The sequence below is a fragment of the Ochrobactrum sp. Q0168 genome (assembly GCF_016427605.1).
Classification (GTDB): domain Bacteria; phylum Pseudomonadota; class Alphaproteobacteria; order Rhizobiales; family Rhizobiaceae; genus Brucella.
Window position 1 is genome coordinate 173,015 of record NZ_JAELXQ010000003.1, and the last position, 57,074, is coordinate 230,088.

Here is a 57,074-nt window from a genome sequence, read left to right on the forward strand (position 1 = left end):
AGCTCGCGACGCAGAACGCCATCCAGCAGCCCGCAGGATAGGGCAGGCGTCACACAGGTCGCGCCGCCAATATCGAGGAAAATCGACGTGATGGTGCCTTCGCAGACCTCGTCGCGGTCATTGAGCAGGATAACCTCGTCCACTTCCGCGGAAGAATATTCCTCACGCGCGGCGATATAGGCCTGACGGCAGGTGGTTTTGTGTCGAAGCAGGGGATCGTCGTGTTTGAGCCGGGTGCGTGCAATCGCTATGCGCCATGTCGTTTGCTGTGGCAGCGGCTCATATTTATAGACCGCAACATTGGCAACGCCGTCCGGCGCCAGCGTGAGGCGCAATTTCAGGGCGCGATCGCCGGAGCCTGCGTTTTCGATCTGCTGGCGGATGGCGTCCATATTGCAGGAGAAACCAAGCGCACGCGCCGAATGTTCCAGTCGCGCCAGATGCAATTGCAGACGCAAAACCCCGGACAGGGGCTCCCACCGCATGGTTTCAATTAGCTGATACTCTGGTTCCGCACTGACGGTTTGTGCCCCGTCGCGAACCGTGCTTTCAGAAGGCATTCCTCATACTCCGCTTGCGCCGTGGAATCGAAAACCACGCCGCCCCCGACATTGAAGATTGCACGATTTTCGTCGAGAAGCGAGATCGTGCGGATGGCGACATTGAAGCGCATTCGTCCGCTTGGCTCAATCCAGCCGAGCGAACCGCAATAAATGTCACGTGGGTTGGGTTCCAGCTTGCGCAGGATTTGCATGGCGCTGATTTTCGGTGCGCCGGTAATCGAACCGCAGGGGAAAAGGGCTGCAAAGAGCGACCGCAGGGGAATATCGCTTTTCAGCCTTGCTCGTACCCGACTGATCATTTGGTGTACCGTCGGGTAAGTTTCAACCCGGAAAAGCTCCGGCACCTCCAGCGAGCCGACTTCGCTGATGAGCGAAATATCGTTGCGCAGCAGATCGACGATCATGCGGTTTTCCGCCTGATTCTTCGGATCGTTCATCAGGAAGGTGCGGTTTGCTTCATCTTCCTCGGGCGTTGCCCCACGCGGCATGGTGCCTTTCATAGGGTGGGTCTCGATCCACCCGTCCGCATCCAGCTCGAAGAAAAGCTCCGGTGAACGCGACAGGACAGTCGGGCCGCCGAGATCGCAATAGGTCGCGTAGCGTACCGGCTGCCGCGCGGCGAGCGCGTTGAACAGAACCAGCGGATCACCGCCCCATTCCGCATGAACCGGAAAGGTCAGATTGCCCTGATAGCAATCGCCCTCGCGCAAGTGCTGATGCAGCCGCTGAAACCGCGCTTCATATTCGGCTGGCGTCCATTCGGCGACGGGATCGCGCAGATAAGTCGCATTATCATTGCCGCGATGATGCAAATCGTCGTCCGATGGGCCGTCGAAGACGCCGAAGCACAGCAGAGGCGCCTTGCGCCCGTCTGGCAGGAGGGGCTTCAGCTTCGATTCAAGCAGATAGCCGGCCTCGTAGGAAAGATAGCCCGCCAGCCATTTTCCGTCCGCATGGGCGCGCTGCATCGCCTCCCATGCCGCATCGAATTCATCCGGCTCGTCGGCGCGGATGATGGTCGAAGGGGCCGCGAAAAGCACGTCGCGGCCCGCCTTGTCGTCCCGAAACAGGATCAGCGGTGTGTTACCCGTTCGGGTCACTGTCGCCTCAGTCTTCCATGGCTTCAAGTTCGTCGATGATGCCTTCGATCACCGACAAGCCCTTGCTCCAGAAGTTCGGGTTCGTTGCATCAAGACCGAACGGCGCCAGCAGTTCCGTGTGATGCTTGGTGCCGCCCGCTTTCAGCATGTCGAAATATTTCTGCTGAAAGCCCTTTTCGGAATTCTGGTAGACGGCATAGAGCGAGTTCACCAGACAATCGCCGAAAGCATAGGCATAGACGTAGAATGGCGAATGGATGAAGTGCGGAATATAGGTCCAGAAGGTTTCATAGCCCGGATTGAGCCGCACGGCATCGCCAAGGCTTTCGCGCTGCACATCCATCCAGATTTCGCCGATGCGCTCTGACGTCAATTCGCCTTCGCGGCGCTCGGTGTGTACGCGACGCTCGAACTGATAGAAGGCGATCTGGCGCACGACCGTATTGATCATGTCTTCGGCCTTCTGGGCCAGCATGGCCTTGCGTTCACGCTTGTCCTTCGTCCGCTCCAAAAGGGAGCGGAAGGTCAGCATTTCGCCAAAGACCGAGGCGGTTTCGGCGAGCGTCAGCGGGGTTGACGCCATCAGTGCGCCCTGACCGCCAGCCAGCACCTGATGCACGCCATGGCCAAGCTCATGGGCAAGTGTCATCACGTCCCGCGGCTTGCCCATATAGTTGAGCAGCACATAAGGATGCGCGGACGGTACGGTCGGATGCGCGAAAGCGCCCGGCGCCTTGCCGGGACGAACTGGCGCGTCGATCCAGTTCTTGTCGAAGAATTCCTTGGCAATCGCTGCCATTTCCGGCGCAAAATTGCCATAGGCCGAAAGCACGGTATCGCGCGCTTCATCCCACGAAATCAGCGCCTGTGGGGTTTCCGGCAGCGGCGCGTTGCGGTCCCAGTTTTCCAGCTTGTCGAGGCCGAGCCACTTGGCCTTCAGCGCATAATAGCGGTGCGAAAGGCGCGGATAGGCCTCTTCGACCGCCTTGGCCAGCGCATCCACAACCTCGCGCTCGACGCGGTTTGCGAGGTGGCGACTGTCGGCAATGTCCTCAAAACCGCGCCAGCGGTCGGAGATTTCCTTGTCCTTGGCCAGCGTGTTGGTGATTAGCGTAAACGTGCGCAGATTGGCCCCAAATGTCTTGGCCAGCGCTTCGGAAGCCTTTTTGCGGACCGCGCCATCGGCGTCCTGCAGCATGTTCAATGTCGGCTCGATGGCCAGTTCCTGGTCGTCGACCTCGAAGCGCAGGCCCGACATCGTCTCGTCGAACAGGCGGTTCCATGCGCCGAAACCGGTGATCGACTTTTCATGGAAAAGCTGTTCCAGCTTGTCATCCAGCTGATAGGGTTTGTCCTTGCGTAGATCGGTGAGCCACGGGCGATAATGGCCGATGGCCGCATTGGCATCCATCGCCTTGTCGAGAATTGCGTCCTCGATGCGGTTCAGTTCGAGACTGAAGAAGATGAGATGCGTGCTGGCATCGGTCAACTTCTGCTGCACGTCGCCAAAAAGCTTCATGCGCTTCGGATCGGTCGTGTCGCCGTAATAATAGAGCCCGGCATAGGAGGCGATACGCCCCAACAACTCGTCCAGCGCTTCGAATTCTTTGATCGCATCGGCAAAGTTGCCACCGTCTGCCTTGGCGGCTTCCGCGCCAAGCTTGCCCTTCCAGCGTTCTTCGAACGAGACCGAATCCTTCATGGCCTTTTCGATATCGGCCTTGAGCTGCGGGCTGTCCGGCGCTGGGTAAAGATCGGCCAGATTCCATTCCGGCAACTTGCCGAGATCGGTCTTTGCGGCAGCGGCGCTGTCACCGGACGGTGTCAGAACGGCCTGGTGAAGAAGTGCGTCGAACGAAACAGATTTTGAAAAGCGGGTCATATTGCATTCTCCTATTGGCCTTCTTCTCGCATGTCTTGTCGGACACGCCAAGAGGCACAATAAAGCGGTGTGGCCGGGGTTATGTAAGACACCAATAAAATGCCAGTAACTTCCGCGATTACTTTTTGTGCGCTTCAAGCAATGAGTGTTTTCTAGCCAAAAATTTTGTGAACCTAACGTCAGATACTGTTTTAAGGTCTTGCAATTGTTAGCGGTCTGGTTCCAAATAGCGCGCCTGGAGCGTAAAACTTTGTTCTATTTTTAAACTGTTTAATGTGTCCGGGCGCGGGAACTCCACAGGTTGAATAAAGCTTTTAATGGGCACGCGCATTCTCATAGCGGATGATGATCCGATTCACCGACGCAATATTGAAGCGATGGTCCAGCGCATGGGGTATCGCACGATCCTGGCCGACGGGGGCAGTGGTGCGCTTGGCTTCGTGACGCAGCGCAAGGATATTGCGCTGATCTTGCTCGACATGGCCATGCCGGACATGGACGGTCTCAGCGTCCTCGCCAAAATGCGTGATGCGGGCGTGACTATTCCGGTGATCGTGCTGGTCCAGGGCGAAGACCTGAATAGGGCCTTGCAGGCGGTGAAGCTTGGTGCGGTGGATTTCGTCACCACGCCGGTGGTGCCTGAGCGCGTTCAGCTTTCCATTTCCAACGCGCTCAAACTCGATGCGCTTGCCCATGAAGTGCGGCGCAACCGCTCGCTCAGAACGCATTTCCCGCTTTCCGACATCATTGCCAGAAGCCCGGATATGGAGCGGGCGATGGTCGCCGCAAGACGGGCGGCTGCGCTCGACGCGCCGCTTCTTCTGGACGGTGAACCGGGCAGCGGCAAGGAAACGCTGGCCCGCGCCATTTGCAGCGCTGGCGCGCGATGGCGCGAAACATTTATCACCGTCGATTGCCGCACGCTGACATCGGACAATGTGGAGCAGATCCTGTTCGGTGCGCCTGAAAAGCCACGCATGGGCGGTTCTGCGATCGCTGGGCCGGATGGCGTATTCGGCAAGCTGGCGAGTGCCGATGGCGGCACGCTCTATCTGGATGAGGTCGGCTTTCTGCCGCGCCATGCCCAGATGCGGCTCTATTCGGCCATGCAAACGGGACAGTTCGAGGCGGCGGGCATTCAATACCCTTTCAATGCGCGGGTCATGGCGTCCACGACGCAGCCGCTCAATGATCTGGTCCATATGGGCCGGTTCCATCCGGGACTTGGCCAATTGCTGGCGTCATTCACGCTGCCGGTTCCCGCCTTGCGCAACAGGCCGGAGGATATTCCGATCCTGCTGCATCAATTTACCATGCGCTTTGCAAGCGAAGAGCGGCGCGGTCATATCACTGGCATTGCGCCCCATGTGCTGGAACGGCTGCGGGTCTATGATTGGCCTGGCAATGTGCGCGAACTGAAGAATGCGGTGTTTCGGGCCGTCTTGCTGTGTGAAACCCGCGAGCTGACCATGGCCGATTTCGCCGAGCTGATGGGCAATGCTGAGGGCTGGACGGGTGCATCCCACGCGGGCCCCAGGGTGCTGACGCATGCCGGTGGCGTATCCGCCATCGCAACCCCCGGTGTTATCAGCGGCATGAATGCCGAAGGCGAAGTGCGAACGCTTGCTGCTGCTGAAGAAGAGATGATCCGCTTCGCACTGGCGCATTACGATGGGCAAATCAGTGAAGTTGCACGTCGTTTGGGGATCGGAAGAACCACGCTTTACCGCAAGCTCAAGGAATATGGCATTGATGTGACCTCCATATCCGGCAAGGGATTCGATGACGGCCATGATGGGGTTAATGCACCTTTCAGGCGTACTGCAGGATAGTAAAATCAGCTTAACTTATTGAATTTTATAAACTTCTAATCCTCTCTCTTTTGAGGTCAGGTCGACTGTTGCCGATTAAAGACTGTTAATAATTTTTTTACCATAGCGAAAATAGATGCGCTCCTGTGTCTTTTTTGCCATGGTGTCTCCGCATTTGTTGTTCACTAAGCGTCCATTAACCATTAAATCCGACAATTGGATCTATGGCGGAACGAAGCGGATTTCGTGCGGCGCTCAGAAAAGGTCACTTGGAAAGAGAGCTGCGGACGAGACCAATTGCAACTGTCGTGACTGACAGTTGCCGCGAGTTTCGAACTTGTAGCCTCTGGGGGCGGACAAAACGGTAAGGCGATACGATTCGATGAACAGCATATCGACTATGAAAGCGCGTTTCGCGAATGTCTGGAATAAAACCCGGATTGGTGCGAAGGCGCGTCTGTCTCTCTCGTTTTCCCTTGTTGCGGCGGCAATTGCCCTGATGGGTAGCCCAACGCAGGCTTCGGCTGAAACCCGTTCCCTCAAGCTTTATTACGTCCATACCGGCGAAAAGGCGGAAATCGTCTTCAAGAAGAACGGCCGCTACGTGCCCGAAGGTCTGAAGCGCCTGAACGTCTTCCTGCGTGATTGGCGTCGCAATGAGCCGACCAAGATGGACCCGCGCCTGTTCGATCTGGTCTGGCAGGTCTATCAGTCCACCGGCTCGCGCGAATATATCAATGTCGTATCGGCCTATCGCTCTCCAGCGACCAACGCCATGCTGCGTTCCAGCACGCGCGGCGTCGCCAAGAAGAGCCAGCATATGCTTGGCCGCGCCATGGATTATTACATTCCGGGCGTCAATCTGGCTAAGCTGCGCGGCATCGGCATGCGCTACCAGATCGGCGGCGTCGGCTATTATCCACGCTCCGGCTCGCCTTTCGTGCACATGGATGTCGGCAATGTCCGCTCCTGGCCGCGCATGAGCCGTCGCGAATTGCTGGCCTTGTTCCCGGATGGCAAGACCGCTCACCTCCCTGCAGATGGCAAGCCGTTGCCGGGCTATGAGCAGGCTCTGGCCATGATCGAGAAGCGCAAGGCCGGCGGTGGTGGTGACATCATGGTCGCCAGCAATTCCACGTCGACACGCAAGAGTAAGACGCTGTTTGGCGCGCTCTTTGGCGGCGGCGCTGACGAAGAAGAAGATAATGGCGATGTCGCCGCTCCGGCGACGGCGCGTCCGGCCCGCGCGACGGCTCCGGCCAAGCAGGCTCCAGCCGCTGCGCCGGAAGAAGAAGCCCCAACCCAGCCGACCGAAACGATGGTGGCTGCATTGCCGCCACGTGCAGCGCCGGTTCCGATGCAAGCTCCGCGTCCTGAAGCTGGTTTGAACCCGCAATCTCTCGAAGCTCAGGCGCAGACCGGCAATGTTGCCGATCAGGGCGCTGCTGTTGTGGCGATGAATGTGCCGATCCCGGCGCGCAAGCCTGAAATGGCGCCGCAGGATGCCGTGGCGCTTGCCGCCGCCAATCCCGATGCCACGCAGGTGGCCGATGCTTCGCCGCTCATGAACGGTTTCGTGCCGATCCCATCAGCGCGTCCGCAGCTTGAAGGTGACGATGCACAGGCACAGCTTGTGGCCTCGGTCATCCCGTCGCAGCGTCCGGAACGCCCGGGCGAACAGCCTGCCGCTTCCGGTCAGGATGCCATAGCTGCTCTGGTCAGCAATCATGAGAACGATGCCGTGGCCGCCGCCGGTGCTGGTTCTTCGCCAACGAATCCTGGTGAGGTGGGCGCTTTGCCGCTTCCGAAGCAGGCTCCGCGCGTCGAGGCTGATACCCAGCTCGCAATGCTGTCCAAAAAGGATGAGATCGGCGAACTGATCGCGCCGCCGAGCGACGATTACGACTCCGAGCCGGTCGCCAAGGTGGAGTTGAAGCCAGCTCCGGTTCAGACAGCATCTCTGGCACCAGTCGCAGCGCCGGTTGAACCTGCCGTCGCTCGTGCAAAGCAGCCGGTCGCGGTTGGCAAAGCGGTCGATACCGGTGTTCGCACCACTGCCAAGGGTGCGCGTCGTGTTGCCAAGGCGTCTTCGGCAAAGCCGCGTGTCGTGGTTCAGCCGGCAGCGGTGCATAATGCGGAAATGGCGATGTCGTCGGAATCCATGGCGCAGAAGGCTCCGGTCACCAACCCGGTTCTGCGTAACGATGCGCTGCGTACCGCTCCGGCAATGGTCTACACGGCTGGCTTCCAGCAGGGCGACCTGCCAAGCGAACGCGCCAACAAGTTCAGCGGCAATGCGGTGACCTTCCTGACGGTCGCAAAATTCACCGCAACCAACTGATCAACGATAACAGATCAAATAAAAGGGGCCGCGAAGGCCCCTTTTTTTAGAGCGCATCCCGAAAAGTGTGAAACGGTTTTCGGAAAAGATGCGCGTGAAACAAAGAATTAGAGCGCCGATTTGATCCAATCAGATCGAAACGCGCTCTAATGGTCAATTTTGAGGCTCAGTCTTTCAGGCGCGCAGCATCGCTTGCAAGCGCGGTGATGGCGTCCCAGTCGCCCGCTTCCACGAGCTCCTTCGGTGCAACCCACGATCCGCCGACACAAACAACGTTCGGCAGCGAGAGATAGGTTTTCGCATTGGCAAGGCTGATGCCGCCCGTTGGGCAGAAGGAGGTTCCGGCCAGCGGTGAGGAGAGCGCTTTCAGGAAAGGCGCGCCGCCTGCCTGTTCGGCGGGGAAGAATTTCAGATGCGTGTAGCCTTCCTCGCGCAGCGTCAGCATTTCGCTCGGCGTGATGGCGGCAGGCAGAAGCGGAACATCGCTATCATTGGCGGCGTCGATGATCTGCCTCGTCGCGCCGGGGCTGACGATAAAGCGCGAACCGGCCTTTGCCGCCTGCTCATATTGCTTTGCGTTGAGGATCGTCCCGGCACCCACGATGGCTTCCGGCACTTCATCCGCCACAGCGCGAATGGCTTCCAGAGCCGCAGCCGTGCGCAGGGTGATCTCGATGGCGGGCAGACCGCCCTTGGCCAGTGCGCGCGCCAGCGGTACGGCATGTTCAACCTTGTCGATCAGCAGCACCGGGATAACCGGCTGGCCTTTCATGACAGGTACGAGAAGATCGGTTTTCTGGGGCATCGGCTCGCTCGGCTGTTAGAGTATTTCGGCATATTCTGCGGAATGTGCAACGATTCCGCAAAAATGGACATGCATGGAATTCGATAAATCGATTTAAATATATGAGGCTCACTTGTCCACAGCCGGGACAAGTTGTTTTCACGCTGCAGTCTGCAAAGTGCCCAGCTGTTTCTGCCAGCGCTGATAGGCAGCGGCCATGCGCGTATCGTAATTGTTACGGGCGAAGGAAGGGCCATTATAGCGTTTAGCGAAGCCGCGCCAGTCGCAGGCGCGCATGACGTCTACGAGACCCGCCTTTTCGATGAAGCGCAGCATCAACCGCGCCTGACCGGCAACCGATCCGCGTGCCTCAGCCACCAGCGCATCGACCGAAGCAAAGCCCAGCCATTCCCAATGCGCGCCCATCACCTGACCTAATCCCCAGGACGTGGATTCCAGCGCGGCCTTCTTGTCGAGACCCATGGCGCGTTCCAGCAGAACCCAGCGATCGCGTTGCGATTTCGGATTGGCAATCTTGCCAGCTTCCGGTGCGGACAGGCCATTCTTGCGGGCATAGTCGCGAATACGCCCGGAAAGTCTGCGGTCGAAATAGTGCCCTTCAAAGCGGATGGCGGGTTCCTTGTGTCCATCCACATCGTAAAGCGCGCGACCGCAGCTTTCCACTTCCGCAACCGCCAGCAACGCTGCCGGTTCGATTTGCGCCTGTTTCGCCATGGCAGTCATCGCGTCTATGGTTTGTTTGTCAAACATGCATTTCTCCTCTTCGACGGTGGTCTTCGAGGGGATTTTCGCCGCATCTGGAGGGCATGAGGATAAAGTAGTCTTGAATTATCGGTGCTCGGGGATTAGTTGCGGGGTAGATTTTCAAAGAAGACACAAACGATGAGCAATTTGCCCTTTACCGTCGCCGCCCTTTATTGCTTTGCGCCATTGCCGCAATATGAAAGCCTGCGTGAACCGCTGGCTCAGCTTTGCTGCGGAAATGGCATCAAGGGAACGCTGCTTCTGGCTGCCGAAGGCATCAACGGTACGGTGGCCGGCACAGCCGAGGCGATTGAAAAGCTCGTCCAGCATATCACTGCCATTCCGGGGCTCAGCCAGCCCGAACTGAAATATTCCCATGCCAGCGAAATGCCTTTTCATCGCATGAAGGTGCGGTTGAAGCGGGAAATCGTTACCATGGGCGTCGATGGCATCGATCCTTTGAAAAGCGTCGGCACCTATATCGCGCCGCAGGACTGGAATGCCCTGATTGCCGACGAAAACACGGTCGTTGTCGATACGCGCAACGATTATGAATATGCGATCGGCACGTTCGAAGGCGCTCTCGACCCGCAGACCAAGACCTTCCGCGAGTTTCCGGGATGGGTGGAGCAGAACCGCGACAAGCTGGAAGGCAAGAAGATCGCCATGTTCTGCACCGGCGGCATTCGCTGCGAAAAGGCGACGGCCTTTGTGAAGGGCCTCGGCTTTGACGATGTCTTCCATCTGAAGGGCGGAATTCTCAAATATCTCGAAGAAGTCCCACAGGAAAAAAGCATGTGGAACGGCGAGTGCTTTGTTTTTGACGAACGCGTTGCCGTTGGCCATGGCCTGATCGAAAGTGACGTGGAGCTTTGCCGCGCCTGCCGTCGTCCGATCACGCCGGAAGACAAGCTCTCGAAGTTTTTCGAGGAAGGCATTTCCTGCGCCGGTTGCTACGACGAGCGCACGCCGGAAGACCGCGCCCGTTTTGCCGAGCGCCAGAAGCAGATCGGGCTTGCCAAAGCACGTGGACAGCGCAAGCATATCGGCAGTTGAACGGTCTTAAGGGCTAGCCAAATAATTTGCACTGCATTAAGGTTGCTCCGATTTCGGAACGATCTGAATTCGCTACGGAATTTTGGGCGGCTTTTGCATGGACGCCCGTGTGAGCCAAGGGTCTGACGGCATCCGGGTCGCGTTTGCCTCCATCACACCCATCATCGCAAGGAAAAGCACGCCGGTTCGTTCCGGCGGATGATGGTGTTTGTCCGTTCAAGCGGGCAATATGGAGGGTAGTCATGAAAAAACTTATAGCCGCATTTCTCATCACAGTTGCTGCTGGCACCCCCTTGGTTGCGCATGCCGCCGAAAAGGTGACGGTGTTTGCCGCTGCGAGCATGAAGGATGTGATCGAAGAAGCCGCCAGGCAGATCAAGGACAAGGACGGCACGGAAGTGGTCGCTTCCTTTGCGTCTTCGTCAGTACTGGCGAAGCAGATCGAACAGGGCGCACCGGCACAGATTTTCATTTCCGCCGATCTCGACTGGATGGACTATGTCGAGAAGGCCGGTGCCATCGACAAGGCGTCGCGCAAGGTGATCGCGGGCAATGCGCTGGTGATCGCCACGCAGAAGGACACGGCCAAAGCCGATGCCGGAGAACTGTTGAGCGCTGGCAGATTCTCTATGGGCGATCCATCCAACGTACCTGCCGGTAAATACGGCAAGGCCGCGCTGGAAAAGCTCGATATCTGGAAAGACGTCGGAAAAAATGCCGTGTTCGCCGAGAATGTGCGCGTGGCCCTGCAATATGTCAGTCGTGGCGAAGTGAAGGCTGCCATCGTCTATGCGTCCGACCGCGCTGCCGCGCCGGATCTGGTAGAAGCCTACCGGTTCCCGGCAACTAGCCATGCGCCGATTGTCTATCCGGCTGCGCTGATTGAAAAGAATGAAAACGATGCCGCCAAGGCCTTCCTTGCCTTCCTTGAAAGCGATGCCGGTCAGGCGATCATCAAGGACAAGGGCTTTGTCGGCGCTGCGGAGGCGGTTAAGTGATGATGGACGCTGGCGTCTGGCCGATAGTGCTGCTGTCACTGCGGGTTGCCGGAAGTGCCATCATCGTCGCTCTGCCAGTCGCGTTCCTTGTCGCATGGCTTCTTGCCCGGTTCGATTTTCCGGGCAAGTCTCTGGCGCAGGCGCTTGTGACCATGCCGCTGGTTTTGCCGCCGGTGGTCACGGGCTATCTGCTGTTGATCCTGTTCGGTGCGCGAGGGGCGCTTGGCGCGCCCTTGCAGGAATGGTTCGGCCTGTCCTTTTCCTTTCGCTGGACGGGTGCCGCTCTTGCCGCCGGTATCATGGCGTTCCCGCTGCTCGTCCGTCCGATCCGTCTGTCGATCGAAGGGCTGGATCGCGGGCTGGAGGAAGCGGCGCGCACATTGGGCGCCAGCAGGCTTGTAGCCTTCTTCACCGTGATTCTGCCGCCGCTTCTCCCCGGCGTTCTCGCCGGTGCCGTGCTTGGCTTTGCCAAGGCGCTCGGCGAATTCGGCGCGACCATCACATTCGTTTCCAATATTCCCGGCGAGACGCAAACCCTCTCGCTTGCGATTTATGCTTTGATGCAGACGCCATCCGGCGATGCTGAAGCCGTCCGGTTGATTGCCATATCGGCTGGAATTTCCATCATAGCTGTCGTGCTGTCCGAATGGTTGCAGCGCAGGCTGGCCGGAGACGCCAAATGAGCGGGCTCGTTGTTTCCATCAAGGGCCGCAATGGCCAATTCGCCGTCGAAGCCGATTTTGCAGCGGGCGGCGGGGTGACCGCGCTATTTGGCCATTCGGGGGCGGGCAAAACCACGCTTTTGAAGATGATTGCCGGAACGTTGCGCCCGGAAAGCGGGCGTATTGCCGTCGGCGATTTTGCGCTGTTCGACGCGGATAAGGGCATTGATCTGCCGCCGGAAAAACGGCGCATCGGCTATGTCTTTCAGGAGGCGCGCCTCTTTCCGCATATGAGCGTCAAGCGCAACCTGACCTATGCGCGCTGGGCAGGGCAACGACAGGCCACGCGCAACTTCGACGAGGTGGTGGCGCTTCTCGGCATCGAACAGCTTCTCGACCGCCACCCATCGACGCTATCGGGCGGCGAACGCCAGCGTGTCGCCATTGGCCGGGCGCTTTTGTCCGATCCGGCGCTATTGCTGCTCGACGAACCGCTTTCCTCGCTCGATCATGCGCGCCGACAGGAAATATTGCCCTTTATCGAACGGCTGCGTGACGAAAGCCATGTGCCGATTGTTTATGTCAGCCACGAGATCGATGAAGTAGCGCGGCTTGCCGATGAGATCGTGCTGCTTTCCGGCGGCATGGTGACGGCAAGCGGCGAGGCCGCTTCAATATTTCCGCTGATCGATGAAGGCGATGGAGCAGGCGTGCTTCTGGAAGGCACGGTCGCGTCCTATGACGAAAGCTACAAGCTCGCGGAAATCGACCTTGGCGGGGCTTCTTTCCAGTTGACGGATACGGGGCTGAAACAGGGTATGCATGTGCGCTTGCGCGTGCGGGCGCGCGACGTTTCGCTGGCGCGAACGCCACCGGATGCGATCAGCATTCGCAATGTGCTGCCGGTCATCATCACAGGTATTGAGGCAGGCGAGGGGCCAAATGCGCAGGTCTTCCTTGATTTTCAGGGACGGCATCTCGAAGCGCGTCTGACGCGCCGCTCGGTGGACGATCTCGGCTTGCGGGCAGGCGACCGCATGGTTGCGCTGGTCAAGGCCGTTTCGGTCGAGCGCGCCGCCATTCGGGAAAAATGAAACGGCTACAATAATCTGGTTTGCGTGGCGCCGCTTTTATGCTCCTGTCATGCGGACTGGGAGAACAATATGACTGATTTGCAGAACTGGACGCCACGCCCGAAACCTGAACGCAAAGTGCTGGAAGGCCGCTATGTCCGCCTTGAACCGCTCGACCCGCAAAAGCATGGCGACGAGCTTTTTGCTGCGTCGTCGGTGACTGACGCTGACCAGCGTTTTACCTGGCTGTTCGAATTTCCGCCCGCAACCCGCGCAGAGTTCGAGCCTTGGCTGGACAAAGTGTCGAAAAGCGAGGACCCGCTGTTCTTCGCCGTCATCGACAAGGCCAGCGGCAAGGTAGCCGGTCGCCAGACCCTGATGCGCATCGATCCCGCGCATGGCGTGATCGAGATCGGCAATATCTATTGGGGGCCGCTGATTTCGCGCAAGCCTGCGGCAACGGAAGCGCAGTTTCTGTTCATGCAATATATTTTCGACGAGCTTGGCTATCGTCGTTATGAATGGAAGTGCAACAATGACAATGCGCCTTCCAAACGTGCGGCAGAGCGTTTCGGTTTCACGTTCGAGGGCATTTTCCGCCAGCATATGGTGGCCAAGGGCAAGAACCGCGACACCGCCTGGTATTCGATCATCGACAGCGAATGGCCAGCACTGAAGAAAGCCTATCAGGCATGGCTTGCACCGGAAAACTTTGATAGTGACGGCCAGCAGATAAAGAGGTTTGAGGAGTTCCGCAATCTTGGCTGAACCGCAGAAAAGCCATCCGGCCATTGCCGCCGCCGTCATCCTGATCGGCTTCGGTGTGCTCGCTTATTTTGTGCCGAGCATCATGCTGGCATTGGGCGCGCGCTCGCATGTTGCCGCAGCGATCTTCGCAGTGGTTTTCGTGCTGGGTTTCTTCGTCATTTTCTGGCTGCGTGCGCGCAGTCAGAAAAAGGAGCGATAATACGACTGACGGAAAGGCGGACAAAGCTAATCAACGGCTGGATTTGTGAATGCTCGCAAAGATATTGGCAGCGAGATAGCTTTCATCGAAACTGCAAATCTGCATGAGCGCCGTCCGGTTGAGGAACTTCACCTCATTGTTCCGGAAGGTCAGCAGATTATCCTCGCGCAGTTCCCTCAGCATCCGATTGGTGTGGATCGGCGTGAGGCCAAGCGCATCGGCCAGCTCGCTCTGGGTGATGGGGCAATAAAAGCCGTTTTCATCACCGGTGCCATTGGCCCGCGCACGATAGCCAAGTTCAAGAAGAAGATGCGCAACGCGCGAGACCGAAGCGCGCCGTCCCAGACTGATAAGATGTTCCAGCAGGATGGTGCGCTGACGCGCCGTCATTTCCATGAAGGCCATGGCCAGTCGCGCCGATTTCAGCATGTTTTCGACCAATGTATCGAGATTGATTTCCAATACCGAGATATCGGTGATGGAAAACAGCGTATAATAATTGAAGCCCAATCCCGTACGGAAACCTAACAGGTCGCCCTTCATCGGAAAGTCGAGAATCTGCCTGTCGCCATTGGGCAGATCGCGATAGATGCAGCACCAGCCGCTATTAATAATGAGCACCGAATTCGTCCAGTCCCCCTGTCTGGATATGATGGTATGCGGTGAATAGTGTCTGGTCGAAACCGGCATCGATCGCAAGACATTGAGGTCATTGGCCTCGAAGGTCGCATCGATGGGTGGTTTCTTGAGAAGATTGAGCAGCGTGTTGTCGTCGTTATTCAGCCCCATCGGTGTTGCCCGGTGCGTGGTTTGGATATCAGGATGATTGCCCGGTTCATCCTGCACGAAAAGCAGCATATTCGGTGACCAAGCTTCCGTGAGGGGCACTAATTTGGCAAGGGGGCATTTTCTACCACTAATTGGGTAGAATAACGGATACACTCTAAACCATATTTCTATTCGCCCGTTAATCTAGGTTAATGACAGCCTAGGGGAGTTCGGCAATAATTTAGGAAAATAAGATATATAAAAGAACTTAGGGCGACTGAATACAATCATAAAATAGAACATGATGTAATCCCTGTGTTTAATGAAGGTTAAGCATGGAAGAGGGTTGCGTTCTTAAAAGATTCAGAGGGCGTTAAAATGAATATTTCTGCACAGTTCAAAGATAAGGAAGAGAGCCTCAACTCTCGCAACATGTATGCGAGCCGCGTTGCTGATCAGCGTGACTATACCAAGGAACGGGAACAGTCTCTGGTTGTCATCATAGACAGCCGCGCGTTGGATCGTGAGTGTCTGGCGCATGGACTCACTAATAATTGCGCCGACATGGCTATTGCAACCTTCAGTTCTTTCGAGCAGTGGCAACATCAGCGCCGCAGCCGGACCGCGTCCGCCGTTCTCTTCAATGTGGGTGGGCAGAAAGTATCCGACCCGGCGGTCGGCAATTATCTGAAATCTCTGGTCGCCGAATGCGCGCCTGCGCCGGTAATCATCCTTGCCGACAAGGAAGAAATATCGCAGGTCGTCCGCGCGCTTGAGCATGGCGTGAAGGGTTATATCCCGACGTCGGTCAACCTCAATGTCTGTATCGAGGCGCTACGGCTCGCCATGGCGGGCGGAACCTTCGTTCCAGCGAGCAGTGTTTTGGCGTTGCGCCATGCAACAGAAACGGGTGCGCAGCGTATTCAGCCCTTGGGCGGCATGTTCACACAGCGGCAGGCCGAGGTGGTTAATGCGTTGCGCCGCGGCAAGGCCAACAAGATCATCGCCTATGAGCTGAAACTGCGGGAAAGCACGGTGAAAGTGCATATTCGCAATATCATGAAGAAGCTCAAGGTCACCAACCGCACGGAAGTCGCCTGTATCATTAATGAGCTTTTCCCTTCGGAAACCTCATTTTCCGAACTGTAGGCAACGTTAAGTCCTAGCTGATCTTCCCGTGAAGGAGCACTGTTGTGATAATCTCCGACGTTTCGTCAGGAAGCGCGCGGCAGCCGGTTGCCGACCTTCTGGATACTGTCAGACGCAGAAAACTGATGCTGACTGTACCCGTTCTGGTGGGGATAGGGGCTGGTTGCCTTGGCTATATGAATGCCCCCGTCTCCTATGTTTCGGAGGCGGTGGTTGTTCTGGACATGCGGCGCTTGCAAGCGCTTCCAAGCGAAAGCGCCATCACACCGCTGCCGCAGGATAGCCCGGTTTTGCGCTCGGAGCTTGATATCATCAATTCGCGGATGATGGCGCGCAAGGTGATCGACATTCTGCAGGCGGATGGCGTCACGGTGCCGCCAGCGGCCACGCCGAATAGCGATGCGACCGCGCGCGAGCGCGATCAGATCGATCTCCTGCTTTCGCGGTTGCAGGTTACGAATGACGGTCGCTCCTACACGATTTTCATATCCTATCGAGCATCCGATCCGGTCTATGCGGCAAAGGTCGCCAATGCGTTTGCGAATGCCTATCTCGACCATCAGGTCGATGTCCAGCAATCGGCGGCCAAGCGCGTCAGTGAGTGGTTGGGCGAAAAGCTCGTCACATTGCGCAACGATCTGGAAACCGCCGAACGGGCGGCTGAAAATTTCCGACAGAAATCCGGTCTGGCGGGCGATCAGGGACAGATGACCTTTCAGGCACAGCGCGTTGCGGCTTTGAATACGGAGATTGTCGCGGCAACTGGGGCCGTCTCGTCCGCAGAAGCCCGCTTGCAAACCGCGCAGGCGCTGAAAGGCAGCAGCGATGCGCCAGCGCTTGCAGAAGTTCTGGCCTCACCAGCGATCCAGCAATTGCGTAATGAAGAGGCGCGTGTTGAGCGCCAGCTCGGGGAGTTGCAATCGAACGGCGCTTTGAAAAGCGCAGAGATTCCTGTCTTGACGGCAGAGCGCGACGCCCTGCGACAGCAGATTGCCGGGCAGGTCGATCAGATCGTGCAGAGCCTTGGTAATGAAATCCAGATCGCCCGGCAAAGGCGGTCCAGTCTGGAACAGGCGTTGAAGGCCGCTGAAGCGGATCTTGCCAGCGCCAATCAGGCGCAGGTGACGGCAGCGCAGCTCGACCGCGAAGCCAATGCCAGTCGCGTTGTCTATGAAAGTTATCTGACGCGGTACAAACAGCTGATCGAGCAGGACGGTATCGCTTCGGCAGAAGCGCAGCTTATTTCCAGCGCTGAACCCGCCATGGCCAAGGCCAGCCCGAAACTGATCAACTGGCTGCTGCTCGGCATCGGCTTGGGCGGGCTTTTTGCTGTTGCCGGTACGATGCTGAAGGAAACCTTCGACCGGATCAGACCCGCGCAGACTTCATCGCTGGCCTTGCCGGGTATTCCGGCGGCAACCCTGCTGCCCAATACACCGCGCCTGACCGTACCTTTGCTGATCAATGGCGGGCTGGACCCGGCCAGCGCCTTCGGTCGTGCGATCAAGTCGGTGCATGATCGTCTGCGCGTTTTGACGCGGGGACGCGATTCACTTGCCTTGTCGGTGATTTCCCTGTCCGAAGCTGATGGTAAAACTCTGGTCATCACCGCGCTCGCACAACAATTTGCCGCGAGCGGTGTATCGATAGCGGTGATCGATGCGACCAACGGCCAGTCTGGTCTTTGCGCGGCTTTCGGGTTGCCTATCGGTGATTTGCAGCCACCGGCTACGGCCAAAAAGCTGAGTGGCGCGGCATTGATCCACGATCATGGCTCCGGTATCGATATCATCAGACCGCACCGTCCATCGCCGGAAGGCGACTGGCTGGGAGGGCTGATCGGGCAGCTGCGCGCCGATCACAAGATTATTCTGGTGGATCTGCCGCCCTTCAAGGAAGACAAGCGGTCCGTTTTGATGTCGCGCGCCACGGATACGGCGCTGCTCGTGGTCAGCGATGACCGGCGCGATTCCAGCGCAACCAATGCGCTGGTGCAGACGCTGGCATCGTTTGGGCGTAAGCCCGCGCTCGCGGTCGTCAGTCAAGCCCCGGCTATCTATGCCGGGCGGGTGACAAGCACACTGGCGACGGGTCGCGCCCTGCTGGCCGGGCTCTTCAAACGCCGCCGCCAGCCCGCGCCGGACTCGGCCCAAAGGCAGGTATAGGAGAGGGGCTATGCCGAAGATCACATATAGGCGTCGTATCGCTCGCCATTTATACGCATCGGTATTTTCCGCGATGCTCTTGCTCGGTGCGGGCAGCATGGCGCTGGCCGAGGGGCAGATTTACCGCGTCGGAGCCAATGATGTGCTGCAAGTTACCGTTTATGGACAGCCTTCCCTGACTGGACTTTATCCGGTTGATGTCGATGGCAATATTGGTTACCCGGTCGTCGGCAACATTTCCGTGCGGGGACTGACGACGATTGAAATCAGTGAGCGGATCGCCGCATCCCTGTCGCAGCATATTCCGGGCCTGACGGTGACGGCGACAATCAACCAATATGCGCCGGTCTTTGTCGTTGGTGATGTTAAAACGCCCGGCAAATATGAGTACAGGCCGGGTATGGTCGCGCTGGAACTGATGGCGCTCGGCGGCGGCGCGGGCAAGGGCGAGGCGCCCGCCGTGACCGCCGGTATGCAGCTGATCGCCGCCCAGCAGGAATATGCCGATCTGCAATTGCAGATTTCGGCCCAGACTATCCGCCGGGCGCGTCTGCAAGCGGAATTGCAGGGAGGCGAATTCGACTATACGCCGTCGCAGCAGTCGAACGTGTCGAAAGACGATCAAGGGCTGGTGCAGCACATGCTGGAGGGCGAGCGCACACTGTTCGATGTGCGCCGCAACAATATGAAAGCCGAACGGCAGGCGTTGGAAGCGCAGGTCGCAAGCTATGGCGACGAAATCCGCACCTTGCAGGAAAGCATCAAGCTGCATGATACCGAAATCCAGCTATTGCAGGAAAATGTCGATTCCAGCCGGTCTCTGGTCGACCGCGGCCTCGCAGCCAAATCGAATTTGCGTGATCAGGAACGCGATCTTTCGGCTACGCGGCGTAATGCGCTGGAGCTGGCGTCATTTCTGGCGCGGGCGCGGCAAAACCAGCTCGCCGTGCAGCAGCGCATCGCCAATCTGGAAGAAGTCCGGCGCAGCGATGCGGCAACCAGCTTGCAGGAAGTCGATCTCAATCTGGCGCGGATGGAGCGGCGCAGCGGCGCGCAAATCCAAACCATGGCGGAAATCGCCAAGTCTTCCGGCAATATTTCGTCAGCCGATATGCGCAAGAAACTGATCTTCACGATCAGCCGCAACGTGAACGGTGCGTTTCAGGATATCGTCGGCAACGAGCGGACGGAAATCAAACCGGGCGATATTCTGCGTATCGAACTCGATATGAGCAAAATCAACACGTCGCCGTCGTAAGTCAGTTCACGTCTGGAACCCTCGTGCTTCGAGACGGCGCTGCGCGCCTCCTCAGCATTTGGCGATCATGGAGGAAATGGTTCCTCTATGCCGCGACCGCTTCAGCGTTTGCTTCCACCCAGGCGGAATAGACGGCGCGTAGGCCGTCTTCGAGGCTGATACGCGGCTTCCAGCCGAGTGCGGCCATGCGGGATGTATCGAGGAACTTGCGCGGGGTGCCATCCGGCTTGCTCAGATCATGCTCGAACCGGCCCTCATAGCCCACGACACGGGCAATCAGCAGCGCCAGATCCCTGATGGATATTTCCTCTCCGGAGCCAATATTGACCGGCTCGAACCCATCGTGAAACTGCAAGAGATGGAGGCAGGCGTCGGCCAGATCATCAACATGCAGGAACTCACGCAGCGGCGTACCGCTGCCCCACAATCTCACCTGTTCGACGCCCATGATCTTGGCTTCATGGATTCGGCGCAGCAGCGCTGGCAGCACATGCGAAGTCTTCGGATCGAAATTGTCATTCGGGCCGTAGAGATTGGTCGGCATCGCCGTGATGAAACGGTCACCAAACTGGCGCGCGCAGGCTTCGGCATATTTCAATCCGGCAATCTTGGCGATGGCATAGGCCTCATTGGTCGCTTCAAGCGGCCCGGTCATCAGGGCGTCTTCGGTCAGCGGCTGCGCTGCGTCGCGTGGATAGATGCAACTGGAGCCGAGCCAGAGCAGGCGTTCAACGCCAGTCTGGTGCGCCGCGTGGATAACATTCATGCCGATGGCGAGATTGTCATAGAGAAAATCGGCGGGTGACTGCGCATTGGCGAGAATGCCGCCGACACGGGCTGCGGCGATGATGATAACGTCTGGCCTGCGACCCGTGATGAAGTTTTCCGTCGGTCCCTGACGCGTCAGGTCCAGCGCGCTATGCGCGGCGGTGATGATGTCGCAATCCGTGCCGTGCAAACGGCGCAGGATGGCTGAACCGACCATGCCGGTGTGACCCGCAACAAAGACCTTTTTGCCGGCCAGTGAATAGACCGGTTCCGTGGTTACGTCATTGTCCATAGAAGTCATTGCGCCCAGCCTCCCGCATGATATTGCGCAAATCCCAATCCACCATTTCGGCAACAAGGCTGTCGAAGCCGGTCGTGTGCTGCCAGCCAAGGCGGCTATGGGCTTTCGATGCGTCGCCTAGCAGGAAATCCACCTCATTCGGGCGGAAATAACGCGGGTCGATCTCGATCAGACAATTGCCGGTCTTCCGGTCGATGCCGATTTCCTCCACGCCATCGCCCTTCCATTCGATCTGCTTGTCGACAGCCTTGAAGGCATGTTCGACAAATTCGCGCACCGTATGGGTCTCGCCGGTGGCGAGCACATAATCATCCGGGGTCTCTTCCTGCAGGATGCGCCACATACCGTCCACGTAATCGCGGGCGTGGCCCCAGTCGCGGCGGGCGTTCAAGTTGCCGAGCCGGAGCTTGTCCTGCAAACCGCGCTCGATGGCCGCGACGGCGCGGGTGATCTTGCGGGTGACGAAGGTTTCGCCGCGCAGCGGGCTTTCATGATTGAACAGAATGCCGTTCGAGGCGTGGAAACCATAGGCCTCGCGATAATTCACCGTAGTCCAATAGGCATAGAGCTTCGCCGTCGCATAAGGGCTCTGCGGCGTGAAGGGCGTATGCTCGTTCTGCGCATTTGGCGAGGAATTGCCGAAAAGTTCGGAAGTTGAAGCCTGATAGAAACGGCAGGTTTTGCCGAGGCCGAGAATCCGTATGGATTCAAGCAGGCGGAGCGTGCCGAGTGCGTCCGTATTGGCGGTATATTCCGGTGTCTCGAAACTCACCTGCACATGGCTTTGCGCGCCGAGATTGTAGATCTCGTCGGGGCGTACTTCCTGAATGACGCGGCACAGATTGGTGGCATCGGTCAGGTCGCCGAAATGCAGGCGAAAACGTACGTCCTCATCATGCGGGTCCTGATAAAGATGGTCGATACGCGCGGTGTTAAACGAGGACGAACGCCGCTTGAGACCGTGAACGTGATAGCCCTTCTTGAGCAGAAGCTCACTCAGATAGGCGCCATCCTGGCCGGTGACGCCGATGATGAGTGCGATTTTCTCACGCTGATTGTCATGCAAGCTATCGTGCAATCTATCATTCAAGGGACTGCCCTCCGTCCAGAATATCCATGAGAGCATGTTTACCGATTTCGTGTCGCGGCAGAACGGCTCCAAAACGGCAAGAACGGCTGCGCCGAACCCTCTTCGGGTGAAGCGGCGATGGCGTCCGCTATGCGCCGATGCACCCAAAGAGGTAGGGACTTCGCCCGCTTGGCGTGCCGCCCATGCCTTTGGGTTCCTTGCGATGACCGACCCGCTGTTGCGATGCTGGTTCCATGAGGTCGAAAAGCCGGGAGACGGGGCTGATGCGCGTTGTGCTTGCCAATCGCTATTTTTATCCGGACCAGTCGGCGACAAGCCGCATGGTCGCCAGTCTCGCGCAGACGCTTGTGGGGGAGGGCATTGAAACGGCGGTTCTGGCCAGCCGCAGTTTCCATGACAAACGCAAAAAGACCTTGCCCGCGCGCGAGACGATAGACGGCGTCGATGTGCATCGCATCTGGACCTCCGGCTTCGGCCGCGGGAAACTAGCGGGACGGGCGGGCGACTATGCCACGTTCCATCTTTCCGCCGCAGCCTGGTTCGCGACCCATGCCCGCAAGGACGATCTCTGCGTGATTTGCACCGATCCGCCCTTGCTGTCGGTTTCGGCGGCGCTGCCGATCCGGCTTCGGCGGGCAAAGCTCGTCAACTGGGGGATGGACCTTTTCCCGGAAACGGCGATCGAGCTTGGATTGGTCAAACCGGGCAGCGCTTCGGCAAGGCTGGCCCTGGCGCTGCGCAACTGGTCCATGCGCCAATCGGCGCTGACGATCTGCCCGATTGAGCGCATGTCGCGCTATCTCTCTTCAACGGGCATAGCGCGCGAGAAATTGAGCGTTGTACATCATTGGGCGGATCGCAACGAGATCATGCCGGTGGCGCCTTCGGAAAATCCGCTGCGCCGCGCATGGGGACTGGGGCGCAAATTCGTCATCGGCTATTCTGGAAATTTCGGGCGAGCCCATGAATTCCAGACCGTTCTCGATGCTGCCGAACGGCTCAAACATATGAAAAGCATCATTTTCCTTATGATCGGTGAAGGGCAGCAACGGGGTTTTGTCGAAAGCGAAGTCAAACGGCGCGGTTTGACAAATGTGATGATGAAGCCGTTTCAGCCGGTCGAAAGACTTTCCGAGAGTCTCGGTGCCGCCAATGTGCATCTGGTTTCGCTCAAGCCGGAACTGGAACATTGTATCGTGCCGAGCAAGTTCTACGGTGTTCTGGCTGCAGGGCGTCCGACGATCTTCATCGGCGACCCCGATGGCGAGATAGGCTCCATCGTTCGGGATTTCGAATGTGGCGCAGCACTGCGCCCGGGCGAAGTGGATCGTCTGGTTGAAGCCGTTTTGCATATGCGCCATTCGGCGGTTGGTCGCATGACCATGGGTAACAATGCGCGCTATCTGATGGAAACCGCCTATTCCCGCGAATATGGCGCGGCTATGTGGCAAACGGCGGTGGGGCGGCTGGAAGAGAAAAGCGTGCCAGCAGCAATGCCGGTTCTGGATCGCAAATTCCAGTCGGGAGAGCTTCTATGATGGATGGTTCGATCGTCGTCAGCCAGCTTGGGGCGCGTATGCATTATGCCGTACCACGCATTTTTGCCGACCGGCAGCGGCTCGCGCATTTTTATACGGACATTTGCGCCTTGCAGGGCTGGCCGCGTCTGTTGAACGGGTTGCCACCAACCATGCTTCCCACTGCCGTACGGCGATTGATTGGACGCGCGCCACAAGGCATCCCGCAGGAGCGGATGACGACTTTTCCAGGCTTCGGCCTGCATTCGGCCGTGCGCAGGCTTGCCAATCAAACTGGGCCGAAATCAACCGCCAACGCCATATGGGCTGGGCAAAGGTTCGGCCAGCTGGTGGCGGGGAGCGGGTTCCACGGGGCGAGCGGAGTTTATGCTTTCAGCGGCGAAGCGCTGGAACAACTGACCGCCGCGCGGCAGGCCGGGCTATGGACCGCCGTGGAACAGATGATTGCGCCGCGCACCGTGGTTGATCAACTGGCCTGCGAAGAGGAAGTGCTTAATCCTGGCTGGCATGTGTCCGCTGCCGACGATGTGCATGCCGATGATTTTGCAGCACGCGAAAGGGCCGAATGGGCCGTTGCCGACGTTGTGGTCTGTCCGTCGGAATTTGTGGCGCGCCATGTGATCGAGGCCGGATGTCAGCCGGATAAGGTCGTGGTCGTGCCCTATGGAGTAGACAAGCGCTTTCCGCTCGATCCGTCGCCACGCGTGCCGGGGCCGCTGCGGGTGCTGACGGTTGGCGCGGTGGGACTGCGCAAAGGCTCGCCTTATGTCGGCGCTGTTGCGAAGGCGGTGCGGGACATCGCGCAGTTTCGCATGGTCGGGCCGATTGATGTGCAGCCGGAGGCGGTAGCGGCCCTGTCGGCTAGCGTGGAGCTGACCGGCCCGATCCCGCGCAGCGAAATGCAGGCGCAGTTCGAATGGGCAGATGTGTTCCTGTTGCCGTCGCTCTGCGAAGGGTCAGCCACTGCCGTCTATGAAGCGCTGGCTGCAGGCCTGCCGGTCATTTGCACGGACAATACCGGCAGCGTTGTGCGGCACGGCGTGGATGGCTACATCGTGCCGATACGCGATGTGGCCGAGACGGGGGATATTCTCAAACAACTGGCTGGAAATCGGGCCATGTTGGCACGGATGAGCGACAGCGCGCGCGAACGCGCAGCTGATTATACGGTTGCGCGTTATGGCGAGCGCCTTGTTGCAGCGCTTTCGCAGCACACACGGAGATTGGCGGCATGAAGATCGTTCACGTCATCGGTTCCTACGATCCCGCCAAAGGCGGCCCGCAGGCCGTGATTGTCAGGCTGGCGGCGGCACAGGCAGCACTTGGGCACACAGTGACAATCGTCAGCTATAGCGACGAAGACGTGAACCGCCGCGCCGCGAGGGCCGCCGAAACCATACCGGATTTCGACAAGGTCCATACCCTTCTGTTGCCCATGCCCGATTTGCGGGAAATGCTGCTGGGAAGTCGCTCGGCAAAGGCCATGGCGCAACTGATCCGCTCGGCGGATATTGTGCATCTTCACGGCGTTTGGGAAACCAATCTGCTGCGGGCTTCCATGCTGTGCCGGCGGTTTGGTGTGCCTTACTGCATCTGTTGTTGCGGCATGCTCGATGTGTGGAGCATGCAACAGCGGTCTTGGAAGAAAAAGCTGGCGCTGGCGCTGGCCTTTCGCCGGATGCTGGATGGTGCGTCCTTCATTCAGGCGCTCAACCGCGATGAAATCGAGCTGATGCGGCCATTAGGGCTGAAGCCGCCAAGCCTGATCATTCCGAATGGCATTTTTCTCAATGAAGTTGAGGGCGACGTCAGCGGCGCAAACAGTGCAACAGTGGCGAAACTGCCAAACCGGCGCTTCATTCTGTTTCTGTCGCGGTTGCATTACAAGAAGGGTCTCGACATTCTGGCCGATGCCTATCGCCGGATTGCGCCGATCCTGCCGGATGTCGATCTGGTGGTTGCAGGACCGGATGGTGGTGCCGAATATGATTTTCGCGAGCAGATTCGCCAATATGGGCTGGGAAAGCGTGTGCATCTGGTAGGCGGTCTTTATGGTCCAGACAAGATCGCAGCGCTGAAACGGGCGGCCTGCTTTTGTCTGCCCAGTCGGCAGGAGGGGTTCAGCCTGGCCATAACCGAAGCGCTCGCCTGTGCGGTGCCGGTGGTGATCACGGATGCCTGTCATTTTCCGGAAGTCGCCGAGGCGGAAGCTGGCGTGGTCTGCGCTGTTGATGCTGAGGCCGTTGCGGCTGGGCTGATGCAGATTCTGGACGATCCCACGCGGGCGGTCTGGATGGGTGAGGCGGGCCACAAGCTGGTGCGTGACAACTACACCTGGCCGCGTATCGCGGCACAAACTATCGACGCCTATCAGTCCTATCAAAAGCGCAAGACGGGCTCGATCATGGGCGGCAACGGCTATGGCCTCATCCGCGAACGTCGGATGGGGCCGGTTTAACCGGCAATCATCACACTGTTTTCCGTCTTTGCCGCACGGCCTTTGCCGGGTTTCCGGCATAGACGGTCCATGGTTCCATATCCCGGAAACTGACGCCACGCGCGCCAAGCACTGCGCCTTCACCCACAGTCACACCGGGGCCGACAAACGCTTCAGCGGCGATCCAGCCATGCGGGCCGATATGGATCGGCGATGCGGTGAGCAGAAAATCGGCGCGATCGATATCGTGGCCCGCCGTGCAGAGATGCGCGCCTTGCGAGATGATGGCAAAGGGCGCCAGCGTGACATTGGCGACATTGTAGCACTGCGCGCCGGGACCAAGCGAGGAATGCGCGCCCATGATGAGATTGCCCGGCCACCAGATGCGGGCGCTGCCGCGCACGATCGCTGTCTTGTGGATTTTCGCACCGAACAGCCGCAGCACCATGCCGCGCCAGCGCCAGAGAAACGAGGGCGTCCAAGCGGCGAGCGCCAGCCACGTCATTTGCCAGCCAAGACGCTGTAGTCGATGCTGCAAAGTGAATGTCGCTCCGCCTTCCAGCGGACGCGAGGCATCTTTTCGTCCCACGATGGGCGCTGCGGATCGGGAGCGGGGGTGATTGGGCATGACGGTCATGATGGGTCATCCCCGGATGAGTTGCGGTATCGACCCGGAAGGCGATACCGGCAAGTGGACGGAGCGGTTGCGAATGACGCAGACGGACAGGATGGGAATGAGAAACAGGGCCATGTGTATCCACACTGTGATCACCCAGTCGGTCTGATGCGAGATAGCATGCATGGCAGGCACGATGGAAAACATATAGACCAGCTGTCCGAGCATCTCGCCCGCCATGGCCGTTTCCCAGAGGCGTCGTATTACCCAGGCCAGCAGCAGGAATTTCAGCGCGCCGAAATACCAGAATGATGAAAAGGCGTCGATCAGCCCGGTTTCGGTCGTGCCGGTCAGCGGATTGTAGTTACGGTCGGGCTTCGGTGTGGACAGATAAAGGCTGTCCTTGATCTGGCCGCCGACAAACTGCGCGGGCACATAGGTGAAGACCACCCGGTTCCAGTGGAACTTGCCGTAATCGAACTCCAGTCGCCTGTCGATCTCGTCCATACGCAGCACGGCATTGCGCATTTCAGGACCGCCGCGTTCCAGTGTTTCCTCGAAATTGGCTGCATAGTCGATATCGAGAATCTGGTCGAGGACGAAGCCCGATGCGGCACGCGTCACCTGACGGTAATCGCCCATGCTGGTCATCAGGAATGTGCCTGCAAGAATGCCGATGAACATCAATGTGCGAGGCACAACCCAGCGCCGGTAGAACCAGAAAGCAAGCAGAAACATCAACAGAAGCTGGATAGCCTCGGCGCGCTTGCCGGTGACGACAATGCGGTCGAGATAAAACACCAGATCGAACAGGATGATGCCCAATGCAAGCCATGAGCTGCGCCGGGCAAAGCAAAGCAGCGCAATTGCGAGACCATAGGGCATGAGCTGCGCGAAGAAGAGCCAGATAACGGGCATCCCGGTCATCTGCACGCCGATGGACACTTCGCCCGGTAGGCGGCTCAGAAGGAAATAGAAGGATGCGCCGAACACCGACAGCCCGGCAGCAGCCCATAAAAGCCGCCTTTCGCTGAAGCTCATGGTCAGGAATTTTATCGGACGGTTGCCCATCTGCCAGCCGAGCGCCAGAGCAAGCAGGGCCAATATGCCCATCACCATGGTTTTCGCATAGGCGCCTGCGGGTATGAACTGGTCATACACCAGTGCTGGAACTTGCGGCAGGATGAAACCGAAGGTCATTACGCCGGCCAGAAAAGGAAACTGGTACATGCGTTCAGGCCGTCCCAGAAAGCCGGTAGCTAGAAATGCCACAACAAGAAGGACGAAAATCCAAGTCAGTGAAAGGTTCACAGCCCGCTCCCCGTCGATTTACAGATTGCTGACGTGGCAAGCGGCGGGCCGTGCCCGGTCAGATCCTGCGGGAAGATTCGGCCGGACAGCAGATACCAGCCAAGCTTTATATATTCCTTGGCGATGACCTCCACATCGGTGCGCGTGGTGGGAAAGCCGATATGTTCGTCGCTGTCATTGACTGGCGCGGACACGAAATGCATTTGCGGGCAAACCGCGCGAAAGCTCGCGATCGCGCGGCGCGAGTGATACCAGTTGGTGACGATAAGCGCGCTCTTCGCATTGATTTCACGCATCATCGGGGCGGAATAGCGCGCATTCTGCCAGGTGCTGCCCGAATAGCATTCCACGAAAATGGCCGATGGCGGCACACCTTCGCGCACCATGATCTGCTTGTTGAACAGGCAATCGCCGTCGCCGGTAACGAGGATATAGGGCGAGCGCCCTTCCTTCCAAAATCGTGCCGCTTGTTCCGCGCGAGGGGGACCGTCACCGCCCGGCACGACGATCACGTCCGCCCGGCTGCCATCGTCCGGCAGTGCCAGCAACGGTTCTGAGAAGAACAGGGCGGCCAGTCCAAAGAACACGGCGCAGGGCAGAAGGGCGAGCAACATCATACCATATGTCGCTCCGGTTCGTTCGCGTCCAGCGGTCGCTGCTGGACCGAAGCGCGGGCGGCCTGCGCATTCGGGCGACTGCGCTGCTCTTCCATTTTCACGACGATCATGAACTCATAGGCTGCAAGCAGGCGGCAATAGAGATAGCCGGGCTTGCCATCGAGAAAACCGCGCCGCAGCACATACATGTAGAAAAAACGCAGGCTTGGACGGAAAGGCATGTTGTAGGAAAGCGATTTCAGCGCGCGCCGCCGTCTTTCCGGCTCGGTGGAGAAAATTCCGCCCCAGTCGATGCGCCGTTCCAGAAGGCGCGCCGCAGAAAGGTCGGCTTCGACAGACGAGTAGCGGTTGTGTTTCGCGTACCAGGCTTCCAGCCCCTTGTTGAAGCTGTAATGGATGAAATGCGCCTGCAATTCGCCGCCCGGTCCGCCGCTGGCGCGCGAATGCACCGAGCGCTCGAAGCGGACCCGGTCGGGTCTGACAAGGCGGGTTATCCATGTCGGGTAAAGGCTCGCATGGCGGATCCAGCGCCCCATGAACATGTTCTTGTAGCGCGCCTTGAAGAACACTTCCGGTCGGTCTGGGTCGGCGGCAATCGCCAGCATTTCGTCGCGCAGGTCCGGCGGCGTGATTTCATCGGCGTCAGGCGTATAGACCCAGCCATGCTTGAACTTGATTTCCGTCAGCCCATACATGCGCTGGCGGTCCTCCGTGTCATAGGCGTGGCTGTAGACGCGCGCGCCCGCAGCCTTGGCGATTTCCACGGTACGGTCGGTGCTGAATGAATCGAGCACCACGATATCGTCGCACCAGGCAAGCGATTCCAGACAAGCGGGCAGGTTCATTTCCTCGTTGAATGTCATGATAAGCGCGGAAACGGTCATGTCGTGGTCCCCGGAAATGTGAGATTGGTTTTGGCCGTCTTGGCTGTCTCGGCGATTGTCGCGGCAACGGCGACAGCGGGACGTGGGCCTCGGGTCATGCGCAGCACGAAGAGCGTGTGCAGTACCGCTGGCAGCAAAAGCAAAACCAGCATGACCCATGCAGGCACACCGGTTCGGATCGCGATATAGGCGACGGCTCCGGCAAGCAGATTGAGCGCCACCACGGCCATGGCCGTCTGCCCGCAGCTCAGCCCCGCATCCATCAACAGGTGATGCAGATGCTGGCGGTCGGCGGAAAACGGGCTGCGTCGCACGGCGAGCCTGCGGATGATAAGGCTCAGCGTATCGATGACGGGAACGGCGACGACCCACAGCAGAACAGGGAAGGCGATGGCGGGTTCTCCACTTGCGAGGATGAGGGTTGTGCCCGCAAGGGCCGCACCCAGAAGGGTGCTCCCGCCATCGCCTAGGAAGAGGCTGGCCTTCGTGCGCCAGTGGTGACGCATATTGAAGACGAGAAAGCCGAGGCACGCCGCCGCGAGCGCCAGCGTCTGAAGGCCGAGCCGATGCTGTCCAAAGTCGAAGCCGATTACGGCAAGCCAGAAAAAGGCGGCGGCACTGGATGCGCCTGCCAGCCCATCCACGCCGTCACTCATATTGACCGCGTTGATAAGGCCGACGATGAAAGCCAGTGCCAGCAGCAGGAAAAGAGGCCCCACCAGAAAGACGCTGCCGCCGTCTGCGGTCAGGCCCGAAGGCCAGCCAATATTCGTGCCTAGACTGAGCCGCTCCATATCGGACATGCCGATGATCAGCGCCGCAGCCAAAAGCTGGATAGTCAGACGTGGCGTGACGGGCAGGTTGAACCGGTCGTCCACCACGCCTGTTACAAGAACCAGCGCCAGACCGGGCAGCAGTTGCAGCATATTGGCTTGCTGGGACGCGCCATGCACAATCGAGGCGGCGATGGCGAAGGCCAGAAAAATCGCGATGCCACCACAAAGCGGCACTGCACCCTCATGCCGCTTTCGGTCGTCCGGAATGTCGATGAGATACCATTCGCGGGCCAGTTCACGGAAGCCGATGCAAAAGGCGACCGAGAGAACGAAGGCCAGAAGCGTGATCCAGGAAAGATTGCTCATGTCTCCTCCGAGGCGCGAAAGCGGGTCTACCGTTCTTTTTCCTTGCTGTAATTTCCCAACAAAACCGCGCCGCGAATCCATTTGGGATGTTCTGGAATTTTTACCCGGTCAGATGGGGTCCCACGACTTGGCTTTAGAGCGAGCGCCATACCCCTTTCAGGTCAGGCGCTAATACCATCGGTGACATTTCCCACGGCAGGCGAAAGGCTATTCTGAAAGGTGCCGGGGAACCGGGTGGACTTTCCGCCCGGCACGGTTGCGAGGGGGTATCGCATCTTGAAGAACTGTCTGACGAAAATGTTGGCGCTCCCGGTGTCCTTCGTTACACGGAGCCGATCATGAAAAACCATCGCAGAGGCTTCGTGATTGCCACGCTTGAGCAATATGCCGGACTGCTGTGCAATTTTCTGACTGTCGTTGCGGTTTCGCGTTTTCTGGGCCCGTCCGAGACCGGCATGGGCATTGTGGGCCTCAGTGTCGCGGCGATTGTGTTTTCGCTGCGCGAATTTGCGAGCGCCGAATTCCTGATCCGGATAGAAAAGGTCGAGGATCGCGATATCCAGACGGCATTCACATTTTTGATGAGCGTGACGCTGGTGCTGGCCGCAGCGCTCTTTCTGGCGCGCGACTATTTCGCCGTCACCTATCACGACCCCATGCTTTCACTCTTTCTCACAGTCACCATCATCGCGGCGGTGATTGAAAGCGTTTCATTGCCGGTTGTCGCGCTGTTGCGCCGCGACATGGCCTTCGGCGCTCTGGCGCGCATTCGCACGGCAGGTTCGGTTTGCGGCGCAGTCGTCACGATCGCAATGGCCTGGTGGGGTTTCGGTCATATGTGCTTCGCATTTGGATCGTTGGCTGCGGCGGCAGTCACCACCGCGTTTGCGGCAGCGCTCTATCCATTGGCCCGCCTATTGCGCCCGTCGCTTGCCAGCATCGGGACGGCATGGCAATTCAGCATGTATCTCGGCAGCAGTGCGGGGTTGAGCAAGATTTGCGAGACGTTTCCGCAGCTTATGCTGGGACGCTTCATGCCCGCCGCATCCGTCGGTATCTATAATCGCGCCAGCACATTGAGCGGTTTGCCCGACCGGGTGTTTCTGTCGGCGATCTTCACGGTCGCTTTTCCGATGCTTTCCGATCAGGTGCGGGCGGGGGCGGATATAGCGCAATCCTATGTGCGTGCCTTGTCCTATATTTCCGTTGTTTATTGGCCCGCGCAGGCGCTGCTGGCGCTGCTGGCCTTTCCGGCGGTCCATCTCGTTCTTGGGCCCGACTGGTATGGAGCGACATCAATTGTCGCCATCATGTGCCTATCCAGCATGTTCTGGTTTTCGGTGGTGCTGACCTATCCGTTGTTGATGGCGCTAGGTGCCAATCGTGATGCCTTCATATCCAATCTGATTTCTCGCATGGTGACGGCGGTCATTCTTTGCGTCGCCGCCTACCATGGCCTGATGGCAGTGGCGCTCAGCCTGTTCATCAGCACACCATTCCAGATGGTTGTTTCCGTGGTCTATGTGCGCAAGCACGTACCGTTTTCCTACCGGATGCTGGGGGCAGAATTATTGCGCAGCGGTTTTGTCACGCTGTTAACCCTGGCTATTCCGTTCGCAATGATTGCTGCTGCTGGCACATTGGAAGTTCATTGGGGCTTGGGTTTTGCCATCGGCCTTGCTGGTGTCGTAAGCTGGATGGGCGCTGTGCTGATCACGCGCCATCCTTTTGCATCGGAAATCTCACCGATCCTTGGATGGGCGCGCAGCAAAGTTTCAGGTCGTCTTGGCCGATTTGGGCGCGGGCGCTTTCCCACCTCCACGCCAGCTGAATAAGGAGATCAAGGATGGGGCAGCCACGTGTCGATGTCGTCATTCCGAACTATAATTACGGACGCTATCTCGGTATCTGCGTTCGAAGCGTGCTGTCGCAGGATATCGAAAACCTGCGGGTGCTGATTATCGACAACGCCTCTACCGATGACAGCGCCGATGTGGCGCGGGCGCTGGCTGCTGAAGATGCGCGGGTGGAGTTATTGCTCAGACCCGTCAACAAGGGGCAACACGCCTCCTTCAATGATGGTATCGATTGGGCAGACGGCAACTATTTCGTTCTGCTGTGTTCCGACGATTTCATCGTTCCCGGCGCGTTGCGCCGGGCGCTCGCTGTCATGGAACCCGATCCGACGATTGCTTTTTCCTATGGACGCGACGTTGCTGTGAATGGCGATGCGCCGATCCCCGCCATTCCGTCCCAGCAGGGCGAAGTGCCTTGCCGCGTCGAGTCTGGTATCGCATTCATAGAGCGCTTTTGTCGGCTCGGCGTGTTTCAGTTGCCGGGTTCTGCGATGGTTGTCCGTACTGCGGCGCAGAAAGCTGCGGGACACTATGTCGAGGCGCTGCCGCATAGCGACGATTATCACATGTGGCTCCGGCTGGGATTGCAGGGCAGGATTGCCGAACTGGACTGTGTTCAGGGCGGTACGCGGTCGCATGGGCAGAACCGTTCGCAGCAATTGCGCGACACGCATCTGCTGCATATCCAGCACACGGCGGATGCGGGCGAGTATTTCTTCGCTCGTGAAGGGCGTGTTTTGCCTGATTGCGATACCTTGCATCGCATGGCGCGCCGGGGCATCGCCGAACGGGCCTATTGGTCGGCCATATCCCACCTGTTGCGTGGGGATCCGGCGTGGTGGCAGCTTTTGAAATTTGCGGTGGCGCAGCGGACGCAGACGGCCTTTATCCCGCCGATCAATTACCTCCTGCATCGGCCCGATACCAAGCGGCGGCTTCGCAGCTATGTCGATAGCTGGTTAGCTCGCCCTCTGGCGGCGACGGGGCAGCGCTAACGACAGACCTTTCCGCTTTGTGAGAAGTTGCGTGCGCAAGGTCTCTTCCTGCCGGGCAAGTTTCAGCCGGTATTGCGCCACGCCGGCTTCGACCTTTTCGGCCAGTTCTTCACGCCGGGCGAGCATATCATCGATTTGGGCCAGAATGGTTTGCGTGTCGAACCGCTCGATATGATGGCCAAAGCCGTCAAGGCCGGTATCGTGCAGCAACGCTTCGTTTTTTGAAGCATAACCGAGCGATATCGCAGGGCGTCCCATGGCCAACGCGCAGACGATGTTGTGATAGCGGCTGGCAACCACGATATCGGTTTGTGCGATCTGCTGCATCAGCTCATGCAGGGATGCGACGGGCTCCACTATGATCTTCGTGGCATCGGGCGATTGAATCCGCGCCATCAGATCCCCGATGGCCTGAACGTCGCCTTTATCGCCGGTGAGCAGCCGCACTTCGCGCCCGCTGGCCAGAAGCTTGTCGGCTAGTGCGGCGATTTTGCCGAGATAGGTTTCATAGATATCTGAGGCGTTGGCTTCGTGCCGTTTCCAGCCGCGATAGGTCATGACGCCGAGACCCACGCGACCACCAACGCTGTCATATGCCCTGCTGCTGGCGGGTGGTAGCGCAAAGGCTATGTCTGCGCTCACCACATCGTTCTGCGAACTGACCCCGAGCGACTTCATGAAGTCATGGGAGATTTCATCGCGATAGGAGCGGAATGCCGCCTTGAGTGCGGCCTTGCGGAAGAAAAAGCGGCTGACCGGATGATCGGCAGGCCCGGCGCCAACGGATACGAATGCGAGTTTGGCGCGACCAAGACGTGCGGCCAGACACCAGCGCAAGATGACGAACGGCCAGCCGAACGGACCTTCGTTGAAATCGTCGAGAATGCCCGTGCCGGGCACGATGATGATATCGAGACCGTGTGCAACCGAAATGGCGGTGAGAAATCCGGCCAGCCGCCGTGGCAGCTGAAGCAGCGCCTTGTCGAGCAGGCGGATCAGGTCGCTTTCGAGCGCGGGGTTTCCCACCGGCACTGTAGCGACATTGTATTTTTCTGAAATGATATCGGGCCGCGCGCAGATGCAAAGCAAATCCGCATCGGGGCAGTTGCGTTTCAGTAATTGCAGCATGGCTTCCAGAGAGCCGTCATTGCCCGCATTGCCGGAACCGAACTGTCCGAAAAGGCCTATTCTCATGCGGGTGTCTCCACAAGCGCGTCCAAAGCGCCCCCAAAGCGCCCAATGCACGGTACTCTTGGATTATCGCGCGGGAAAACTGGCAGAAGGGGGAAGCCCATCGTCTAATGTAGGAGGGTGCATACCTCTCTTACCCCACATGGCCAGAATGCGTCCGCCTGCAAATTCGATACACTGGCAGCGGTATATCAACTTGCCCCCTCGATATACCGGAACAAGGCTTCGAGGGACATTTTCCCTCGAAGTCTGGTTTCCGGGGTCCGAGCATTTCCAGCAAAAGTGCGAAGCGGTTTTGCGCGGGATAATGCGACGGAAAACCAGCATTTCCAGCAAAAGTGCGAAGCGGTTTTGCGTTGGAAATGCGGACAAAAAGACATTTAGATCGGCACCCCTATTCAAGTGAAATGGAGCCGCTCTAAAGGGGGTATTTACGATGAAATGTGCCTACTTCGTGCGCCCGCACATAGGCGGGACCTATTCGGTGTTCACGCGGATGCGCGCGTCATTGGCGCGCTCGGACATTGAGCTGCGCTGGCTTGCGACGGGGGCTGCGGGCGACACCGTCAGCGTGCCTGAAGGGCAGGGGCTGGAGGATGCCGAGCGGCAGGGTGATGCCATTGACCGAATGGGTGTTCTCGATGAAGAAACCCGCGCCAAGCGCATTGTTGATTTTCTGCGCGATAATCGGTTCGATGCTGTCTTCGTCAATGTGCTGTCGCAGCGCTTTGAAACCAATCTCGTGCGCTATCTGCCCGCCGATATTCTGCGCGTTATGATCGTCCACAGCATCACGCCCGGCACTTATGAGGCGGCACGGGCAATCCGCGATCATGTTCATACGACGGTCGGCGTGTCCAACCGCTGCCGCGACGATCTTGTTCGCGGTTACGGTTTCGATGTGGCGCGAACGCTGGTCATCCCGAACGGGTTGAGCCGTGATCCCCATGTCGGGCGCGCGCCATCGCGCAGCGCTGACGGAAAGCCAATCCGGCTTTTACATCTTGGCCGTATCGACGACAGTTCCAAAGGTGTGTTCTGGCTGCCCGGTATTTTGCGGCGGCTCAGCTGCGATTATCATCTGACGATTGCAGGCGATGGGCCGGACCTCGAAGCGCTGCGCCACAAGCTGGAACCATTCGGCGACAAGGTCAGCTTTACCGGATGGGTCGCGCCTTCCGATGTGTCATGGCTGGTCAGTCAGCACGATGCGCTGGTCATGCCCTCCCGCTATGAGGGGTGCCCGATGACGCTTATGGAAGCGATGAGCCAGGGTTGCCCGGCCATCGTATCGCGCATTGCAGGTGTGACGGATATGATCGTCACCGATGGCGAAGACGGGATGCTCTTCCCGATTGGCGATTGCGGGCGGGCGGCGGCACAGATTGACCGGCTTGCCGGTGATCCGCAATTGCGCAACCGCATGGCGGAAGCGGCGGTGCGGAAAGTCACTTCGACTTTCGACAGCGATATTGTCGGAGGCGCTTACGTCAATCTGCTTCAAAAGCTGCACCGGGACCGGCCGGAAATCGCGCCGCCACTGGCGTTGTCGCAATGGTCCATGCCGAATGCGCTGCATAAGAACTTGCGCAGCCGCCTGCCGCAGCCGGTCAAGAACTGGCTGCGCCGGATAAGGGAACGAATGTATGCGGGATGGTCCGCAGCCTGACCGGCTGCCGAGCAATCGAAGGATTTCGCTATGAATCTGTTCACATCGCAGTTTCGCAATTCCCAATTGCTGGGCAGCAAGGCCCATGCGCTTATACCCGGCGGTTGCCACACCTATGCCAAGGGCGACGATCAATACCCGGTTCTGGCGCCGGGATTCATCCAGCGCGGTTGCGGTTCGCATGTCTTCGATGTCGATGGCAATGAATATATCGAATATGGCATGGGCAACCGAGCCGTGGGATTGGGCCATGCCTATCCGCCGGTCTTGAGGGCTGTGCGTGATGCGTTGGAGGATGGGTGTAACTTCACGCGCCCCAGCGCCATCGAGGTGGATTGCGCGGAGCGCTTTCTCGAACTGATCGACACTGCCGAAATGGTCAAGTTCTGCAAGGATGGTTCGGACGCCACATCCGGCGCAATGCGTCTGGCACGCGCCTATACCGGACGCGACATGGTCGCCTGTTGTGCGGATCATCCGTTCTTTTCCACTGATGACTGGTTTATCGGCACGACGCAGATGAATGCGGGTATTCCGGCATCCGTTTCGACCCTGACGGCGACCTTCCGCTATAATGATCTTGCCAGCGTAAAGGCTCTGTTCGAGGATTATCCCGGGCGCATTGCGGCCATTATTCTGGAACCGGCGCGGGCCGATGATCCGAAGGACAATTTTCTGCATGAAGCGATGCGCATCGCCCATGAAAATGGTGCGCTGTTCGTGCTTGACGAGATGATTACCGGCTTCCGCTGGCACAGGCAGGGCGCGCAGAAACTCTATGATATTGTTCCGGACCTTTCCTGTTTCGGCAAGGCGCTCGGTAATGGTTTTGCCATTTCGGCGCTTGCGGGCAAGGCGGAATATATGCAGCTCGGCGGCCTCATTCAGACGGAATTTCCGCGTGTGTTCCTACTGTCCACCACGCACGGCGCTGAAACCCATGCCTTGGCAGCCGCTATGGCGACAATGGCGGTTTATCGCGATGAACCGGTTATCGAGCACCTGTATGAACAGGGGGCCAAGCTTGCGAGCGGTATGAACGAGGCGATCACCCGCCACGGCTTAAGCAACTATGTCAGCACGGTTGGACGCGACAGTTGCCTCGCCTATGCGACGCTGGACGAAACCGGCGCGCCATCGCAGGCGTTCCGCTCCCTGTTTCTTCAGGAGACCATCCGGCGTGGTGTGTTGATGCCTTCGCTGGTGCTTAGTTATACCCATAGCGATGATGATATCGCGAAGACGGTCGATGCGATTGACGGCGCTCTTGCTATCTATGCGCGGGCGCTGAATGACGGTGTCGAGACCTATCTGACAGGACGTCCATCGCAGGTGGTCTATCGCCGCTTCAATGAAAACGTGAATGCATGTCCGCCCGCGACGCTATGAGAGGGATGCTGGCAGGTTTGCTTGCGTTTGTGTTGCTGAATGGGGCGACGCAAGCCGCGACGGAGGTCAAGCTGCCGATCCATGTCAGCGAAAGCCACCGCTATTTTGAAGATGCATCGGGTAAGCCATTTCTGATGCAGGGCGACACCGCATGGTCATTGATCGTCCAGCTGAAACGCGATGACGTTGAGCTCTACCTGAAAGACCGTCGCAAACGCGGCTTCAACACCCTGTTGGTCAATCTTCTGGAGCATCAGTTTTCCAGCAATCCGCCTGCCAATGCCTATGGCGACAAGCCGTTTAAAGATGCCGCTTTCGGCGCGATCAATCCGCGTTATTTCGATCATGCCGCATGGGTGATCGAGCGGGCGCAGGCGCTCGGCTTTGTGGTCTTGCTGGCCCCGGCCTATCTCGGCGCAAATGGTGGTGGGCAGGGCTGGTATCTGGAAATCGAAGCCGCAGGACCGGCACGGATGCGCGCCTATGGCGAGGCGGTAGCACGTCGCTTTTTCAAATATTCCAACATTGTCTGGGTGTTGGGCGGCGATTTTGATGCGCCGGATAAACGGCTGGTGTCCAGTCTGGCGGATGGTATCGCTGCGGTTTTGCCGAATGCGCTGCAAACCGTGCATACGCGGCGCAATAGCAAGACAGCCGAGATTTGGTCCGACGCCAAGTGGCTCTCCATCGACACTGTTTATGACTATGACAACGTTCATGGCTCTGTGCTTGCCCGGACCAAAGATAACCGGATGCCGGTCATTCTGATTGAGACGCTCTACGAGAATGAGCATGGCACAAAGGCGCAGTTGATCCGCCAGAACGCCTATGGCGCGCTGCTGGCCGGAGCGGTCGGGCAGTTCTTCGGCAATAGTCCGATCTGGCACTTTGGCGGCCCGGGCGTGTTCGACTCTGATCGTGACTGGCGGCAAGAGCTGGACAGCCCCGGCGCGCGGTCGATGACGGTTCTGCGAAAGCTGTTTGCTGTCTTGCCATGGACCGATCTTCAGCCTGACCGCAGCGGCCAGATTACGGCTGCGCAAAACCTTTACGCCGCTTCTTTTGCAGGCGGAACAGGGGCCGTGATCTATGGCGAGGCAGGCAGCTTTTCCGTTAGCAAAGCCGTGGTGAAGGCAGGCCTTGATGTCACATGGATCGACCCTTCTTCCGGGGTTGGGACGCAAGCCGCCACGCCGCACGAAGACGACCAGACGCTGACGTTCCGCGCCCCCGCAGAAAAGAATGCTGGAGGCGATGGCGACTGGATTTTGCTGATCGGCAAGCCGGGCCAGTTTGCGCTTAACCGAAAGGGGTAGGCGCTACGCCCTTTCGCTGCGGTGCTCCCCGCTTGTCTTTAACCGGATATGCCTTCGGTCAAATCGCTACCCCCACTGCTGCGTGATTAACTTGGATTATTGGGGATGCAGAGGAAACGACTATGAAAGTGCTGGTTACCGGAAGTCAGGGCTATATCGGATCGGTCATGGTGCCGATCCTTATTCATGCGGGCCACGAGGTGTCGGGCTACGATATCGGTCTTTACGAACACTGCCTGTTCGAAGAAGGTGGCGCGGTCCTTCATGTGCCGACGCTGCGCAAGGATGTGCGCGATGTGTCGCCGCGCGATCTGGAAGGTTTCGATGCAGTTATTCATCTGGCCGCGCTGTCGAACGATCCGTTGGGCAATCTCAATGAAGAACTGACCTATGATATCAACCATCGCGCCAGCGTGGCAATGGCGAAAGCCGCCAAGCGTGCGGGCGTGGGGCGGTTTCTCTTCGCATCGTCCTGCAGCAATTATGGCATCAGCGATGCCGACCTGATCGACGAAACCGGCGAGCTGAAGCCGGTGACGGCCTATGGCCGCTCGAAGGTGCGCGCTGAGCAGGAAATCCGTGAACTGGCTGATGCAGATTTCTGCCCGGTCTATCTGCGGCCCGCAACAGCCTATGGCGTGTCGCCTTTCCTGCGCTTCGATATTGTGTTGAACAATCTCGTTGCCTGGGCGGTGACTAAGGGGCTGATCTATCTGAAATCAGATGGCACGCCATGGCGGCCCATCGTGCACATTCGCGATATTTCCCGTGCTTTCATGGCGGCCATGGAAGCACCACGCGAGAAGGTCTTCAATGAAGCCTTCAATGTTGGTTCTACCGAACACAATTACCGTATTCGTGATATTGCAGGCATTGTAGCCGCGACGGTGCCCGATTGCCGAATTGAGTTCGCGGAAGATGCCGGGCCGGATACACGCTCCTACCGCGTGAGCTTCGAGAAACTGGCGCGGGTTCTGCCCCATGCAAAGCCGCAATGGGATGCGGCGGCTGGTGCTGAAGAATTGCTCGCAGCCTATAGCCGCTCAACCTTGACTCTTGAGGAGTTCGAAGGGCCAAGGTTCCAGCGCATCGCCCATATTCGCAAGCTTTTGGAGGAGGGCGTTCTCGACAGCGATTTGCGGCGCGTCGAGCTTATGCAGCCGCCACTCAGAGCAATCGCATGATGGATGCGCGGCCAGCAATCATGGACATGCACCGGTCTCCAGACGGGCAGGCGATCTATGATCTGGCCGCGCAGCTTTATCCGATCTGTCGCAGTCTGACGGGCGAAGGCGTGCGGGAAACGCTCGCCCTTATCGGTGGATATCTGCCGCTGGAGATTCATGAGGTGCCAACCGGCACCCCGCTTTTCGACTGGAAAGCGCCGCAGGAATGGGTGATCCGCGAAGCCTATATTGCAGATAACAACGGCCAGCGGGTCGTCGATTTTGCGCGGCACAATCTGCATGTGGTGAATTTCAGTATGCCTGTGCGAACAAGGCTTTCGCTCGAAGCCTTGAAGATCCACATTCACACGCTGCCCGATCAGCCCGACCTCATTCCTTATCGCACCTGTTATCATGCGGAGGACTGGGGTTTCTGCATGGCGCATACTGACTTTCTGGCAATGGCCGAAGGCGAATATGACGTGGTTATCGACGCCGAGCGGCGCGACGGCGCGCTTGTCTATGGAGAGTTCACCCATCGCGGAACAACGGACGAGATTTTTCTTATCTCCGCGCATCTTTGCCACCCCTCGCTTGCCAATGACAATTGCTCCGGTCTGGCATTGCTGACGCTTCTGGGGGCGGCGCTGAAAGCTCGCTCCACGCGGCTGACTTATCGCTTTCTGTTCGGCCCGGCGACATTCGGCGCGCTTGCGTGGTTGTGCCAGAACGAGCCCAATCTTGATCGTGTCAGCCACGGCATGGTCCTGTCCTGCGTTGGGGATGATGGCGGGCCGAATTACAAGCGCAGCCGTCGCGGCAATGCGACGATCGACCGGATCATGGGACAGGTGCTCGCGCAATCCGGTCTGGCTGGCGCGACGATGCATGATTTCTGGCCCTATGGTTATGATGAAAGGCAGTTCTGTTCGCCAGGATTCAACCTGCCGGTCGGCATGTTCCAGCGCAGCCTTTATGGCACTTTCCCTGAATATCACACCTCTGCGGACAATTTGGATTTCATCAAGCCGGAATGTCTTGAGCAATCCTTCAATCTCATCATGCAGGCTATTGAAATAGCGGAACGAAACTGGGTTCCGCTCAACACCTCGCCCAAGGGCGAGCCGCAGCTTGGACGCCGTGGGCTATACGGCAAGACCGGCGGGGGCAGCCGGGCCGCGCCGGAAGCGATGGGCATGCTTTGGGGTCTCAATCTGGCTGACGGCAGCGCGTCGCTTCTCGATATGGCCGAGCGGTCGAAACTGCCTTTCGCAACGCTCGCCGTTGCTGCGGACAGATTGCGCGATGCGGAATTGCTGATCGAGTTGAAGTAGTGGCCCTAAATTAGTGGCCAAGAACGATCCTTGTCCGAAATGACGCTGGGTTGGTTCGGCCAAGGTATGCCGAGCGCCGGATCGTTATAGCGCAGGCCCGTTGCGTGATCCGGCGTATAGGGATGCGAGATCATGTAGCGGATGAGGACATTATCGGTAAGCGCCTGAAATCCATGGGCGCAGCCTTCCGGAATATAAAGCTGCAGGCCGTTCTCCGCTGAAAGCTCCAGGCCAACCCAGCGCATATAGGTAGGCGATTTGGGCCGTATATCCACCAATACATCCCAGACGGTGCCTTGCAGGCAGGTCACCAGTTTCGTCTCAGAATGCGGATCGTTTTGATAATGCAAACCGCGCAAGGTGCCTTTCTCCCGCGAAAAGGAAAGGCTGTGTTGCGGATAGTGGGTTTCCATCTGCCGTTCGGCAAAATCTGCTTCGGAATAAACGCGTGTAAACCAGCCGCGCTCATCTTCAAGCCGGTCCGGCTCGATAGACCAAGCGCCATCGATGTTTAAAGAAGTAAACCGCATCTATTTGCCCCGTTTCCGCCTGCCAATATTCTGACAGCGTGGTCAAAGCCCGGTAGAGCCTTCTTCGAGGGACGATCTTCACCTTCCGGGGTAGATGCCTCCTCCCGATAGGTGAGCCGCCTACGCCCTTGCTCGCCCTATGACGCAAGGCGGGTGAGGATTGGCAACATCCCTACGGCGATGGCTGCGCCCAATGGTATGTGCGTCGCGCTCCAGATGGCAGTCTCGGCAATCTTTAGACCGCTTAGTAGTTTTGGGACCAGAGTAGTCGTGGCCATTGTAACGGCCAGAGCGGAGGGGGGTGTGTATGACCATCCAGACACCGGATATTTCGCGGAGCAAAAGCATGACGCAAGAGCGGACCGGCTGTCGTCTGTGCGGTAAGAGGCTCAAACACACATTTGTGGATCTCGGCATGTCGCCGCCCTGCGAAAGCTTCCTTGCCGCCGATCAGCTGGACCGCATGGAGCCTTATTACCCGCTCTATGCGCTGGTCTGTGATCATTGCTATCTCGTGCAGCTGAAGGAGTATTTTTCGCCCGCAGAGATTTTCACGGAATATGCCTATTTCTCGTCCTTTGCGACCAGCTGGGTGGATCACGCCAGAGCCTATTGCGACGCGATCACCGAAAGGCTGGAGCTGGACGAAAATAGTTTCGTTGTCGAGGTCGCCAGCAATGACGGCTATCTGCTTCAGCATTTTCTACCTAAGGGCATCCCGGTTCTGGGCATAGAACCCGCCGCGAATGTGGCGCAAACGGCAATCGCCAAAGGCGTGCCGACCCGGATTGACTTCTTCGGCGCGAAACTGGCGCTGGAAATGCTGGGTGACAGTCAAAGCGCCGATCTCATCATCGGCAACAATGTTTTAGCGCAAGTGCCTGATCTGAATGATTTTGTGCGCGGTATGCAGCTTCTGCTGAAGCCGGAAGGTGTCATCACGCTGGAGTTCCCGCATCTTGCCAATCTGATCGAGTTCAACCAGTTCGACACGATCTATCACGAGCATTTCTCCTATTTCTCGCTTCTGACCATTCGCTTCATGGCGCACAGGCACCATCTCAAGATCATCGATGTCGAGGAATTGCCGACCCATGGCGGATCGTTGCGGGTCTATCTGGCGCGCACCGGCAGCAAGCGCAAGGCGTCGCCCCGGGTGGCGGCCCTTCTCAAGAAGGAAGAGAGCTTCGGCCTCAACGATATATCGACCTATGAGCAGTTTGCGGAAAAGACCCGCCACGCCAAGCGCGATCTTCTGTCCTTCCTGATTGCAGCCAAGAATTCCGGCAAGTGCATCAGCGGTTACGGCGCGCCTGGCAAGGGCAATACGTTGCTCAACTATTGCGGCATCGGCACGGATTTTCTGGATTTCACTGTGGACCGCAATCCCTACAAGCACGGGCGCTATACGCCTGGCATGCATATCCCCATCTACGACGTACCGGCGATAGACAAGTACAAGCCGGACTACATCCTCATCCTGCCCTGGAACTTCAAGGATGAGATCATCCGGCAGATGCAGCATGTGGTCGAATGGGGCGCGAAATTCATCATCCCCATTCCTCATGTCCGATTGATCGATCCAGCTCTGATTACAGAGGAGCGTTAGCCATGAAAGTCGTTCTGTTTTGCGGCGGTCTTGGAACCAGAATCCGCGAATATTCAGAAAATGTGCCAAAGCCGATGATCCCGCTCGGCCATCAGCCGATCCTGCATCACGTCATGGAATATTACAGCGATTACGGTCACAACGATTTTGTTCTCTGTCTTGGCTACAAGGCCAATGTCGTGAAGGATTTCTTCCTGACGATACGCCCGCAGACTTTTGCGGATTGCGTGGTCTCCAATGGCGGGCGCAATGTTGAATTGCTGGAGGAGGTGGATCGCGACTGGAGCGTGACCCTGCTCGACACCGGCATCTGGCGCAATATTGGCGAACGCCTGTGGAGCGCGCGCGCCCATGTCGAGAAAGAGGACATGTTCCTCGCCAATTACAGCGATGGTCTGAGTGACGTTGATCTTGACGACATGACGCGGCGTTTTGAGGCAAGCGGCAAGGTCGCCTGTTTCCTCGCTGTGCGCCCACCACTGACCTATCATCTGGCGGATATCGCCGAGGGCGGGGACGTCCGGGCTTTCCGGACGTCGAACACCTCCGATATCTGGATCAATGGCGGCTATTTCCTCTTCCGCAAGGAAATCTTCGATTACATGCGGGAGGGCGAAGAGCTGGTGCTGGAACCGTTCAGCCGTCTTATCGCCGACAATCAGCTGATGGCATACAAATATGAAGGCTTCTGGCGGTCCATGGATACGCTGCGCGACTGGCAGACGCTGGAAGACATGGTCGAGAAGGGCGATATGCCCTGGAAGAAACACAAGGCGGAGCAGCGCGCTGCCAACATAGCCATAGCGCTATGATCGACCTGCGTTCTCTCGCCAATCCGGGCAGACCGCTTCAGGTTTTGTGTCTTGGCGCGCACTCGGACGATATCGAAATTGGCTGTGGCGGAACGCTCCTCAGCCTCATCGAAGCAGGAACGCCGATGCACATCGAATGGTGTGTGCTGTCAGGCAATGAAGAACGGCGCGTCGAGGCGGAGGCTTCGGCGCGCGATTTTTTGCGCGGTACGGAAAATCCGGGCATCCTTCTTACAATGTTCGAGGATAGCTACTTTCCTGCGCAGATGCGCGAGATCAAGGCATGGCTGATCGAGCAGCGCAGTCGCCAGACGCCGGATATCGTGTTCACCCATCGCCAGGGCGATGCACATCAGGATCACCGTACAGTCAACGAACTGACATGGAATCTTTTCCGCGACCAGTTGATCCTCGAATATGAAATCCCGAAATGGGATGGCGATCTCGGTCAGCCCAACGCCTATTCAGCCCTTTCGGCAGTTATCATGGAACACAAGGTCGAGCTTCTGATGAAGCATTTCGGCACGCAACGCTCGAAGGACTGGTTCGACCCGGAAATATTTCGCGGACTGGCGCGACTGCGCGGCATGGAGTGTCGCGCGCCGGAAACCTACGCCGAAGCGTTTCATATGCGCAAGCTGCGTCTGTTTTAGCTATGTCTGGAGATACGAAAAAGCCCGTTGCGCTGGGAGGAGGAGTGCGCAACGGGCTGATTGGTAAAGCGCGATTGGGAGGAGGAGTATCGCGCTTCGTGTCCGGTTTCTGGGAGGAGGAGTGAAACCGAACAACGCCAAAATAGGTGCGCGATCTGAGGTTTACAAGAGGACATGCTGCACGGCAGCTATGCATTTTTTAAAGGGCTAAAAAAAGAAACCGCCCCGCAGCGGTTTAGCGCGCTGGGGCGGTCACTCCCTCCTCCAAGTGGAGCACACAATAATGTGGGAGTTGCTAAAAGCAAGCCCCCGATAAAACTCTATAAATTTCAGAAAATACTGAAATTCATGAAGCTTATTGAGCAGTTACCTGATCTCCTGCTGATGACTGGTTTAGTTTCGACTAATCTCGGATCGTACTCGCCCCCAATGCGTGACTGCCCGCTCAACAAAACTTTGGCTAATATTGATATATTTTATGGATTACCCAACTGCCGCGAAGCGGTGCGCAACCCCGGCACCTGCGCGAAGCTGCCATTTGAGTGCGCTTCGCGGTTGTACCCCGCAATTCTCAGAGATTGCTATTTCCATTTTGGAACAGGTATGATTAGGTTCGTGTCGACTGATTTAAGGAATCAGTTTTCGACATTCGCGGTTCGATAGGCCTGTGCAAAGGAATTTTAGACAGGGCTATAAAAAACTCTGGTTCAAGGTGAGTTTCAGAAAAGGCTCATAATTTCAGTCACTTAACCAGATCGTTCTCCCAATTATTTGGGTAAATCATCCATTCCGATCACGTAATCTTTCACGCTGGAACCCTTTGTTGGTTTTAGAATCGGTCTTTAGCCGCCATTTTTTCCCTGCGTGCACTCCTGAGAGCTCGCCCGCCTCGCGCCCCTAAGCCCCCCGCCCAAACGCGAGGCGGTTCCTTATCAAGGACCTCCTGTTTTTTCCAAGAATCGTAATCAGTCCATTATGCCGGAATCGGGCGGCTTCGATCTGCGCATTTCGAGCTGCGACGCGCTTTGCGCTTTGCTTTGTATAAAAATCGCAGTCACGTTTTAAGACGTAACGCAGCGTCACATTTGATTGGGATTTAATCGTAAATCCGAACCGCTTTCTTCTGTGGAAGACGCCGAAAAGCCCGGCTGATGCCCTATTCTTCGGCTACGTTTAAGCGAATTGAGTCGATTGGTGCTTTGAAGCGCGTCTCGGCTTTGAATGTATGCAGCAGAAGGCGGCATCATGTCTGAGCGCTTTTGCTTCGCCAACCGGCGTGCATGACCGGACGCCAGCCAAAAATTAACCATCTGTTAACCATTCCGCATATAGACCGAGTAAACCGTTTTTTAACCAAGATGAATCAAGTGCTAACACAATCCCGTCCGATCCGTTTGAAAGGGCGCTCCTTTCTTGCGCTGGTGCTCTCGCCTGAACTGCCGCTGGACGGCTGGCTTGACAGGCTGGACGATCTTGCCGCGCGTTCGGCGGGGTTCTTCCTGAACCGTCCGGTCGTGCTTGATCTTGAGAATCTCGTTATCGAACGGATGCAGCTGGTTCAGCTACTGGAAGATCTTGCAGGTCGCGGTGTCTGGATCACGGGTTTTGAAAATGCCCGTCCTTCGCTTCTCGGTCCCGGCATGCCGCCGGCGCTGCGTGGCGGACAGGCCGCGGCAGATTTCAATCCGGAGGTGAGCGAGCCTGCCGCGCCTTCAAAGCCGGTTGCGGTGGCAGCACAGCCCAATGTGCAGCTGGTGAAGGCCGTGCCCTCGATGGTGGTAACGGAACCTGTGCGCTCTGGCCAGTCCATCTATTTCCCGGATGGCGATGTGACCGTTGTCGGTTCGGTGGCTTCCGGTGCGGAAGTGGTCGCGGGCGGTTCGATCCATGTCTATGGCGCGCTGCGTGGTCGTGCGATGGCCGGGACGGCGGGCAATTCCAATGCGCGCATTTTCTGCCGCAAGATGGAAGCCGAGCTTGTAGCGATCGACGGTCTCTATAAGACGGCGGAAGACATGGAAGCCAGACTGCGCGGGCAGGCGGTGCAGCTCTGGCTCGATGGCGATTACATGATGGCCGAAACGCTCGGCTGATCGAATTTATTGAAAAGAAATCATGCCCGGTTGGGCGGGCAATACTCTCATAAGGCGTGCGGGAGCTACAGGAGACCAATATGGCAAAAGTAATTGTTGTAACTTCCGGCAAGGGTGGCGTTGGCAAAACGACATCCACTGCAGCCATCGGCGCCGCTCTCGCGCAGCGTGGCGAAAAGACCGTCGTTATCGACTTCGATGTCGGTCTGCGTAACCTAGATCTGGTGATGGGTGCCGAACGCCGCGTAGTGTTCGATCTGGTGAATGTAATTCAAGGCGATGCAAAGCTGCCACAGGCGCTTATTCGTGATAAGCGTCTCGACACGCTCTATCTGCTGCCCGCCTCCCAGACCCGCGACAAGGACAACCTCACCACCGAGGGCGTTGATCGCGTGATCGAAGACCTCAAGAAGGAATTCGACTGGATCATCTGCGACAGCCCGGCCGGGATCGAGCGGGGCGCGACGCTGGCCATGCGCCATGCCGACATGGCCGTTGTAGTGACCAATCCGGAAGTGTCGTCGGTGCGCGATTCTGACCGCATCATCGGCCTTCTCGACGCCAAGACGCTCAAGGCCGAGCGCGGCGAACGGGTGGAAAAGCACCTTCTGCTGACGCGCTACGACCCTATCCGCGCCGAACGCGGTGACATGCTGAAAGTCGAAGACGTTCTTGAAATCCTGTCTATCCCGCTTCTGGGCATCATCCCTGAAAGCCAAGATGTGCTGCGCGCATCCAATATCGGCTCTCCAGTGACGCTTGCCGACCAGCGCAGTGCGCCGGCCTTGGCCTATCTGGATGCAGCGCGCCGCCTGGCGGGCGAAGAAGTGCCGATGACTGTCCCATCCGAAAAGCGCAGCCTTCTGGGCAAAATTTTCGGAAGGAGAGCGGCATGAGCCTATTTCGTTTCTTCACCAAGCAGGCTTCCGCGCCCATGGCGCGCGAACGTCTGCAAGTTCTGTTGGCGCATGAGCGAGCGTCCGAGGGACATTCCGATCTTGTGGCGGTGCTGAGGGAAGAAATTCTCGCGGTGATCGCCAAGCATATCCAAATCGATCGCGACAAGGTCAGCGTGAAGATGGATCGGGGAGATCAGATGTCGACACTCGAAGTCGATATCGAACTTCCCTTGAAGCAGAAGGTGCGGGCAGCCTGATCTTCAAAGCATCTCCCGCAGCGACGTTTGAATGCGTCGTGTCTGGGAATGCCTCAATACAACGTGCGGGGGCGATAATGGAGGAATATTTCCATGAACCGCGGCACACTTCTTATCCGTCTGAAAGAGCTTCAGGAACTGCCTAAGTTTCAGAAGCGTGATATCTGTACGGTAAGTGCCTTTCTACCTCTCGACGCTCTGGCAGAACATGTCAGGGTTTGCGAGGAGGCGGCAGGCGTAGCGCAAACGAGGCAGGATCATTGATCCTGCCTTTTTCGCTGGCTCACGCCTTTATCACGGCACGGCAAAATGCATCTGCAAGTAGCAGCCGAGAAGCAGAAGCACGACCGCAGCCGCTATGAGAGCCAGAATTTTCATATAATAGCATTCGCTCAATCTCCGCTCACGTTCAATAAAACTGATGGTGATCGAAGTGCGAGGGGCCGGGAAGGGATCAGGCGGCGTTCTGGAGCAGTTCGCGCCGCGCAGTCGCAACAACCTGCTGCGTCAAGTCCGAGAGCCGATCTGCCGCGAGGCGATTGACCTGCCAATAGAGCGGTACATCGAGCGGGGTGTCGTGAACAAGTTCGACCAGCTTGCCCGAAGCAAGGTGGTCCTTAACCAGCACGTTTGGGTTGACGCCCCAGCCCATGCCGTCGAGGCACGCTTCTACAAACCCTTGGGTGGATGGCAACCAGTGTGTCGGGCAATTGATGTCCGCCTTCAGGTTTTCCTTGATCCAACGCTCCTGCAGCCGATCTTTCTGATTGAAGGTCAAGGCTGGCGCGGCGGCCAGCGCTTCGCGTGTCACGCCAGCCTTGAAGTATCGTTCCACGAAATCCGGCGATGCTGTCGCGTGGTATCGTAGCGTACCGAGCGGAACGATCCGGCAACCTTGCACCAGCTTTGCGTGCGATGTCACAGCCGCCAGCACGCGCCCGCGCTGGAGCCATGCGGCTGTGTGATCCTGGTCGTCTACGGCAATGTTGAGAAGGAAGTCGGATCCTTTCGTAAAGGCCGAGATGGCTTTCAGAAACCATGTGCCGAGGCTGTCGGCATTGGTGGCGATGTTCAGCGTGACGCGCTGCTTACGATCATCGGCTCCTGCAAGGGCTGGCAGCTCTTCAAGCAATTCGCGCTCCAGCATCCCCACCTGTTCGATGTGGCGGCAGAGCCAGTCGCCTTTCTCTGTCGCGGTACAAGGCGTGCCGCGTGAAATAAGCACTGTGCCGAGCCGCTCTTCCAGGTGCTTCACCCGCTGAGATATCGCTGATGGCGTGACATTGAGGGCGCGGGCCGCTTTCTCGAAGCTGCCGGTTTGAACCACCATCGCGACGGCACGTAGTGCGGAATAATCGATCATTAGTTTATCTTAATTGTCGTTAGTATCTTTAAATATACTAATCCGGGCTGGGCCTATATCCAAGCGCTATCAACCATTCCAATTTGTGTGGCATTCAGCGCCATGCTCCGTAGAGAGTCGTAATGAATTTCTCCGTTTATCTGACGGGCCTCACCATGGGCCTCAGCCTGATTGTCGCCATAGGCGCGCAAAACGCTTTCGTTCTGCGGCAAGGGCTGCGCGACGAACATGTTTTCGCAGTCAGTCTTGTCTGCGCGGTATCCGACGCGGCGCTGATCACGTTGGGGATCACCAGCTTCCAGAAGATCGCGGTCGCGCTGCCTGCCATTGATCCGATCATGCGCTATGGCGGTGCGGCTTTTCTGATTTGGTATGGAGCGCGAAGCCTTTATGCGGCAATCACATCGTCAACGGCGCTATCGACCGGCAATGGTCCGGCGACGGGCTTTTGGAAGACGATTGGCACCTGCCTCGCTCTGACCTGGCTCAATCCGCATGTCTATCTTGACACAGTTGTTTTGCTGGGCACGATCTCGACCCAGTTTCCGGGGCTGGGAGGCGCGTTCGCTATGGGCGCGATTACGGCTTCGTTCGTGTTTTTCTTTTCGCTGGGATTTGGCGCGCGCTGGTTACGGCCGGTCTTTGCCAGGCCGTCGTCGTGGCGCGTACTCGAAGGCGTGATCGCATTTGTGATGTGGGCAATTGCATTCAAGCTGCTGACCGGCGCATAAGCGCCAGACATTGTTGATCAGGATTGGTCTTCTGGCAGCCGTTGACGGATGCGCTCGGAAACATAGCTATGCAGCGTGAAGGAGGTTGCGGGGTTGTGATCCGGTGCCTTTGGAAAGCCTTTGAGATCCTGCGGCGCAATGCCAAACCGTTCCTTGAAAAATTTGGTGAACTGCGCACGGTCGGAGAAGCCGCAGGCATAGGCGACTTCCTTCATGCTGAGCCGCCGTCCGCCGTCATTGATGAGGCGTCGATAGGCAAGATCTAGCCGTTTGTTGCGGATGAGCTTTGTGACACCGCTATCAGGTTCAAATGCACGATAAAGATGCGAGTGCGACAGCTTGAACTGTTGCATGATGCTTTTTGGCGAAAGGTTTGGATCGGCCAGATTCGCGTCGATATGGTCGAGCACGCGCTGGCGTAGTGGCTGGCTGACCACAAGATATTCTTCGAGGGTGAAAGCCTGCCTGTTGATGGCTGCTTTCAGCAAAACCATCAGGGATTCCTGAATTTCAGGATAATCGTTCTGATCAATCGTATCGATGATCCGGTCGAGTGTCAGAATGAAATTGAACAGGATCTTGTTGGTTGCGATATTCGAGGGAAGCACCAAGCCATGCAGGTTTTTACCCGGAAAGAATTTGTTGAGTTCCTTGCGCGGAATGGCCAGCGTCACGCGGGCGCCAGCTTCTTTCCTGCTGGTCATCACCTGTGTCAGATCGAGAATGAAAATGTCGCCGGGCTTCACATCGACGCTTTTCCCGTTGAAGTCACCGCGATAATCGCCAGCTAGGACAAGCTGCAGCAGATAGAGGTCGAGGTCGGTTCTCGCGATGATTTTCGGCGTCCGATCACAGAATTGATTGCTGAAAGTGGTATTACCAACCACCATCTCGCCGAACAGGCGCGAGCGGACGGAGCCGCTCATGACCTTTTCGCCGTGCTCAAGCGTCGGCGAAACTTCGTAAATGATGGCCGACGTCTCCCGCCAGAAATCGTTGCGGTTCTTTTCGTCGACCATGTCTGCCGATATATAATGGCCGCTCTTCATGTGCCCCCAACCGCGACAAATATCAGCTGGCAACTTTGCAAGCGAATATGTTTTCGCAAGTGATAAGTTTCCAACTGTTTCCAATTACTCCCAAGCCCAGACCTAATCTATCAAATTTGTCCCCCAACACGCAATATGGGATAAAGTTGCCGCATATTAGGGACATACATGTATTGTCATCAGAATTTCGTGAGCTATTTCTAAGTATTGGAATTCATTATTTTTAGAGCTTGTTGAAATATCGAATGATTCAATCAAATTCGGGTTTTTAACAAAATTTTCTTGATATATACTCGAGTATAGTTATCAGTTTTGGATGAAAATTCTGAGGAAAGTCGATCGTTGGGTTGAATATTTCTTGATGCTGACGAGATATATTTGGCGGAGATAATAAATTATACGGCGATGGCAATTCAGGGTTGTCGAAATTTCATTCTGTTTGCGACACGGCGAAGTCGCAACTGTTGACCTATCGCCGAAATTATCCCCCGCCAAGTTTCGTTCCTCATTGGTGACAACCGACGCTTTTACCGCCGTTCGATCACGTCGCACTCAGCATAAGGAATGCGTGGACCGTTACGATCCCGATTTCTCCTTTTGCAATAAACCGCTTTATCAGAAAGGATCGATAATGATCGTAAAGCGAAAAATACAGTTGCTCGCATGCATGGTGGCGCTGGCGTTTGCCTCGCCGGTGCAGCTGGCATTTAGCCATGACTGGGACCATGATCATTGGCATCATGACCACGATTTTCCCCCCTTTGGTCATGACCATGATCATGATTTTCATCATCATCACGACCATGCTGGTGCAGCTGTTGCGGCAGGCATCCTCGGTCTGGCGATTGCTGCTGCGGTTGCCGACAATGGCAGCAACCGCCCACACGACGTCTATGCACCGCCCCCGCAACCTTATTATGCGCCGCCACCCCCTTATCGTCTGAGTCAGGGCATCACCTGTTACCCGGCGCAGAGGGCCTGCTACCTTCCAAACGGGCACTATGCGGGCATTACGACCCATTCGCAGTTCGGCAATTAGGAAATACGGCGATTATGAAATTTCATCACTTCTTGCTGGGCGCGGCATTGCTTGCAGCCTTTCCAAAAGCAGCCTTCGCCGAAGACGCATCCAATCCTCGGCTTCACGCCGCATGGGATGCTTTGGCCAAAGGCGAGGGCGAATTTCTCACATCGAAGCAATTCGCGAGCCTGAACAACCTGGCCTATCAGGCCGCAATCGTCAGGCTCTGCGATGGGCATGAGCTTGACCATGAGGCCTTCCGCAATAAAATCGAGGACGTCATTAACGACACCGATAAAAAGCTCAGCGACGAGCAGGCCGACTTGCGCGAAGCGGCCGTTCTCGTGGCTTTTGGTGCGCGTTTTGGTCTGTTTTTGGCCGAAGGTAGTGACGACAGCAAAGCGGGCTTCTGCGCCTCCGCAGATGAGGTCAAAGCCTCTCCGGACATTTCTGTTCTAGCCAAGTAAGATCACCAACAAAAGCAAAGCCTCACGCGTGGAAGAACAATCACGCGGGAGGCTTTTAAAGCATTTCCAGCAAAAGTGCGCAGCGGTTTTGCGTAGGATAATGTGTAAAAACAAATAGATAGAGCGGTTCCACGATTCCGTTTTATCTGGAACCGCTCGAGCATTCGCTATCAGGCCGTATGCCGGGCGGGTTTCGACCTGCGGAACCAGCGGGCGCCGGCCAGACGGTCGATCTCGACGAAGATCACCGGCGTGATGAACAGCGTCAGCACCTGACTGAGCAGAAGACCGCCCACCACGGCGACGCCAAGCGGCTGGCGCAGCTCAGACCCCTGACCGCCGCCAAGGGCAACAGGAACGGCTGCCAGAAGCGCGCAGAATGTCGTCATCATGATAGGCCGAAAGCGACGGATTGCTGCCTGATGGATTGCTTCGTCCGGCGCATGGTTTCCCTCGCGTTTCAGATAGAGCGCGACATCGACCATCATGATCGCGTTCTTCTTGACGATGCCGATCAGCATCAGAAGCCCGATTAGCGCGATGATCGATAGGTCAAAACCGGATAGTTGGAGCGTGATCAGCGCGCCAAAGGCGGCTGATGGCAGGCCGGAAAGAATGGTCAGCGGATGCGCGAAGCTTTCATAGAGAACGCCGAGCACGATATAGATCGTTGCCACCGCGGCGAGGATCAACAGGCCCATATTGCCGGTCGACTGGGCGAAAATCTGCGCCGCGCCTGATGGTCGCGCCGATACGGATGCCGGCATTCCGATCTCGCTTTGCAGTGCTGTCACGCGGTCGGTGGCCGTTCCAAGCGAAACGCCCGCAGGCAGGTTGAACGACAGCGTGACGGAAGCAAGCTGTCCTGACTGGTTGACGGTCACCGGCCCGTTGGTGCGCTTGATGCTGGCAAAACTGGCCAGCGGAACCAGCGTCCCTGATGACGATGGGACGCGCAGCGCCCCAAGCTGGGTTTCATCCCACTGGCGGCTTTGGTCAAGTTCCAGAATAACATCATAGCTGTTGCCGGTGGTCTGGATCTGCGAAACCGTCAGTGTGCCATAGGCCGCTTCCAGCGTGCTGCGGATCGCCTGTGAAGAGATGCCGAGACTTCCAGCCTTGTCATGATCGATTTCGATACTGGCTTGCAGCGCGTTGTTTTGCAGGTCGGACGCCACATCGACAAAGGTTTGCGGCTCAGCTTTCATGGCGTCAGCCAGTTTCACCGACCAGGACCGGGCTTCGTCGGCATCGAGCGATTGCAACACAATCTGATACTGGCTCTGCGTGCTGCGCCCGCCGAACCGCAAATTCTGCACTGGCGTTATATAGGCGGTGATACCGGGAAGGGCGGCGAGCGATTTGCGCAGCGTGCTCAAGGTTTGGTCGAGCGGCGGGCGGGCGTCACGTGCTTTCAGCTGCACGAGCAGCGACCCGGTATTGAAGGTTGAACCGCCGGGGCCGCTGCCGAGCGAAGCCGTCACGTGCTGAACGGCGGGGTTTTCGGAGACGATGGCTGCGGCCTGCTGTTGAAGATTGCGCATCGCCTGATAGGAAATATCCTGCCGCGCCTGCGTGGAAATGGTGAGAAGGCCAATATCTTCCTGCGGAAAGAAGCTGCGCGGCAGGGTCGTGAATGACCAGATCGAACCGAGGAAACTGAGGCCGAACAGGAGCAACACCAGCGCACGATGCTTGAGGCACCAGCCGACAGCGCGTCCATAGCTTTCTGTCACCTGATCGAACAGGCGGGCGATTTTGCCGGGCCTGGTTTCCTTGTGCGGCAGGCGTGCGGCAAGCATCGGCGTCACGGTCAGCGACACGAGCGCTGAGGACAGAATAGCGAGTGTCACCACCATGCCGAATTCGTTCAGCACGCGTCCGACAATGCCCCCCATCAGAAGGATGGGCAGGAAAACCGCGACCAGCGACAGCGACATGGAGATGATCGTGCCGGTTACTTCCTGGCTGCCCTTGATGGCAGCTTCAAAGGGGGGCATCCCTTGTTCTGTATAGCGCACGATATTTTCGAGCATCACGATGGCATCGTCCACCACGAGGCCGACCGCCAGTGTGAGCGCCAGAAGCGAAATGTTGTCGATGGAAAAGCCGAACGCATACATGGCGGCAAATGTCGCGACCAGTGAGAGCGGCACGGCAAGGCCCGGGATCATCGTCGCCCAGAACTGGCCGAGAAACAGAAAGATGACCAGAACAACGAGCGCAATTGTAATGCCGAGTGTTTTTTGAACATCGGCAACCGCATCGCGGATCGACCGGGATACGTCGTTCACAACAGAAATATGCATTTGCGCGGGCAGGGCGGCTTCAATCTCCGGCAGCTTGGCTTTGATGGCGTCGACCACGGCAACTGTGTTCGAACCCGGCTGGCGCTGAACAGCAAGCGCGATAGATTGTTTTCCGTCAAGCCAGCTGCCCTGATTGACGTTTTCCACACTGTCGAGAACTGTGGCGACATCCGATAGCCGTACCACGCGGTTACCGCTGCCCGAGACGATAAGGGTTTTGAACTCGTCGGCATTGGTGCGTTGCGTCTTGGCGTTGACGGTCAGGGCCTGCGACCCGTTCTGCAATGTGCCGACGGGCGTCTGGCTGTTCGCGGCGGCGATTGTATTGCCGAGGCCTGACAAGGACAGATTGCGGCTGTCGAGCTTGTCGGGATCGACCTCGACGCGCACGGCATAGGTTTTGGAACCGTAGACCTGCGCCTGCGCCACACCCGAAATGGTGGAAAGGGCAGGCGATATGATATTCTGCGCAATGTCATCCATCTGCGTCAGGCGCGCGCCGTCACCGGTAAGCGCAAGAATGATGACCGGCGCATCGGCGGGATTGGCCTTGCGATAGCTCGGTGGGGCGGTCAGATTGTTGGGCAACTGGCGCTGGGCGCGGGTGATGGCAGCCTGCACGTCGGCGGCTGCAGCATCGATATTCCGGGACAGATTGAACTGAAGGGTGATCGATGTGTTGCCGAGCGACGAGGTGGCGCTGATCGTATCGATACCCGCAATCGTTTCGAACTGCTTGATGAGCGGGGTTGCGACTGATGAAGCCATCGTGTCGGGCGACGCGCCCGCCAGCTGCGCCGACACGTTGATGGTTGGGAAATCTGCTTCCGGCAGAGCCGCGACGGGAAGCTGGAGATAAGCCGCAATGCCGCCGATCAATCCGCCAATCACAAGGAGGATCGTTGCAACCGGGCGGCGAATGAAGACTTCCGAAATGTTCATCGGCTAGATGCCTTGATTCAATTGGACGAGACGTTGGTCTCAACATCGGTGCTGGTCAGTTTCACCTTGCTGCCATTGGCAAGCGAGGCCTGACCTTCCGTCACCACTTTCTCACCGGGTTGCAGGCCCGCGCTCAGACCGGCCATGCCATTGGCGCGGACCGCAACCGTAACAGGACGTACCTCGATACTGTTGTCCGTTTTCACGACATAGCTGATCGAGCCATTTTCCTGCGGTTGCACGGCAACGCCAGGCACGAGGACCAGATTGTCCATTTGACCGGCTTCGACCAAAACACGCAACGATTGTCCGGGCCAGAAATTACCCGACTGATTGTCCAGCGTGGCGCGCAGACGCATGGTGCCGCTGGCCGCGTCGATTGTGTTGTCGAGGAAACTGACCGGACCGCTTTCTGAAATATCCCTGCCATCAGCCGATACGGCGGAAGCGGTCGCTTTCAGCGTGCCGGTGGCAAGCGTTTCGCGGACGAGCGCAATGTCGGTTTCGGGGAGGGTGAAATCCGCATAAACGGGTTTCATCTGCGTGATGGTTGCAACCGGGGAACCGGCGGAGAGATAAGCGCCAGCCGAGACGAGCACGACGCCAAGCTGGCCGTCAAAAGGCGCTATAATCCGTGTATTGTCGAGGGTTACCTGATCGGCCGCCAGCTGTGCCTGATCGACCTGCAACTGGGCTTCCGCCACTTTAAGAGCGGCCATGGCGTCGTCGCCAGCCTGCGATGTGCTGACGCCCTTGGTGACAAGGTTTTGCATCCGCGTCAGCAGAATTTGCGCATTGTTCAGCGTGGCCTGCGATTTGGCGACGGAAGCCTGATCCTTCACGACCGTGGCGCGAATGGCGCGATCATCCAGTTGCGCGATCAGTTCGCCCTTCTTGACGATGGCCCCGTCTTTGACATTGAGAATAGCCACATTGCCCGGCTCGGGACTGTTGACCGCCGTAGAGGCGACGGCGACAACTGTGCCGATGGTGCTGCGCTGGATCGGTAGCGATCCAGCGGTCGCAACGGCGACCTTGACGGCATGCTCGGCATTGGCCGAGCGATTGCCACCTTTCCGACTGTCTGTCTGAACTGTGTTCGGAGCGCTGGCGCCGTTTTGTTTCGTGGCATGTTGCCAGCCGACATAAGCGGCACCTGCAACCAATAGGATTGGGACACCCCAAACAACCCAACGCTTCACTCAACGCTCCTGTCAACGAAGGGATACGCCGCAATACCGGCTATCCGAACGCTAACACAACGGTGCCGCCCGGCAATTAAATTGATTGAGAGCGACAGTTGTTCAGTTCGTGATAATGAGTGACGCCATTATTAGCAGAAACGCATGTTGTTGCTGGCCGCTATTTGAGAATACG

General features: G+C 57.7%; 52 protein-coding genes (2 of these 52 running past the window's edge). 32 read left to right on the forward strand and 20 right to left on the reverse strand.

Translation table 11 applies throughout. The annotated features are described in order from the left end of the window. The 3 genes in view from JAU75_RS08895 to JAU75_RS08905 are tightly spaced (at most 7 nt apart) and all read right to left on the reverse strand, a layout consistent with a single transcriptional unit that may run on beyond the window. Positions 1-560, reverse strand: partial view of an aminotransferase class IV family protein gene (locus JAU75_RS08895; protein ID WP_199056158.1) — the 5' portion only. It extends 121 nt beyond the left edge of the window; 560 of the gene's 681 nt are visible here — the first part of the coding sequence; it begins with the start codon at positions 558-560; its stop codon lies off the left edge, out of view. Beyond that, positions 494-1,663, reverse strand: coding sequence for an aminodeoxychorismate synthase component I (locus JAU75_RS08900; RefSeq protein ID WP_199056159.1), 1,170 nt, complete (start codon positions 1,661-1,663; stop codon positions 494-496). Before JAU75_RS08900 ends, JAU75_RS08895 begins: the two co-directional genes overlap by 67 nt. 7 nt (positions 1,664-1,670) lie before the next feature. Further along, positions 1,671-3,545 (reverse strand): M3 family oligoendopeptidase, encoded by a 1,875-nt coding sequence (locus tag JAU75_RS08905; protein WP_199056160.1) that lies wholly within the window; start codon positions 3,543-3,545, stop codon positions 1,671-1,673. A 317-nt stretch (positions 3,546-3,862) separates the two neighbouring features. Between JAU75_RS08905 and JAU75_RS08910 the strand changes: the two genes are divergently transcribed. Both JAU75_RS08910 and JAU75_RS08915 read left to right on the forward strand, forming a co-directional pair. Next, the gene (locus tag JAU75_RS08910; RefSeq protein WP_199056161.1) at positions 3,863-5,377 is read left to right on the forward strand and encodes a sigma-54 dependent transcriptional regulator; all 1,515 of its coding nucleotides are present in this window, start codon (positions 3,863-3,865) and stop codon (positions 5,375-5,377) included. Between the two features lie 379 nt (positions 5,378-5,756). After that, a complete protein-coding gene (locus JAU75_RS08915) occupies positions 5,757-7,697 on the forward strand; it encodes a DUF882 domain-containing protein (protein ID WP_199056162.1) in 1,941 nt (646 codons plus the stop codon). 166 nt (positions 7,698-7,863) lie between these two features. Here the strand turns inward: JAU75_RS08915 and JAU75_RS08920 are convergent, their stop codons facing one another. Both JAU75_RS08920 and JAU75_RS08925 read right to left on the reverse strand, forming a co-directional pair. Continuing rightward, a complete protein-coding gene (locus JAU75_RS08920; protein WP_199056163.1) occupies positions 7,864-8,502 on the reverse strand; it encodes a 2-dehydro-3-deoxy-phosphogluconate aldolase in 639 nt (212 codons plus the stop codon). 138 nt (positions 8,503-8,640) lie between these two features. Continuing rightward, on the reverse strand, positions 8,641-9,252 hold the full coding sequence (locus JAU75_RS08925) for an N-acetylmuramidase family protein (protein WP_199056164.1): 612 nt from the start codon (positions 9,250-9,252) through the stop codon (positions 8,641-8,643). 132 nt (positions 9,253-9,384) lie between these two features. On the opposite strand from JAU75_RS08925, the gene JAU75_RS08930 reads away from it, so the two are divergent. The 6 genes from JAU75_RS08930 (at position 9,385) to JAU75_RS08955 (ending at position 14,002) form a co-directional block, all read left to right on the forward strand. After that, positions 9,385-10,302 (forward strand): rhodanese-related sulfurtransferase, encoded by a 918-nt coding sequence (locus tag JAU75_RS08930; RefSeq protein WP_199056165.1) that lies wholly within the window; start codon positions 9,385-9,387, stop codon positions 10,300-10,302. Positions 10,303-10,544: 242 nt separating this feature from the next. After that, positions 10,545-11,300 carry a molybdate ABC transporter substrate-binding protein gene (gene modA, locus JAU75_RS08935; protein ID WP_199056166.1) on the forward strand — a complete coding sequence of 252 codons (756 nt, stop codon included), beginning with the start codon at positions 10,545-10,547 and terminating at the stop codon, positions 11,298-11,300. After that, positions 11,300-11,983 (forward strand): molybdate ABC transporter permease subunit, encoded by a 684-nt coding sequence (gene modB / locus JAU75_RS08940; RefSeq protein ID WP_210339257.1) that lies wholly within the window; start codon positions 11,300-11,302, stop codon positions 11,981-11,983. The genes modA and modB overlap by 1 nt, the downstream gene beginning before the upstream one ends. Then, positions 11,980-13,056 carry a molybdenum ABC transporter ATP-binding protein gene (gene modC / locus JAU75_RS08945; RefSeq protein WP_199056168.1) on the forward strand — a complete coding sequence of 359 codons (1,077 nt, stop codon included), beginning with the start codon at positions 11,980-11,982 and terminating at the stop codon, positions 13,054-13,056. Before modB ends, modC begins: the two co-directional genes overlap by 4 nt. A 69-nt stretch (positions 13,057-13,125) precedes the next feature. After that, on the forward strand, positions 13,126-13,803 hold the full coding sequence (locus JAU75_RS08950; RefSeq protein ID WP_199056169.1) for a GNAT family N-acetyltransferase: 678 nt from the start codon (positions 13,126-13,128) through the stop codon (positions 13,801-13,803). Further along, positions 13,796-14,002, forward strand: a complete 207-nt coding sequence (locus JAU75_RS08955; RefSeq protein ID WP_078339220.1) for a hypothetical protein — start codon at positions 13,796-13,798, stop codon at positions 14,000-14,002. The genes JAU75_RS08950 and JAU75_RS08955 overlap by 8 nt, the downstream gene beginning before the upstream one ends. A gap of 30 nt (positions 14,003-14,032) precedes the next feature. Here JAU75_RS08955 and JAU75_RS08960 read toward each other — a convergent pair whose 3' ends face one another. Further along, a complete protein-coding gene (locus JAU75_RS08960) occupies positions 14,033-14,791 on the reverse strand; it encodes a Crp/Fnr family transcriptional regulator (protein WP_199056317.1) in 759 nt (252 codons plus the stop codon). Between the two features lie 357 nt (positions 14,792-15,148). On the opposite strand from JAU75_RS08960, the gene JAU75_RS08965 reads away from it, so the two are divergent. The 3 genes from JAU75_RS08965 to JAU75_RS08975 are packed head-to-tail and all read left to right on the forward strand — an operon-like array spanning position 15,149 to position 19,342. After that, a complete protein-coding gene (locus tag JAU75_RS08965) occupies positions 15,149-15,919 on the forward strand; it encodes a response regulator transcription factor (RefSeq protein ID WP_199056170.1) in 771 nt (256 codons plus the stop codon). A 44-nt stretch (positions 15,920-15,963) separates the two neighbouring features. Continuing rightward, entirely contained in the window at positions 15,964-18,084 is a 2,121-nt protein-coding gene (locus tag JAU75_RS08970; RefSeq protein WP_199056171.1) for an exopolysaccharide transport family protein, read from the forward strand. Between the two features lie 10 nt (positions 18,085-18,094). Further along, positions 18,095-19,342, forward strand: coding sequence for a polysaccharide biosynthesis/export family protein (locus tag JAU75_RS08975; protein WP_199056172.1), 1,248 nt, complete (start codon positions 18,095-18,097; stop codon positions 19,340-19,342). Positions 19,343-19,427: 85 nt separating this feature from the next. Here the strand turns inward: JAU75_RS08975 and JAU75_RS08980 are convergent, their stop codons facing one another. Both JAU75_RS08980 and gmd read right to left on the reverse strand, forming a co-directional pair. Beyond that, on the reverse strand, positions 19,428-20,402 hold the full coding sequence (locus tag JAU75_RS08980) for a GDP-L-fucose synthase (RefSeq protein WP_199056318.1): 975 nt from the start codon (positions 20,400-20,402) through the stop codon (positions 19,428-19,430). Continuing rightward, the gene (gene gmd, locus JAU75_RS08985; protein WP_199056319.1) at positions 20,392-21,477 is read right to left on the reverse strand and encodes a GDP-mannose 4,6-dehydratase; all 1,086 of its coding nucleotides are present in this window, start codon (positions 21,475-21,477) and stop codon (positions 20,392-20,394) included. The genes JAU75_RS08980 and gmd overlap by 11 nt, the downstream gene beginning before the upstream one ends. A 287-nt stretch (positions 21,478-21,764) precedes the next feature. Between gmd and JAU75_RS08990 the strand changes: the two genes are divergently transcribed. Genes JAU75_RS08990 through JAU75_RS09000 form a run of 3 tightly spaced genes read left to right on the forward strand, consistent with a single transcriptional unit; the run spans position 21,765 to position 25,497 of the window. Beyond that, positions 21,765-23,039, forward strand: coding sequence for a glycosyltransferase family 4 protein (locus JAU75_RS08990; RefSeq protein WP_199056173.1), 1,275 nt, complete (start codon positions 21,765-21,767; stop codon positions 23,037-23,039). After that, the gene (locus JAU75_RS08995; protein ID WP_199056320.1) at positions 23,039-24,274 is read left to right on the forward strand and encodes a glycosyltransferase family 4 protein; all 1,236 of its coding nucleotides are present in this window, start codon (positions 23,039-23,041) and stop codon (positions 24,272-24,274) included. Before JAU75_RS08990 ends, JAU75_RS08995 begins: the two co-directional genes overlap by 1 nt. Beyond that, positions 24,271-25,497: a glycosyltransferase gene (locus tag JAU75_RS09000; RefSeq protein ID WP_199056174.1), complete on the forward strand. Its 1,227-nt coding sequence runs from the start codon at positions 24,271-24,273 to the stop codon at positions 25,495-25,497. Before JAU75_RS08995 ends, JAU75_RS09000 begins: the two co-directional genes overlap by 4 nt. A gap of 10 nt (positions 25,498-25,507) precedes the next feature. Here the strand turns inward: JAU75_RS09000 and JAU75_RS09005 are convergent, their stop codons facing one another. Genes JAU75_RS09005 through JAU75_RS09025 form a run of 5 tightly spaced genes read right to left on the reverse strand, consistent with a single transcriptional unit; the run spans position 25,508 to position 30,046 of the window. Beyond that, the gene (locus JAU75_RS09005; protein ID WP_199056175.1) at positions 25,508-26,113 is read right to left on the reverse strand and encodes a putative colanic acid biosynthesis acetyltransferase; all 606 of its coding nucleotides are present in this window, start codon (positions 26,111-26,113) and stop codon (positions 25,508-25,510) included. A gap of 6 nt (positions 26,114-26,119) precedes the next feature. Then, positions 26,120-27,403: a hypothetical protein gene (locus JAU75_RS09010; protein ID WP_199056176.1), complete on the reverse strand. Its 1,284-nt coding sequence runs from the start codon at positions 27,401-27,403 to the stop codon at positions 26,120-26,122. Further along, on the reverse strand, positions 27,400-28,017 hold the full coding sequence (locus JAU75_RS09015; protein WP_371836141.1) for a YdcF family protein: 618 nt from the start codon (positions 28,015-28,017) through the stop codon (positions 27,400-27,402). Before JAU75_RS09015 ends, JAU75_RS09010 begins: the two co-directional genes overlap by 4 nt. After that, on the reverse strand, positions 28,017-28,904 hold the full coding sequence (locus tag JAU75_RS09020; protein WP_199056178.1) for a glycosyltransferase family 2 protein: 888 nt from the start codon (positions 28,902-28,904) through the stop codon (positions 28,017-28,019). Before JAU75_RS09020 ends, JAU75_RS09015 begins: the two co-directional genes overlap by 1 nt. Then, on the reverse strand, positions 28,901-30,046 hold the full coding sequence (locus JAU75_RS09025) for an MraY family glycosyltransferase (RefSeq protein ID WP_199056179.1): 1,146 nt from the start codon (positions 30,044-30,046) through the stop codon (positions 28,901-28,903). The genes JAU75_RS09020 and JAU75_RS09025 overlap by 4 nt, the downstream gene beginning before the upstream one ends. Positions 30,047-30,384: 338 nt before the next feature. Here JAU75_RS09025 and JAU75_RS09030 point away from each other — a divergent pair, with 338 nt between their 5' ends. After that, entirely contained in the window at positions 30,385-31,881 is a 1,497-nt protein-coding gene (locus JAU75_RS09030) for an oligosaccharide flippase family protein (protein WP_199056180.1), read from the forward strand. Positions 31,882-31,892: 11 nt separating this feature from the next. Continuing rightward, complete coding sequence (locus JAU75_RS09035; RefSeq protein ID WP_199056181.1) at positions 31,893-32,897, forward strand: glycosyltransferase family A protein; 1,005 nt, start codon at positions 31,893-31,895, stop codon at positions 32,895-32,897. Here the strand turns inward: JAU75_RS09035 and JAU75_RS09040 are convergent. Next, positions 32,862-34,091, reverse strand: coding sequence for a polysaccharide pyruvyl transferase family protein (locus tag JAU75_RS09040; protein ID WP_199056182.1), 1,230 nt, complete (start codon positions 34,089-34,091; stop codon positions 32,862-32,864). The two genes, JAU75_RS09035 and JAU75_RS09040, sit on opposite strands and share 36 nt — an antisense overlap. 433 nt (positions 34,092-34,524) lie before the next feature. Here JAU75_RS09040 and JAU75_RS09045 point away from each other — a divergent pair, with 433 nt between their 5' ends. The 5 genes from JAU75_RS09045 (at position 34,525) to JAU75_RS09065 (ending at position 40,962) form a co-directional block, all read left to right on the forward strand. Further along, positions 34,525-35,757, forward strand: a complete 1,233-nt coding sequence (locus JAU75_RS09045; protein WP_199056183.1) for a glycosyltransferase family 4 protein — start codon at positions 34,525-34,527, stop codon at positions 35,755-35,757. A gap of 30 nt (positions 35,758-35,787) precedes the next feature. Then, complete coding sequence (locus JAU75_RS09050; protein WP_199056184.1) at positions 35,788-37,146, forward strand: glutamate-1-semialdehyde 2,1-aminomutase; 1,359 nt, start codon at positions 35,788-35,790, stop codon at positions 37,144-37,146. Beyond that, on the forward strand, positions 37,125-38,462 hold the full coding sequence (locus JAU75_RS09055; protein WP_371836132.1) for a DUF4038 domain-containing protein: 1,338 nt from the start codon (positions 37,125-37,127) through the stop codon (positions 38,460-38,462). Before JAU75_RS09050 ends, JAU75_RS09055 begins: the two co-directional genes overlap by 22 nt. Before the next feature lie 122 nt (positions 38,463-38,584). Next, positions 38,585-39,646 carry an SDR family oxidoreductase gene (locus tag JAU75_RS09060; RefSeq protein ID WP_199056185.1) on the forward strand — a complete coding sequence of 354 codons (1,062 nt, stop codon included), beginning with the start codon at positions 38,585-38,587 and terminating at the stop codon, positions 39,644-39,646. Then, on the forward strand, positions 39,643-40,962 hold the full coding sequence (locus JAU75_RS09065; RefSeq protein WP_247880430.1) for a DUF4910 domain-containing protein: 1,320 nt from the start codon (positions 39,643-39,645) through the stop codon (positions 40,960-40,962). Before JAU75_RS09060 ends, JAU75_RS09065 begins: the two co-directional genes overlap by 4 nt. A gap of 5 nt (positions 40,963-40,967) precedes the next feature. Here JAU75_RS09065 and rfbC read toward each other — a convergent pair whose 3' ends face one another. Further along, entirely contained in the window at positions 40,968-41,492 is a 525-nt protein-coding gene (gene rfbC / locus JAU75_RS09070; protein ID WP_199056186.1) for a dTDP-4-dehydrorhamnose 3,5-epimerase, read from the reverse strand. A 307-nt stretch (positions 41,493-41,799) separates the two neighbouring features. Here rfbC and JAU75_RS09075 point away from each other — a divergent pair, with 307 nt between their 5' ends. The 8 genes from JAU75_RS09075 to JAU75_RS09110 all read left to right on the forward strand — a co-directional run bounded on the left by JAU75_RS09075 (position 41,800) and on the right by JAU75_RS09110 (position 48,079). After that, entirely contained in the window at positions 41,800-43,101 is a 1,302-nt protein-coding gene (locus JAU75_RS09075) for a class I SAM-dependent methyltransferase (protein WP_199056187.1), read from the forward strand. Positions 43,102-43,103: 2 nt separating this feature from the next. Further along, entirely contained in the window at positions 43,104-43,913 is an 810-nt protein-coding gene (locus JAU75_RS09080) for a sugar phosphate nucleotidyltransferase (RefSeq protein ID WP_199056188.1), read from the forward strand. Beyond that, entirely contained in the window at positions 43,910-44,566 is a 657-nt protein-coding gene (locus JAU75_RS09085) for a PIG-L deacetylase family protein (RefSeq protein ID WP_199056189.1), read from the forward strand. Before JAU75_RS09080 ends, JAU75_RS09085 begins: the two co-directional genes overlap by 4 nt. Before the next feature lie 174 nt (positions 44,567-44,740). After that, on the forward strand, positions 44,741-45,229 hold the full coding sequence (locus JAU75_RS09090) for a hypothetical protein (protein WP_199056190.1): 489 nt from the start codon (positions 44,741-44,743) through the stop codon (positions 45,227-45,229). Between the two features lie 695 nt (positions 45,230-45,924). Then, positions 45,925-46,659: a septum site-determining protein MinC gene (minC, locus tag JAU75_RS09095; protein WP_199056191.1), complete on the forward strand. Its 735-nt coding sequence runs from the start codon at positions 45,925-45,927 to the stop codon at positions 46,657-46,659. Between the two features lie 80 nt (positions 46,660-46,739). Beyond that, positions 46,740-47,555: a septum site-determining protein MinD gene (gene minD, locus JAU75_RS09100; protein ID WP_109367680.1), complete on the forward strand. Its 816-nt coding sequence runs from the start codon at positions 46,740-46,742 to the stop codon at positions 47,553-47,555. Further along, positions 47,552-47,815 carry a cell division topological specificity factor MinE gene (gene minE / locus JAU75_RS09105; protein WP_078339193.1) on the forward strand — a complete coding sequence of 88 codons (264 nt, stop codon included), beginning with the start codon at positions 47,552-47,554 and terminating at the stop codon, positions 47,813-47,815. Before minD ends, minE begins: the two co-directional genes overlap by 4 nt. Before the next feature lie 93 nt (positions 47,816-47,908). Further along, positions 47,909-48,079 (forward strand): hypothetical protein, encoded by a 171-nt coding sequence (locus JAU75_RS09110; protein WP_199056192.1) that lies wholly within the window; start codon positions 47,909-47,911, stop codon positions 48,077-48,079. A 190-nt stretch (positions 48,080-48,269) separates the two neighbouring features. On the opposite strand, the gene JAU75_RS09115 is transcribed toward JAU75_RS09110, so the two are convergent. Further along, positions 48,270-49,178 (reverse strand): LysR family transcriptional regulator ArgP, encoded by a 909-nt coding sequence (locus tag JAU75_RS09115; protein ID WP_199056193.1) that lies wholly within the window; start codon positions 49,176-49,178, stop codon positions 48,270-48,272. 122 nt (positions 49,179-49,300) lie between these two features. Between JAU75_RS09115 and JAU75_RS09120 the strand changes: the two genes are divergently transcribed. Continuing rightward, the gene (locus tag JAU75_RS09120) at positions 49,301-49,909 is read left to right on the forward strand and encodes a LysE/ArgO family amino acid transporter (RefSeq protein WP_199056194.1); all 609 of its coding nucleotides are present in this window, start codon (positions 49,301-49,303) and stop codon (positions 49,907-49,909) included. 17 nt (positions 49,910-49,926) lie between these two features. Here the strand turns inward: JAU75_RS09120 and JAU75_RS09125 are convergent, their stop codons facing one another. Next, a complete protein-coding gene (locus JAU75_RS09125) occupies positions 49,927-50,958 on the reverse strand; it encodes a helix-turn-helix domain-containing protein (protein WP_199056195.1) in 1,032 nt (343 codons plus the stop codon). 568 nt (positions 50,959-51,526) lie between these two features. Between JAU75_RS09125 and JAU75_RS09130 the strand changes: the two genes are divergently transcribed. Both JAU75_RS09130 and JAU75_RS09135 read left to right on the forward strand, forming a co-directional pair. Beyond that, entirely contained in the window at positions 51,527-51,997 is a 471-nt protein-coding gene (locus tag JAU75_RS09130; RefSeq protein WP_199056196.1) for a hypothetical protein, read from the forward strand. A 47-nt stretch (positions 51,998-52,044) separates the two neighbouring features. Beyond that, positions 52,045-52,446, forward strand: coding sequence for a hypothetical protein (locus JAU75_RS09135; protein WP_210339247.1), 402 nt, complete (start codon positions 52,045-52,047; stop codon positions 52,444-52,446). Positions 52,447-52,616: 170 nt separating this feature from the next. Here JAU75_RS09135 and JAU75_RS09140 read toward each other — a convergent pair whose 3' ends face one another. The 3 genes from JAU75_RS09140 to JAU75_RS09150 all read right to left on the reverse strand — a co-directional run. Then, positions 52,617-55,697, reverse strand: a complete 3,081-nt coding sequence (locus JAU75_RS09140; RefSeq protein WP_199056198.1) for an efflux RND transporter permease subunit — start codon at positions 55,695-55,697, stop codon at positions 52,617-52,619. A 17-nt stretch (positions 55,698-55,714) separates the two neighbouring features. Next, positions 55,715-56,701: an efflux RND transporter periplasmic adaptor subunit gene (locus JAU75_RS09145; protein WP_371836142.1), complete on the reverse strand. Its 987-nt coding sequence runs from the start codon at positions 56,699-56,701 to the stop codon at positions 55,715-55,717. Positions 56,702-57,059: 358 nt separating this feature from the next. After that, positions 57,060-57,074 carry the final stretch of a lipase gene (locus JAU75_RS09150; protein WP_371836143.1) on the reverse strand. Its footprint extends 639 nt past the window's final position, so the window shows 15 of its 654 coding nt (coding positions 640-654); the start codon falls outside the window, past its right edge; its stop codon occupies positions 57,060-57,062.

What these genes read in the sequence shown, in the direction of transcription:
- JAU75_RS08905 (WP_199056160.1), bottom strand. Translation starts at nt 3,545, where the DNA reads ATGACCCGCTTTTCAAAATCTGTTTCGTTCGACGCACTTCTTCACCAG.
- JAU75_RS08910 (WP_199056161.1), top strand. Translation starts at nt 3,863, where the DNA reads ATGGGCACGCGCATTCTCATAGCGGATGATGATCCGATTCACCGACGC.
- JAU75_RS08915 (WP_199056162.1), top strand. Translation starts at nt 5,757, where the DNA reads ATGAAAGCGCGTTTCGCGAATGTCTGGAATAAAACCCGGATTGGTGCG.
- JAU75_RS08920 (WP_199056163.1), bottom strand. Translation starts at nt 8,502, where the DNA reads ATGCCCCAGAAAACCGATCTTCTCGTACCTGTCATGAAAGGCCAGCCG.
- JAU75_RS08925 (WP_199056164.1), bottom strand. Translation starts at nt 9,252, where the DNA reads ATGTTTGACAAACAAACCATAGACGCGATGACTGCCATGGCGAAACAG.
- JAU75_RS08930 (WP_199056165.1), top strand. Translation starts at nt 9,385, where the DNA reads ATGAGCAATTTGCCCTTTACCGTCGCCGCCCTTTATTGCTTTGCGCCA.
- modA (WP_199056166.1), top strand. Translation starts at nt 10,545, where the DNA reads ATGAAAAAACTTATAGCCGCATTTCTCATCACAGTTGCTGCTGGCACC.
- modB (WP_210339257.1), top strand. Translation starts at nt 11,300, where the DNA reads ATGATGGACGCTGGCGTCTGGCCGATAGTGCTGCTGTCACTGCGGGTT.
- modC (WP_199056168.1), top strand. Translation starts at nt 11,980, where the DNA reads ATGAGCGGGCTCGTTGTTTCCATCAAGGGCCGCAATGGCCAATTCGCC.
- JAU75_RS08950 (WP_199056169.1), top strand. Translation starts at nt 13,126, where the DNA reads ATGACTGATTTGCAGAACTGGACGCCACGCCCGAAACCTGAACGCAAA.
- JAU75_RS08960 (WP_199056317.1), bottom strand. Translation starts at nt 14,791, where the DNA reads ATGGGGCTGAATAACGACGACAACACGCTGCTCAATCTTCTCAAGAAA.
- JAU75_RS08965 (WP_199056170.1), top strand. Translation starts at nt 15,149, where the DNA reads ATGAATATTTCTGCACAGTTCAAAGATAAGGAAGAGAGCCTCAACTCT.
- JAU75_RS08975 (WP_199056172.1), top strand. Translation starts at nt 18,095, where the DNA reads ATGCCGAAGATCACATATAGGCGTCGTATCGCTCGCCATTTATACGCA.
- JAU75_RS08980 (WP_199056318.1), bottom strand. Translation starts at nt 20,402, where the DNA reads ATGGACAATGACGTAACCACGGAACCGGTCTATTCACTGGCCGGCAAA.
- JAU75_RS08990 (WP_199056173.1), top strand. Translation starts at nt 21,765, where the DNA reads ATGCGCGTTGTGCTTGCCAATCGCTATTTTTATCCGGACCAGTCGGCG.
- JAU75_RS08995 (WP_199056320.1), top strand. Translation starts at nt 23,039, where the DNA reads ATGGATGGTTCGATCGTCGTCAGCCAGCTTGGGGCGCGTATGCATTAT.
- JAU75_RS09000 (WP_199056174.1), top strand. Translation starts at nt 24,271, where the DNA reads ATGAAGATCGTTCACGTCATCGGTTCCTACGATCCCGCCAAAGGCGGC.
- JAU75_RS09005 (WP_199056175.1), bottom strand. Translation starts at nt 26,113, where the DNA reads ATGACCGTCATGCCCAATCACCCCCGCTCCCGATCCGCAGCGCCCATC.
- JAU75_RS09015 (WP_371836141.1), bottom strand. Translation starts at nt 28,017, where the DNA reads ATGTTGCTCGCCCTTCTGCCCTGCGCCGTGTTCTTTGGACTGGCCGCC.
- JAU75_RS09020 (WP_199056178.1), bottom strand. Translation starts at nt 28,904, where the DNA reads ATGACCGTTTCCGCGCTTATCATGACATTCAACGAGGAAATGAACCTG.
- JAU75_RS09025 (WP_199056179.1), bottom strand. Translation starts at nt 30,046, where the DNA reads ATGAGCAATCTTTCCTGGATCACGCTTCTGGCCTTCGTTCTCTCGGTC.
- JAU75_RS09030 (WP_199056180.1), top strand. Translation starts at nt 30,385, where the DNA reads ATGAAAAACCATCGCAGAGGCTTCGTGATTGCCACGCTTGAGCAATAT.
- JAU75_RS09035 (WP_199056181.1), top strand. Translation starts at nt 31,893, where the DNA reads ATGGGGCAGCCACGTGTCGATGTCGTCATTCCGAACTATAATTACGGA.
- JAU75_RS09040 (WP_199056182.1), bottom strand. Translation starts at nt 34,091, where the DNA reads ATGAGAATAGGCCTTTTCGGACAGTTCGGTTCCGGCAATGCGGGCAAT.
- JAU75_RS09045 (WP_199056183.1), top strand. Translation starts at nt 34,525, where the DNA reads ATGAAATGTGCCTACTTCGTGCGCCCGCACATAGGCGGGACCTATTCG.
- JAU75_RS09050 (WP_199056184.1), top strand. Translation starts at nt 35,788, where the DNA reads ATGAATCTGTTCACATCGCAGTTTCGCAATTCCCAATTGCTGGGCAGC.
- JAU75_RS09055 (WP_371836132.1), top strand. Translation starts at nt 37,125, where the DNA reads ATGTCCGCCCGCGACGCTATGAGAGGGATGCTGGCAGGTTTGCTTGCG.
- JAU75_RS09060 (WP_199056185.1), top strand. Translation starts at nt 38,585, where the DNA reads ATGAAAGTGCTGGTTACCGGAAGTCAGGGCTATATCGGATCGGTCATG.
- JAU75_RS09065 (WP_247880430.1), top strand. Translation starts at nt 39,643, where the DNA reads ATGATGGATGCGCGGCCAGCAATCATGGACATGCACCGGTCTCCAGAC.
- rfbC (WP_199056186.1), bottom strand. Translation starts at nt 41,492, where the DNA reads ATGCGGTTTACTTCTTTAAACATCGATGGCGCTTGGTCTATCGAGCCG.
- JAU75_RS09075 (WP_199056187.1), top strand. Translation starts at nt 41,800, where the DNA reads ATGACCATCCAGACACCGGATATTTCGCGGAGCAAAAGCATGACGCAA.
- JAU75_RS09080 (WP_199056188.1), top strand. Translation starts at nt 43,104, where the DNA reads ATGAAAGTCGTTCTGTTTTGCGGCGGTCTTGGAACCAGAATCCGCGAA.
- JAU75_RS09085 (WP_199056189.1), top strand. Translation starts at nt 43,910, where the DNA reads ATGATCGACCTGCGTTCTCTCGCCAATCCGGGCAGACCGCTTCAGGTT.
- JAU75_RS09090 (WP_199056190.1), top strand. Translation starts at nt 44,741, where the DNA reads ATGCTGCACGGCAGCTATGCATTTTTTAAAGGGCTAAAAAAAGAAACC.
- minC (WP_199056191.1), top strand. Translation starts at nt 45,925, where the DNA reads ATGAATCAAGTGCTAACACAATCCCGTCCGATCCGTTTGAAAGGGCGC.
- minD (WP_109367680.1), top strand. Translation starts at nt 46,740, where the DNA reads ATGGCAAAAGTAATTGTTGTAACTTCCGGCAAGGGTGGCGTTGGCAAA.
- minE (WP_078339193.1), top strand. Translation starts at nt 47,552, where the DNA reads ATGAGCCTATTTCGTTTCTTCACCAAGCAGGCTTCCGCGCCCATGGCG.
- JAU75_RS09110 (WP_199056192.1), top strand. Translation starts at nt 47,909, where the DNA reads ATGAACCGCGGCACACTTCTTATCCGTCTGAAAGAGCTTCAGGAACTG.
- JAU75_RS09115 (WP_199056193.1), bottom strand. Translation starts at nt 49,178, where the DNA reads ATGATCGATTATTCCGCACTACGTGCCGTCGCGATGGTGGTTCAAACC.
- JAU75_RS09120 (WP_199056194.1), top strand. Translation starts at nt 49,301, where the DNA reads ATGAATTTCTCCGTTTATCTGACGGGCCTCACCATGGGCCTCAGCCTG.
- JAU75_RS09125 (WP_199056195.1), bottom strand. Translation starts at nt 50,958, where the DNA reads ATGAAGAGCGGCCATTATATATCGGCAGACATGGTCGACGAAAAGAAC.
- JAU75_RS09140 (WP_199056198.1), bottom strand. Translation starts at nt 55,697, where the DNA reads ATGAACATTTCGGAAGTCTTCATTCGCCGCCCGGTTGCAACGATCCTC.